The organism is Streptomyces sp. NPDC006529 (genome assembly GCF_040611795.1).
In the GTDB taxonomy this organism is placed as follows: Bacteria; Actinomycetota; Actinomycetes; order Streptomycetales; family Streptomycetaceae; genus Streptomyces.
Map to the genome: position 1 here is coordinate 1 of NZ_JBEXPB010000031.1, position 56,966 is coordinate 56,966.

A 56,966-nucleotide genomic window follows, 5' to 3' on the forward strand; every position below is an offset into this window, starting at 1 on the left:
GTTGTCGGGGCGCCCGAGTACTCCAGTACACGGGCGCCCCTCCGCCTTGCGATGCACGGCACCAGACGCCGCAGGCCCGCGCCCTCCGGGCGCCCGGCGCTACGTTTAAAACACGCCCTAGCGCAGCCCGGTGGAGCGGCGCAGGGCCGCCTGGATCAGGCGGTCCACCAGCTCCGGGTAGGCGACGCCGCTCTCCTGCCACATGCGCGGGTACATGGAGATGGGGGTGAACCCCGGCATCGTGTTGATCTCGTTGATGACGAAGGTGCCGTCCTCGGTGAGGAAGAAGTCGGCGCGCACCAGGCCCTCGCAGGACGCGGCCTCGAAGGCCTCGACCGCGAGCCGCTGGACCTCGGCGGTCTGCTCCGGGGTCAGCGGGGCGGGGACCAGACCGGAGGCGGAGTCGATGTACTTGGCCTCGAAGTCGTAGAAGTCGTGGCTGGAGACCGGCGGGATCTCGGCGGGCACGCTCGCGCGCGGCCCGTCCTCGAACTCCAGCACGCCGCACTCGATCTCGCGGCCGCGCAGCAGCGCCTCCACGATGACCTTCGGGTCGTGCCGCTGGGCTTCCTTGAGGGCTTCGTCGAGTCCGGAGGGATCGTCGACCTTGGTGATCCCGATCGAGGAGCCGGCGCGGGCGGGCTTGACGAACAGCGGCCAGCCGTGCTCGGCGGCGAAGCCGAGGACCTTGGCGCGGGCGGCGCTCTCGTCGCGCTCCCACTCGCGGGGGCGGATGGTCACGTACGGGCCGACCGGCAGCCCGAAAGAGGTGAACACCCGCTTCATGTAGTCCTTGTCCTGGCCGACGGCCGAGGCGAGGACGCCCGAGCCGACGTACGGGATGCCGGACAGTTCGAGGAGGCCCTGGAGGGTGCCGTCCTCGCCGTAGGGGCCGTGCAGGACGGGGAAGACGACGTCGACCTCGCCCAGCGCCTTGGGCACGGCGCCGGGTTCGGTGTAGACGACCTCGCGGCTGGCCGGGTCGACCGGGAGCACCACGGTGCCCTCGGCGGAGTCGGCCAGTTCCTCGACGCTGGGGAGCCTGCGGTCGGAGATGGCCATGCGCTCGGGCTCGTCGGCCGTCAGGGCCCACCGGCCGTCCGTGGTGATGCCGATGGGCAGCACCTCGTACTTGGACCGGTCGATGGAGCGCAGAACCGCGCCCGCAGTGACGACCGAGATGGCGTGTTCGGAGCTGCGGCCGCCGAACACGACGGCCACTCGCGGCTTGCGACCCTGCTGGTCAGGGCTCTGGGAGGAGTTCTGGCTGCTCATATCGGTCCGAGAGTACCCGGTCCGCGTACCGGAACGGAGTCAGCGCCGTTCCGGTTTGGCGCTGCGTCCCATGAGCTCCTTCAGCGCGACCAGCGGCGGCTTGCCGTGGTGGACGATGTCGACCACGGTGTCCGTGATGGGCATGTCCACTCCGTGGCGGCGGGCCAGATCGGCCACCGACTCGCAGGACTTGACGCCCTCCGCGGTCTGCTTGGTCACCGCGATGGTCTCCTCCAGCGTCATCCCGCGGCCGAGGTTGGTGCCGAAGGTGTGGTTGCGCGAGAGCGGCGAGGAGCAGGTGGCGACCAGGTCGCCGAGGCCCGCGAGGCCGGAGAAGGTGAGCGGGTCGGCGCCCATGGCCAGCCCAAGCCGGGTGGCTTCGGCCAGCCCGCGGGTGATCAGGGAGCCCTTGGTGTTGTCGCCGAGGCCCATGCCGTCGGCGATGCCCACGGCGAGCCCGATGACGTTCTTGACGGCGCCGCCCAGCTCGCAGCCGATGACGTCGGTGCTGGTGTACGGGCGGAAGTACGGGGTGTGGGAGGCGGCCTGGAGGCGCTGGGCCACGGCCTCGTCGACGCAGGCGACGACGGCGGCGGCGGGCTGCCGGGCGGCGATCTCCCGGGCGAGGTTGGGCCCGGTGACCACGGCGACGCGGGCGGAGGGGACCTTGGCCACCTCTTCGATGACCTCGCTCATCCGCTTGGCGCTGCCGAGTTCGATGCCCTTCATCAGGGAGACGAGCACGGAGTCGGCGGGCAGCAGCGGGGCCCACGCGGCGAGGTTGCCGCGCAGGGTCTGCGAAGGGACCGCGAGGACGACGAAGTCGGCGTCCCGGGCGGCCTCGGCGGCGTCGGTGGTGGCGCGCAGGTTGTCGGGCAGGGCGACGCCGGGGAGGTAGTCCGGGTTGGACCGGCCGGTGTTGATGGCGTCGACCGCCTCGGCGCGGCGGCCCCACAGGACCACCTCGCAGCCGGCGTCGGCGAGCACCATGCCGAAGGCGGTGCCCCACGAGCCGGTTCCGAACACGGCCGCCTTGACGGTACGCGTCACTTCTCGCCCTCCCCCGCGGCCTTGCGCCGCTGTTCCACCCTGGCCTTGCGGTGGTCGTACGGCTGCGCGGGAGCGGTCTCTCCGCGCAGTTGCTCCAGCAGCTCCGTGATGGCCGCCATGATGGCTCCGGTGACCGCCTTGAGGACCTCCGGCGTGGGTTCCCGGCCGTAGAACGTGGTGAGGTCCACGGGCGGTCCGGCCAGCACCTGGAGGGTCTTGCGCGGGAAGAGCCGGACCCTGTTCTTCTTGGCGTACGGCGGCACCGCGAGGTTCGCGCCCCACTGGGCCACCGGGATGACCGGGGCCTGCGTCAGCAGGGCCACCCGGGCGGCGCCGGTCTTGCCGGCCATCGGCCACTGGTCGGGATCGCGGGTGAGGGTGCCCTCCGGGTAAAAGGCCACGCATTCACCGCGCTCGATCGCGGCCACGGCGGCCCGGAATGCGTCCAGGGCGTTCGTGGTCTCCCGGTAGACCGGGATCTGTCCGGAGCCGCGCAGGATGGAACCGACAATCGGCACCTTGAAGAGGGCGGCCTTCGCGAGCAATCGCGGCACCCGGCCGGTGTTGTACTGGAAGTGCGCGTAGGAGAGCGGGTCCAGATACGAGTTGTGATTGACGGCGGTGATGAATCCGCCCTCGGCCGGAATGTGCTCCATTCCCTGCCAGTCCCGCTTGAACAGCACTACCAGCGGCGGTTTCGCGATGACCGCCGCCAGGCGGTACCAGAAGCCGATTCTGCGGCGGGACACTCGGACACCTTCCTCTAGGACCGGTGCGCGGCGTCGGCACCCGGCCGGGCCCGGACAAGTCTCTCCCCAGGTCCGGTCTCTGTCGAGAACACCGTACGCCCCGCTCGCGGCACCGGGCCGCCGGGCTGCCCGGGAGGGGGGTGACAATGGGCCGACGTGTGTGCGAGAACGCGTCCATGACACCTCCACGGGGAAGGGGCCGGCCACGAACGCCGTCTGGAGCCTGGTGATCCCGCTCAAGCCGCTGTCCGTGGCCAAGAGCCGCCTCGCGGCGGCGGCCGGGGCCGGCCGGCCCGGGCTCGCGCTGGCGTTCGCGCAGGACACGGTGGCGGCGGCGCTGGCCTGCGCGGCGGTCCGGGATGTGGTGGTCGTCACGGACGACCCACTGGCCGGGGCGGAACTGGCCGCGCTGGGCGCGCGGATCGTCCCGGACCGCCCGGCCGCCGGGCTCAACGCCGCGCTGGCCCACGGCGCGCGGGCGGTACGGGCCCGGCGGGCAGGGGCGGCGGTGGCCGCGATGAACGCGGACCTGCCCGCGCTGCGGCCGACGGAATTGCTACGGGTGCTCGAAAACGCGGCGGTATTTCCCCGGGCATTCCTGGCGGATGCGGCAGGAATCGGGACGACGTTGCTTTCCGCCGCGCCGGACGCGGAATTGTCACCCGCGTTCGGGGGCCCGTCGCGCTCCCGGCATTCGGCTTCGGGCGCGGTGGAAATCGGGCTGCGCGGGGTCGACAGCGTGCGGCGGGACGTGGATACGGCGGCGGACCTGCGCGAGGCGCTGCTGCTGGGCGTGGGCCCGTACACGGCGCGCTGCGGCGCCCGGCTGCCGGCCGGTGCGCCGGCGGTGCGCCCCGACGTCCGGTGACCGCTCCGCGGCGAGCCTCTAAGCTGCGCTCATGCAGGCAACGGCGTTCACCTACGACTCCCAGACCCGCGGCGGAAGTGTGCTGCTGGACGACGGCACTCCGGTGCCCTTCGAGGCCGCGGCGTTCGACGCGGGCGGCCTGCGGCTGCTGCGCGCCGGGCAGCGGGTGCGGATCGAGACCGAGGGCGAGGGCGCGCGGCTGCGCATCACCCTGATCACCCTGCAGACCTTCGTATAGGGCCGTCCGGGTCCGGACAGCACCGCGGGCCGGACCCCCTCCGTGGGGGCCGGCCCGACGTGTGTGACGTCGCCCGCCTACTTCTTGCGGGCGGTGGTCTTCTTCGCGGTGGCCTTGCGCGTCGCCGTCTTCTTCGCCGGAGCCTTCGTCGCGGCGGTGGCCTTCTTGGCCGCGGGGGCGGTCTTCTTGGCCGTGGGGGCCGCCTTCTTGGCGGTCGCCGTGGCCTTCTTGGCCGCACTGGCCTGCTTGGCGGCCGGGGTGGCCTTCTTCGCGACCGTGGACTTCGCGGCCGACTTCTTGACCACCGTGGGGGTGGTCTTCTTCGCCGTGGTCTTCTTGGCGGCCGTGGACTTCGCCGCCGCCTTCTTGGCGGTGGTGGCCTTCTTGGCCGCGGCCTTCTTGACCGTCGCGGAAGCGCCGCCGGTGAGGCTGCCCTTGGGCGCCTTCTTGACCGACACCTCGCCGCCCTTGGGCAGCTTCTTGGTGCCGCTGACCAGGTCCTTGAAGCCCTGGCCCGCGCGGAAGCGGGGAACCGAGGTCTTCTTGACCCGGACGCGCTCACCCGTCTGCGGGTTACGGGCGTAGCGGGCCGGGCGGTCGACCTTCTCGAACGAGCCGAAGCCCGTGACCGAGACCCGGTCGCCGGCGACCACCGCGCGGACGATCGCGTCGAGCACCGCGTCGACGGCGTCCGCGGCCTGCTGGCGGCCGCCCACCTTGTCGGCAATCGCTTCTACGAGCTGCGCCTTGTTCACGTCTTCCCCTTCGGAGACTTCGCCAGAACGAATGTGTTCAAGCTTATTTCGCACGTTAGGCGGATATATACCGCAAATCAAACACGAAACGGGCTAATCACCCTAGTGCCGCAACGATGTAGGCCGTTACGGAGTTCCTTCGCATCAGTCGCCTTCAGGGAATCGACCCTCGTCGAGGTCCTTCATCAACCTGTCCAGGCGCCTTGCCGCATCGGCGAGATCGTGCTTCGCCGCTGCCGTGGCGACCAACAGCTTCCGAGACAGCGCCATCCTTACGCCCTCTGGGACTTGCAGCGAGCGCACCCTTGTGTGCGCTTCTTTCAGCCGGTCCGCGACAAGTCCGTAGAGCTCGAGTTGACTGTCGCGGTCCATGCACAGATTGTGCCATCTGGGGCGAGTTGTCGCCTCATGGGGCCTCAACAAACGCGCGTGCCCCCCGCCGGAAGGCGGGGGGCACGGGAACCGGGGCGAGTTCACCCCGGCTGAATAAGCGCTGATCAGGCCTGAATCGTGCGCGGCTTGTGGTGGGGCCGGCCGCTTTCGTAGGTGGCGATGTCCGCTTCGTTCTGAAGGGTGAGGGAGATGTCGTCCAGACCCTCCAGAAGACGCCACCGGGCATTGTCGTCGAGTTCGAACTCGGCCACGACGCCCTCGGCTCGGACCTGTCGGTCGACCAGGTCCACCGTGATCTCGGCGGTGGGGTCGGCTTCGGTCAGCGCCCACAGGCGGTCGACCGCCTCCTGCGGCAGCACCACCGTCAGCAGACCGTTCTTGAGGGAATTCCCGCGGAAGATGTCGGCGAAGCGCGAAGAGATCACGGTCTTGAAGCCGAAGTTCTGCAGGGCCCAGACGGCGTGCTCGCGGGAGGAACCGGTGCCGAAGTCGGGACCGGCGACCAGGACGGTGGCGCCCGCGCGTTCCGGCTGGTTCGTGATGAACGCCGGGTCCTTGCGCCAGGCCTCGAAGAGGCCGTCCTCGAACCCGTCACGGGTGATCTTCTTCAGCCAGTGGGCCGGGATGATCTGGTCGGTGTCCACGTTGCTGCGGCGCAGCGGCACGGCCCGGCCGGTGTGGGTGGTGAAGGCTTCCATGGTTATCGGGCTCCGGCGGTCGCGGTGGCGTCGGTCAGGTCGGCGGGGGAGGCCAGATGGCCCAGCACCGCGGTGGCCGCGGCCACCTGCGGGGAGACCAGGTGGGTGCGTCCGCCCTTGCCCTGCCGGCCTTCGAAGTTGCGGTTGGAGGTGGACGCGGAGCGCTCACCAGGGGCCAGTTGGTCGGGGTTCATGCCCAGGCACATCGAACAGCCCGCGTGCCGCCATTCGGCGCCGGCGTCCTTGAAGACCTTGTCCAGGCCCTCCGCCACGGCCTGGAGGGCGACCCGGACCGAGCCCGGGACGACCAGCATCCGTACGCCCTCGGCGACTTTGCGGCCCTCGATGATGCCGGCCACGGCGCGCAGGTCCTCGATGCGGCCATTGGTGCAGGAACCTACGAAGACGGTGTCGACCCGGATGTCGCGCAGCGGCTGCCCGGCGGTCAACCCCATGTACTCCAGGGCCTTTTCGGCGGCGTTGCGCTCCGAAGCGTCCTCGTACGAGGCCGGATCGGGGACGTTGGCCGACAGCGGCGCGCCCTGGCCCGGGTTGGTGCCCCAGGTCACGAAGGGCGCCAGCGTGGTGCCGTCGATGACGACCTCGGCGTCGAAGACCGCGTCGTCGTCCGAGCGCAGCGTCTCCCAGTACGCGACCGCCGCGTCCCAGTCCGCGCCGACCGGGGCGTGGTCGCGGCCCTTGAGGTACGCGAACGTGGTGGCGTCCGGGGCGATCATGCCCGCGCGGGCGCCGGCCTCGATCGACATGTTGCAGATCGTCATGCGGGCTTCCATCGACAGCTGCTCGATGGCGGCGCCGCGGTATTCCAGGATGTAGCCCTGGCCGCCGCCGGTGCCGATGCGGGCGATGATCGCCAGGATCAGGTCCTTGGCGGTGACGCCCTCGGCCAGGTCGCCCTCGACCGTGATCGCCATCGTCTTGGGGCGGGCGAGCGGCAGGGTCTGGGTGGCCAGGACGTGCTCGACCTGGCTGGTGCCGATGCCGAAGGCCAGCGCGCCGAAGGCGCCGTGGGTGGAGGTGTGCGAGTCGCCGCAGACCACGGTGGTGCCCGGCTGCGTCAGGCCCAGCTGCGGTCCCACCACGTGGACGACGCCCTGCTCCACGTCGCCCAGCGAGTGCAGCCGGACGCCGAACTCCGCACAGTTCTTGCGCAGCGTCTCCAGCTGGGCCCGGGAGACCGGGTCGGCGATGGGCTTGTCGATGTCCAGGGTCGGGGTGTTGTGGTCCTCGGTGGCGATGGTGAGGTCGAGGCGCCGCACCGGGCGGCCCGCCTGCCGCAGGCCCTCGAAGGCCTGGGGGCTGGTCACCTCGTGCAGCAGGTGCAGATCGATGTAGAGGAGGTCGGGCTCGCCCTCGGCGCGCCGGACGACATGGTCGTCCCAGACCTTCTCCGCGAGTGTCCTACCCATCGCTTTCCCTCCGGCTCACCGTCCCGGACCCCGTGGTTCGTGGACCCGTACATACAGACTCGCTGGTTCTTGGAAAAATTGAACTTGCGTTTCACAGTGTGAGACGCGAATATCGTTTCATGGACAACTCTAGCGGCGTCGGCGTTCTCGACAAGGCAGCTCTGGTACTGAGCGCACTGGAGTCCGGTCCGGCCACCCTCGCCGGGCTGGTCGCGGCGACAGGGCTCGCACGACCCACGGCACATCGCCTTGCCGTGGCACTGGAACACCACCGGATGGTGGCGAGGGACATGCAGGGCCGGTTCATCCTCGGACCGCGGCTGGCGGAACTCGCCGCCGCGGCCGGCGAGGACCGCCTGCTGGCCACGGCCGGACCGGTGCTCACGCACCTCCGTGACGTGACGGGTGAGAGCGCGCAGCTCTACCGGCGTCAAGGCGACATGCGCATCTGCGTGGCGGCGGCCGAACGGCTGTCGGGCCTGCGGGACACCGTCCCGGTCGGCTCCACGCTCCCGATGAAGGCCGGTTCGGCCGCGCAGATCCTGATGGCCTGGGAGGAGCCCGAGCGGCTCCACCGCGGTTTGCAGGGCGCGCGGTTCACGGCCACGGCCCTGTCCGGCGTACGGCGCCGGGGCTGGGCCCAGTCGATCGGCGAGCGGGAGCCCGGCGTGGCCTCCGTCTCGGCGCCGGTGCGCGGCCCCTCGAACCGGGTGGTGGCCTCCGTATCGGTCTCCGGCCCGATCGAACGGCTGACCCGGCACCCGGGGCGCATGCACGCGCAGGCCGTCATCGACGCGGCCGCGCGGCTGAGCGAGGCGCTGCGCCGCTCCGGCTGACCGGTCCCGCCACACCTCCTTGCCCCTCCACTCCCCCGGGCCCGGGGGCGCGTACGACGCCGCACACGTCCGAACGCGCGCCTCCGGGCCCCACGCACGCCCGGCCGGAGAGCTCCGGGAACGAACGACGCCGGGAAACAGCGAAGAGGCCCTCCGCGATGATCGCGGAGGGCCTCTTCTTCCTGTACCCCCGACCGGATTCGAACCGGCGCTACCGCCTTGAGAGGGCGGCGTGCTAGGCCGCTACACAACGGGGGCAAAGCACTGCGTTACTTCTGCACTGCGCTGGGCTACCAGGACTCGAACCTAGAATAAGGGAACCAGAAACCCTCGTGTTGCCAATTACACTATAGCCCATAGTGGTCTAGACCAGCTAGACAGTACCCCCGACCGGATTCGAACCGGCGCTACCGCCTTGAGAGGGCGGCGTGCTAGGCCGCTACACAACGGGGGCCCTAGCGATCCTGCATCAAGAGTCCGGGTGCGACCCTGGAGATCTCGCGGGAAGGATCTGTACCCCCGACCGGATTCGAACCGGCGCTACCGCCTTGAGAGGGCGGCGTGCTAGGCCGCTACACAACGGGGGCAAAGCACTGCGTTACTTCTGCACTGCGCTGGGCTACCAGGACTCGAACCTAGAATAAGGGAACCAGAAACCCTCGTGTTGCCAATTACACTATAGCCCACCAAAACACAACCCCCTGAGGGGGTTTGTTTGGGTTGCGCTTCCGTTCCGGCCTTGCGGCCCGCACCGGCGGCGCAGAAAGAACATTACCGGATGCCTGACCGTGCTCCAAAACGGGTATCCCCGGCCAGCAGGGCCGGAAGCTGTGCGAGACCGGTGATCCGGTGCACCCCCTCCGGCCCCGGGCCACGCCCCCGACCTGGGCCTTCGTCCCGGTCGAGCCAGACCGCCGTCAGCCCCGCGTCGCGTGCCCCGCGCGCGTCGATCTCCGGCTGGTCGCCGACGTAGACAACCTCGCCGGGCTCCAGCCCCAGCGCCGCGCATGCTGCCAGGAAGGCCGCCGCCTCGGGCTTGCTGACCCCCAGTTCGGCGGCGCACAGGAGCACCTCGAAGCGCTCGCGCAGACCCAGGTCGCGCAGCTTGGGGTCCTGGTTGGCGAAGGAGGAGTTGGAGAGCACCCCGTGCCGGTGCGTGCCGGCCAGCGCGTCCAGTACGGGCACCACGTCGGGGAAGACCACCCAGGCGGCCTTGTAGTGCTCGACGTACCGGCCGAACCACGCGTCGGCCTCCGCGCCGTCCAGGGCGGACCGCCCGAGGAAGTCCCGCACCCGGTCGCGGCGCTGTTCCCGGAAGTCGCACTCCCCGGCGGCGAAGCGCGCCCAGTGCCGCTCGGTGCACTCCCGCCACAGCGCCAGCGCCTCGTGCGGGGCCCCGTACCGCCCGGCGATCCCCTCGCGCTCCAGGTGGACCCGGAGCCCGGCCGTGTCGGCCCCCGTGTAGTCGAAGAGCGTGTCGTCGATGTCCCACAGCACCGCGCGTATCCGCATGCTCCGACCCTACGCCGCAACGCCCCGGGGGCGGCGGCCTTTACGGCTGCCGCCCCCGGGGAGGTGAGAGGTGGGACCTACGCGGCGAGCTTCGCCAGGGCCGCGTCGATGCGGGCCAGCGACTTCTCCTTGCCCAGGATCTGCAGCGACTCGAAGAGCGGCAGACCGACCGTGCGGCCGGTGACCGCGACGCGGACCGGGGCCTGCGCCTTGCCGAGCTTGAGGCCGTGGGCCTCGCCGGCGGTCAGGACGGCCTGCTTGAGGGACTCGGGGTCGCTCCAGTCGGCCGCGTCCAGGTTCGCGCGGGCGGTGGTCAGCAGGGCCGCGGGCTCGCCCTTCATCGCCTTGTCCCAGGACGCCTGGTCCTCGACCGGCTCCTTGCGGAACAGGAAGTCGACGTTGGCGGTGATGTCCGACAGGACGGTGACCCGGGTCTGGGCGTACGGCGCGATGGCCGCCCAGGCCTCGGCGTCGAAGTCCTCGGGCTCCCAGTTGGCGTGCGGGGCGCGCAGCCAGGGGGCGCAGGCGTCGGCGAAGGCCTTCGGGTCGAGCAGGCGGATGTGGTCGGCGTTGATCGCCTCGGCCTTCTTGAGGTCGAAGCGCGCCGGGTTCGCGTTCACGTCCGGGATGTCGAACTTCGCCACCATCTCCTCGATCGAGAAGATGTCCTGGTCCTTGGAGAAGGACCAGCCGAGGAGCGAGAGGTAGTTCAGCAGGCCCTCGGGGAGGAAGCCGCGCTCGCGGTAGAGGTTGAGCGAGCTCTCCGGGTCGCGCTTGGAGAGCTTCTTGTTGCCCTCGCCCATGACGTACGGCAGGTGGCCGAAGGCCGGGACCGCCTTGGCGATGCCCAGCTCGATCAGTGCGCCGTAGAGCGCGATCTGACGCGGGGTGGAGGAGAGCAGGTCCTCGCCGCGGAGCACGTGCGTGATCTCCATCAGCGCGTCGTCGACCGGGTTGACCAGGGTGTACAGCGGAGCGCCGTTGGCCCGCAGGATGCCGAAGTCCGGCACGTTCTCCGGGGTGAAGGTCAGCTCGCCGCGGACCAGGTCGGTGAAGGTGATCGGCTCGTCGGGCATCCGGAAGCGGACGATCGAGGAGCGGCCCTCGGCCTGGTACGCCGCCACCCGCTCCGCGCTCAGCTCGCGGCAGGTGCCGTCGTAGCCGGAGGGCCTGCCGGCGGCGCGGGCTGCGTCGCGGCGCGCGTCCAGCTCCTGCGTGGTGCAGTAGCAGTCGTAGGCGTAGCCGCCGTCCTTGAGCTTCTTCGCGACGTCCGCGTAGATGTCCATGCGCTCGGACTGGCGGTACGGGGCGTGCGGGCCGCCCACCTCCGGGCCCTCGTCCCAGGTGAAGCCGAGCCAGCGCAGCGAGTCGAGCAGCTGCTGGTAGGACTCCTCGGAGTCGCGGGCCGCGTCGGTGTCCTCGATGCGGAAGACGAAGGCGCCGCCGTGGTGGCGGGCGAACGCCCAGTTGAAGAGGGCCGTCCGGACCAGGCCCACGTGCGGGTTGCCGGTCGGGGAGGGACAGAAACGTACGCGGACGGGTCCGTTAGTCACGCTTGATCACCTTGTTGGTGAGAGTGCCGATGCCTTCGATGGTGACGGCGACCTCGTCGCCGACGTTGAGGGGTCCGACTCCGGCCGGGGTCCCCGTGAGGATGACGTCGCCCGGGAGCAGCGTCATGGCCTCGGTGATGTGCACGATCAGGTCTTCGACGGAGCGGACCATCTCGCTGGTGCGGCCGAGCTGGCGCTGTTCGCCGTTCACGGTGCACTGGACGGCCAGGTCGCCCGGGTCCAGGTCGGTCTCGATCCAGGGGCCGAGGGGGCAGGCGCCGTCGAAGCCCTTGGCCCGGGCCCACTGCTTCTCGCGCTGCTGGACGTCGCGCGCGGTGAGGTCGTTGGCGCAGGTGTAGCCGAGGATGACGTCCTTGACGCGCTCGCGCGGGACGTCGCGGCACATGCGGCCGATCACCACGGCCAGCTCGGCCTCGTGGTGGACGTCCTGGGAGAAAGAGGGGTACGCGATCGGGTCGCCCGGGCCCACCACCGAGGTGGAGGGCTTGAAGAAGGTGATCGGGGCGTCGGGCACCTCGTTGCCCAGCTCCGCGGCGTGCGCCGCGTAGTTGCGGCCGATCGCCACGATCTTGCTGGGCAGCACGGGCGGGAGGAGCCGGACCCGGTCCCGGGAGGACGGGTCCAGCGGCACCTTCGTCCCCGACAGCTCGAAGTCCCCGTACGGGATGCCCTTGATGATGTCGAGGACGAGACCGCCCTCGGCGCCGGGGGCGGCATCGCCCTCGACCGCGCCGAAGGCGACATTTCCGTCGATCGAGAACCTGGCGATGCGCACGTGTTGCGTCTGCCCCTCTGTCCGTCCGCTGGCTGGCCCGTGTGGGCCGTGGTCTGCGGACCCCAGGCTAACGCGGCGGACCGGGGCACTTCGCTCGGTCGGCGCGGGGCGCGGCCAGCGCGCCGTGCCGCGAACGGGTGCGCGGGGCGCGGTCCGCGGCGGCCGGCTCTACTGCGCGACGGGAGCCACCGGGGCGTCCATCAGGATGGTGCGGCGCGGGTTCGCGGTCTGGGTGGGCAGGTCGACCGAGTGTTCCGGCGTCAGAACCGCCTGCAGCTCCTCGGCGTCCTTCAGGTGCGCGAGGGTGGTGCGGCGCGGGTTGGCTATGTTGCGGAACATCATGGTCGTCTTCTGCGTACTCATCGGAGTATCGGAACCCTCGGTCGGTGTGGGCCGGACGCACCTCGTGGGCGCCGGTTGTCGGGCGTGCCATCCCTGTAAAGGGCCAGGCTAAACATCTGAATCCCCCGGAGAACGGAGAAGTAATGGCCACGGCTGTGTGAGTTTGCTCACCCGTGCCCGGGCATTACGGGCATTACGGGCAGTCAATTCATAGGCCCGAAACGGACATTGCGCCACTGAATGCGCCATTCCGCTCCCGATCATCGCGACTGGGACACCGGGTGGGTCATAGCGATTACACAGTCAAAGTCCGGTTTCTCCCGAAAGCGGCCCCACATCCGGTAGCACCTCTGTCACAAGCCGTCACCAATGCTCCGCAGGAACCCTCGCACCTTGTTGGAGATCCGGCACTGTGCTGGAATTCGCGGGACCGCCGCGGGAATCAGCCGGCGCGCAAGCGGCGCGACCCAGCGCCGAGCGCGGCGGCACGGAGAGGGAGACGCGCCGGTCACCGACGACCACCATGGGGCCGTCAGTGCCCCACGACTCGACACCGTCCCACCGGTCGCCCGGAGGGACGCCTGGTCCAGAGGTTGCGAGCTAGTGCAGGGACGTTTCAAGAGGGATGGCAGCGCTGCGGCGGAGCAGGAGCCGCGCAGCGGGACCGACCGTGGCTCCTCGCCCCAGCACGCCCAGAACCACGGGCCGGCTGCCGGCGGCACGGGCGGCCCCGGCACGCCCCCCGCCGGTAAGGCGAAGGGCCGGGGCAAGAGCCCGAAGGCGGCGAAGGCGAAGGCCAAGGCCAAGGCGAGCGGCACCACCGCCCTGGAGGAGTCCGCCGAGCGGGATCAGGCGATACCGAAGGCCCCCAGTGGGCCCGGTTCCCGGCTCGCCCTGCAGAACTGGCGCATCAGCACGCGACTGGTGTCACTGCTGACCCTGCCGGTCGTCGCCGCCACCACGCTCGGTGGCTTCCGCATCAACGACTCGATGAACGACATCGCGCAGCTGGACCACATGCAGCTGCTGACGACGATGACCCGCCAGGCCACCAACCTGGCCGCCGCGCTCCAGGAGGAGCGCGACAAGTCGGCGGGTCCGCTCTCGGTCGCCAAGGCCGCCCAGGCCGCGAACCAGGGCGGCGCCCCCGCCCCGGCGAACAGCCTGGTCGAGGGCGTGCGCGACCAGACGGACGCCGCGGCGACCGCCTTCGCGAGCGCGACCGACAAGATCGACAGCGCCGAGGACAAGGACGACACCCTCAAGTCGATCCGCAACAACGTCCTGCAGATCGGCCGCCAGCTCGCCGGCATCGAGGACATCCGCAAGAAGGCGTACCAGAACAGCGCCCAGCAGACCGTCTCCGAGTACAACGGTCTGATCGTCTCGCTGCTCTCGCTCTCCCAGGACATGGCCCAGGCCACCTCCAGCCCGGAGATGATCAAGCGCACGCGCGCCCTGGCGGCCTTCTCCTCCGCCAAGGAGTACGCCTCGATCCAGCGCGCGGTCATCGCCGCGGCGCTCCCCGAGACCGGTGACAAGCCCGGCAAGCTGAGCGAGAACGACCGCCTGTACGCCCTCGCCGCCCAGCGCGGCGAGAGCCAGGCGAAGAAGACGTTCGAACTCGTCTACCAGGGCAAGCCCGAGGAGCTCCTCCAGTCGCTCGGCGACGGCAACAGCGAGATCGGCACCGCCGACCACTACGCCCGCCGCGTGCTGACCACCGAGGGCCAGTTCTCCAAGGAGAAGAACCGCTCCTGGATGGACTGGTACGACAACGACGACACCAAGCTCGCCGCCATGAAGGTCATCGAGCTGACCCTGCTCGACGACATGGAGCAAAAAGCCCGCGAGCTCAAGACCGAGTCGCAGCAGGACGCCATCATCAACGGTGCGCTGATCCTCCTCGTCCTCGGCGTCTCGCTCGTCGGCGCCTTCGTCATGGCCCGCTCGATGATCCGCTCGCTGCGCCGCCTGCAGGACACCGCGACCCGGGTCGCCCAGGAACGTCTGCCCGAGCTGGTCAAGCAGCTCTCCGAGACCGACCCGCAGGACGTCGACACCTCCGTGGAATCGGTCGGCGTGCACTCGCGCGACGAGATCGGCCAGGTGGCCGCGGCCTTCGACGACGTGCACCGCGAGGCCGTCCGCCTCGCCGCCGAGCAGGCCCTCCTGCGGGGCAACGTCAACGCGATGTTCACCAACCTCTCGCGCCGCTCGCAGGGCCTCATCCAGCGCCAGCTCTCGCTCATCTCCGAGCTGGAGTCGCGCGAGGCCGACCCGGACCAGCTGTCCTCGCTCTTCAAGCTCGACCACCTCGCGACCCGCATGCGCCGTAACGGCGAGAACCTCCTCGTCCTCGCGGGCGAGGAGCCGGGCCGCCGGTGGACCCGCCCCGTCCCGCTCGTCGACGTGCTCCGCGCCGCGGCGTCCGAGGTGGAGCAGTACGAGCGCATCGAGCTCTCGTCGGTGCCCGGCACCGACGTCGCCGGCCGCGTCGTCAACGACCTCGTGCACCTGCTCGCCGAGCTGCTGGAGAACGCCACCTCGTTCTCCTCCCCGCAGACCAAGGTCAAGGTGACCGGTCACGCGCTGCCCGACGGCCGCGTGCTGGTCGAGATCCACGACACCGGCATCGGCCTGTCCCCCGAGGACCTGGCCGCGATCAACGAGCGGCTCGCGTCGCCGCCGACCGTGGACGTCTCGGTCTCGCGCCGCATGGGTCTGTTCGTGGTCGGCCGCCTGTCCCTGCGACACGGCATCCGCATCCAGCTGCGCCCCTCCGACTCCGGTGGTACGACGGCACTCGTCATGCTTCCGGTCGATGTGGCCCAGGGCGGCAAGAAGCCCGCTCCGATGGCGGGCCAGGGCGGCCAGGGCCTCCCGGGCGCGGCCGGCCAGCAGGGCGCGGGCGCGGGTCAGGGCGGACGTTCCCCGGTGGGCGCGGCCCCGCAGCGCGGCCAGGTCGCCGGCGGCGGTCAGCGCGCCGCGCTGCCCGGTCGCGAGAACTCCGGCCAGCAGCGTCCCCAGGGACAGCAGGGCCAGAAGGGCGGCCGGGGCCAGCAGCAGCCCGGCCGCGGCCAGGCCCCGCAGGGCCCGAACGCCTTCGGTGCCGGTGCCCCGGTGGCCGGACGCGGTGCGGCCGCAGGCCCCCAGGGCCGTCCGGGCGGCGCCCCGGCCGGTGCCACGCAGTCCGGTACCGCCGCCTTCCCGCAGAACGACCCCTTCGGCCCGGGCACCCCGCCCGGCGGCCCGCAGGGCAACGGCGGCTTCGAGCGCCCGCAGCCGCAGCCGCAGGCGCCGGGCCAGGCCGGGCCCGGCCAGAACGGCCCCGTGACCCCGCGGGTGCGGCCGCAGCTGCCGCCGCGCGGTGGCGCGCCGCGCCCGGAGCTTCCGGGCGCCGGCACCGCCGCGTCCGCGGGGCTCCCGCCGGCCACCAGCTGGGGCGCGGACCCGGGCCGCCGCGGCGGTCAGGACGTACCGCGCGGGCACGACGAGGTCCAGGGCCCCGGCTCGACGGCCGAGTTCGCCCGCCCGGACTTCAACGGCCCGATGCCGGGCTCCGACGGCGCCTCCACCACGGGCCAGTTCGCCCGCCCCGGCACCGGCGGCTACCCGGACCCCGCGTCCACCGGCCAGTTCGCCGTGCCGGACCTGCGCGGCGCCCAGGATCCCTCCGCCACCGGGCAGTTCGCCCGCCCCGGCTTCCCCGGCGCCCAGGACCCCTCCACCACGGGCCAGTTCGCCCGTCCGGAGTTCCCCGGCGGCCAGGACCCCGCGTCCACCGGCCAGTTCGCCCGCCCCGAGGTCCCGCAGTCCGGGACCGGCCAGTTCGAGCGGGCCGACATCCGCGGGTCGCAGGACCCCTCCGCCACCGGCCAGTTCGCGCGGCCCGACTTCGCGGCGCCGCGGACCGGCGGTCCCGGTGTCGGCGGGTACGGCGACCAGGCCGGCCGGCAGGCCCCGCAGCAGTACCCGGTCCAGCAGCCGCAGCAGCCGCTCGGGGAGCCCGCAGCGGGCGCCCGCGCCGAGGCCGCGCTGCCCCGCTCCCGTCGGCCGGAGGCGCTGCCCCCGGCCCAGCAGCTGGGTGACGGCCGGACCCCGCTCTTCGACAACCTGGAGTCGAACTGGTTCCGCCAGGAGGGCGAGCAGCCCCCCGGGCAGGCACCGGCCGTACCCCAGCAGCCGCAGCAGGGTCTGCCGACGACCGGCCCCACGCCGGTCCCGGCCGCCCCGCAGCAGCCGCTGCCGCAGCGCGGCCAGGAGCGTGCGGCCGAGCAGCCCGCGCAGACCCCCGCGCCCGGCTCGCCCACGGTGAGCTGGCGCTCGTCCCCCAACGACGAGCTGATGCGGCAGGCCGAGCGCGTGCGCCAGCCCGCCGCGGGCGGGATCACCACCTCGGGCCTGCCCCGCCGGGTGCCCCGCGCCAACCTGGTCGCGGGGACCGCCCAGCAGCAGGCCGAGACCCAGGCGGGACCGCAGGTCTCGCGCGCCCCGGACGACGTCCGCGGTCGGCTCACCAACCTCCGGCGCGGTATCCAGCAGGGCCGTCAGGCCGGCACCACCGGTCCGGCGACCGGCAGTTACCACATCGACCCCACTTACCAGCAGGAGCGATAGTTGAGTTCGATGAGCCAGGCGGCACAGAACCTGAACTGGTTGATCACGAACTTCGTGGACAACACCCCAGGGGTGTCCCACACCGTGGTGGTCTCCGCCGACGGCCTCCTTCTGGCCATGTCCGAGGGCTTCCCCCGCGACCGGGCCGACCAGCTCGCCGCGGTGGCCTCCGGGCTGACCTCGCTGACCGCCGGCGCCTCCCGCATCTTCGAGGGCGGCGCCGTCAACCAGACCGTGGTGGAGATGGACCGGGGGTTCCTCTTCCTCATGTCCGTGTCCGACGGATCCTCGCTGGCCGTGCTCGCACACCCCGAGTGCGACATCGGCCTCGTGGGCTACGAGATGGCCCTCCTCGTGGACCGCGCGGGCAGCGTCCTCACCCCGGACCTGCGCGCGGAGCTGCAGGGCAGCCTCCTGATCTGACGTCCACGTCTCCCGGCCGGCGGGTACTGCCGGCCGGGAAACCGGGGCCCCGCCCCGGAAACCAGTACCGCCGCTCGGCCGTCATCCCGTCCCCCCACCGGCCCCGTCGGACGGCACGTTGACCACTGCTGTCCAGCCCGGAGGATTCATGACCCCGCCCCCCGCCTATTCCGATGCGTACGGCGACCCGTCGTACTCGGAAGGCGACCAGCCGCTGGTCCGCCCCTACGCGATGACCGGTGGCCGGACCCGGCCCCGCTACCAGCTCGCCATAGAGGCACTGGTCAGCACCACCGCCGATCCGATGCACCTGTCGGGCCTGCTTCCCGAGCACCAGCGCATCTGCACACTGTGCCGCGAGGTCAAGTCGGTCGCGGAAGTGTCCGCGCTGCTGTCGATGCCGCTCGGTGTCGCCCGGATCCTCGTCGCCGACCTGGCGGAGGCCGGAATGGTGGCCATCCACCAGCCGGGCAATGGAGAGGCCGGCGGCACGCCGGATGTAACGCTGCTCGAAAGGGTGCTCAGTGGACTTCGCAAGCTCTAGCGGCGGTGGCGGGGCGACCCGCTCCACCACCTCCGCGAAGATCGTGGTGGCGGGTGGCTTCGGCGTGGGCAAGACCACGTTCGTGGGCGCCGTCTCCGAGATCAACCCGCTGCGCACCGAGGCCGTGATGACCAGCGCGAGCGCCGGCATCGACGACCTGACCCACACCGGGGACAAGACGACCACGACGGTCGCCATGGACTTCGGCCGCATCACCCTGGACCAGGACCTGATCCTGTACCTCTTCGGTACGCCGGGCCAGGACCGCTTCTGGTTCATGTGGGACGACCTCGTGCGCGGCGCCATCGGCGCGATCGTGCTGGTGGACACCCGCCGTCTCGCCGACTGCTTCCCCGCGGTCGACTACTTCGAGAACAGCGGCCTCCCCTTCGTCGTCGCGCTGAACGGCTTCGAGGGGCACCAGCCGTACACCCCCGAAGAGGTCCGCGAAGCGCTGCAGATCGGGCCCGACGCGCCGATCATCACGACCGACGCCCGCCACCGCGCGGACGCCAAGAGCGCGCTGATCACGCTGGTCGAGCACGCACTGATGGCGCGCCTGAAATAACACCCGTGCCGTCTTCGAGGTTTCAGGGCGGGCTGTGTCCTACGACACGGCCCGCCCTCTCTTTTCATAACGTTTCGACAGAGAATTGGCCTCCGCTGGACACAGCGTGCGTTCGGGCGGTACCACTGCGCTCACAACTCACCCCGGTTATCCCGTCGGTTGCTCTTTATGTCCGGTTTATGCGGGGCATAAGGCCCTGGGTATGGCCGGATTCAACTGTTTGGAACACGGCCGTTAACCGTGCTGGAATCAATGAACTAGCTAGTAGCACCGCCGAGAGGTTGTTGGTCGAGTGAGGCGAAGCAATTCGAGCCCCGCGGAGGAACCCGCGCGTGGCAACTTCACCCCGCCGCCGCGCGCGGGGGCGTCCTTCGACGTTCCCGTCGACGCGCCCGTCGGCGGTGGCAGCACCAGCAGGTTCGCGCCCCGCAACTGGCGCGTGCCCACCAAGCTGAACGCCATCCTGCTCGTCCCCGTCCTCGTCGGACTGGTCATGGGCGGCTTCCAGGTGAAGGGCTCCATCGACACCTGGAACGAGGCGAAGGACGCCGAGAAGACGGCCCGCATCGTCCAGGCGGCGGCCGAATACGGCCAGGCGCTGCTGAACGAGCGCGACCTCACCGCCGGCCCCCTCCTCAAGGGCGAACGCTCCAGCGAGGTCGTCACCAAGGCCTACGCGGCGACCGACGCGGCCAAGGCGAAGTTCGCCGACGCCGTCAAGGACATGCCGCCCAAGAAGGGCCTGCAACGGCGCCTGCAGCTCTTCCAGGAGGAGGAGCCCAAGCTCGAGGTGATCCGCAAGACCGCCTACGCCGCTCCGGAGACCGCGAAGAAGGACCTCCCCAAGTCGGCCGGGCCCATCCCGACCGAAGAGGGCTACGTCCTGGTCCAGCACAACCTCATGTCGTTCTCCAACGAACTGGGTCTGGGCACCGGGAACATCACCAGCTACGGCCGCATGGTCTACGCGATCGAGCTGTCCAAGGCCGCGAACTCGCTCCAACGCTCCGTGGGCACCCACCTGCTGGTCCGCCCGAACGAGAGCGAGGACGTCCGCAAGGCCCAGCTGGTGGCCTTCTCCTCCTACGCCTACCTCGAAGAGATCGCGATCGGCGAGTACGTCTCCGCCGGCACCGAGGAGGACACGGACAAGCTCAAGGAGGTCATGGGCAAGCGGTCCGCCCTCGGCGCCGCCAAGCTCGCGGAGGCCCAGACGCAGGCCCAGCAGGCCGGGACCCCCTTCAAGGCCCCGCCCGTGGTCAACGGCTCCGCCCTCACCGGCATGACCGAGGCGATAGCCAGCGGTGCGAAGAACACCAAGCTCGCCGCGGAGGGCACCACCCCGCAGGCCTGGCAGGCCGCCGCCACCGCGAAGTTCGACGGATACGCCGAGATCGAGAAGGACCTCCTCGACAAGGCCGTCCAGGACACCATCGTCATCTCCGACGACGCCCGCAACGCCGCGATCACCAACGGCGCCATCGTGGTCGTGGCCCTCCTCGCCGCCTTCATCCTGGCCGGCATGATGGCCCGCCAGATGGGCCGCTCGATGCGCCGCCTGCGCAGCGCGGCCTTCGACATCGCCGAGCAGCGCCTGCCGATGCTCGTCGACCAGCTCTCGCGGACCGACCCGGGCAAGGTCGACACCCGCGTGGTGCCGATCCCGATCGACTCCCAGGACGAGATCGGCGAGGTCGCCCGCGCCTTCGACCAGGTCCACCGGGAAGCCGTCCGGCTCGCCGCCGAGCAGGCGCTCCTGCGGGGCAACGTCAACGCGATCTTCACGAACCTCTCCATGCGCAACCAGTCGCTGATCGAGGGCCAGCTGACCCTCATCACCGACCTGGAGAACAACGAGGCCGACCCGGACCAGCTGGAGAACCTCTTCCGGCTGGACCACCTGGCCACCCGTATGCGCCGCAACGGCGAGAACCTCCTCATCCTCGCGGGTGAGGAACCGGGCCGCCGCTGGGACCAGCCGGTCCCGCTGGTCGACGTCCTGCGCGCCGCCTCCTCCGAGGTGGAGCAGTACGAGCGCATCGAGCTGTCGGGGGTCTCCGAGGCGGAGATCCACGGCCAGGCCGTGACCGACCTCGTGCACCTGCTCGCCGAGCTGCTGGAGAACGCCACCACCTTCTCCTCCCCGCAGACCAAGGTCCGCGTCAACGCGACCCGGCTGCCCGACGGCCGCGTCATGATCGAGATCCACGACAAGGGCATCGGCCTCACCGCCGAGGACTTCGCGGACATCAACCACAAGCTGGCCAACCCGCCGACCGTGGACGCCGCGATCTCGCAGCGCATGGGCCTCTTCGTGGTCGGGCGGCTGTCGGACCGGCACGGCATCCGGGTCCAGCTGCGCCCCTCGGGCGAGCAGGCCGGTACCACCTCGCTGGTCATGCTCCCGGAAGCGATCACCCACGGTGGTGGCGGCGAGGGCATACCCGACGACGACTTCACGGTCTCCCGGATCGTTCCGGAGCAGCACCAGCTCCAGCAGAGCGCTCCGCTGCGCACGGCCGCCGAACTCGGTTTCGACGACTCGCAGTACGACCGCCGCCCCGCCTCCCCGGACGAGGGACAGGACGGCGCCCCGCGCGAGCTGGACCCGGTGGGCCGCTCGCTGAGCCGCGAGGAACGCCGGGCCGCGCTGGAGGCGCAGGTCGGCTACCCGCAGCAGCCCCAGGAGCAGGCGCGGGCGCAGGAGTATGCGGAACCCCAGCCGGAACACGGCTACCAGCCGTACCAGGGGTACGAGCAGCAGCCCGAACAGAGCTACGACGCGGCTGCGTACGAGACCCCGGACGGCTACCCCCAGCAGAGCGGATACGAGGCGTACCCGCAGGATGGTTACGCCTATCCGGAAGCCGGGTACCAGGACCAGCAGCAGGGCGAGCAGTCCTACGCCACTGGCTACGATGCCCAGCCCCAGCAGGCGGAGTGGCCGGAACAGAACATGTATCCGGCTGCCTACCAGCAGGATTACGGGACCGAATCGGAATCACCCTCCGGTGCCGGACAGGCCCCGGAGCGCGTAGGCTTCGACCGTCCGGACACCGCTGCCGACAACGGTCACCAACTGACCGGAGCGGGCCTGCCGCGTCGTGGCAGCCAGCAGCAGTGGCAGCCGGCACAGCAGGAAACGGAGTCCGCCGGATCCCTCTTCGAGCAGCGGCCGCAGCGACAGCAGCAGCCCGCCGCGACGGAGTCGGCGCCGGAGGAGGCGGAAGGTCCCGCGTCCTGGCGTTCGAGCAACGACGAACGGTGGCAGCAGGCCGGAAAGCTCAAGGAGCCGAAGGCGGGCGGGGTCACTCCGTCCGGTCTCCCTCGGCGGGTGCCCAAGGCCAACCTGGTCGAGGGCGCGGCGGAATCGACCCCGCAGGGCGGCCCACAGGTCTCCCGCGCCCCTGAGGACGTCCGTGGCAGGCTGAGCAATCTGCGCCGCGGTGTTGAGCAGGGACGCAGTGCGGGTTCGGAGCAGTCAAGTAACAGCTATGACCAGGAGCGTTAGTGTGAGCCCGATGAGCCAGGCGGCACAGAACCTGAACTGGTTGATCACGAACTTCGTGGACAACACCCCCGGGGTGTCCCACACGGTGGTGGTCTCCGCCGACGGCCTCCTTCTGGCCATGTCGGAAGGCTTCCCGCGCGACCGCGCCGACCAGCTGTCGGCCGTGGCCTCCGGGTTGACCTCACTGACCGCCGGGGCCTCCCGCATCTTCGAGGGCGGCGCCGTCAACCAGACGGTCGTGGAGATGGACCGCGGGTTCCTCTTCCTGATGTCGGTGTCCGACGGATCGTCCCTCGCGGTGCTCGCGCACCCCGAGTGCGACATCGGCCTGGTGGGTTACGAGATGGCCCTCCTCGTGGACCGAGCGGGCAGTGTCCTCACCCCGGACCTGCGCGCGGAGCTGCAGGGCAGTCTTCTCAACTAGCAAACAGGCAGTGCGTTTCGCGCCATCGCACCATAGGGTGCGGTGGCGCGGTTCCACAGGGAGTACTGCGTTCTTGGAGTCGGAGGAGGAAACGTGACAACACCCCACGGAGGACATCCTTATGGCGGCGCGCAGCAGCCGCAGGGTGGGCACGACCAGAACCGCTTCAACTTCCCTTCCTCCCCCAGCCGGCCCGCGCCGGAGCACCAGCCCTACCCGCAGCAGCCCTACGGCATGCCCTCGCAGGCTCCGCAGCGGCAGCAGCCGTACACGCCACCGCAGCAGCACCAGCAGCCGCAGCGGCCTTCACAGCCGCCGGCCCCCAAGGCGCACAACCCGCTGGTGCGTCCGTACGCCATGACCGGCGGCCGGACCCGGCCCCGCTACCAGCTCGCCATCGAGGCACTGGTCAGCACCACGGCCGATCCCACGCGCTTGCAAGGGCAGTTGCCCGAGCACCAGCGCATCTGCCGGCTCTGCATCGAGATCAAGTCGGTCGCCGAGATCTCGGCTCTCCTCTCCATCCCCCTCGGCGTCGCCCGAATCCTCGTCGCCGACCTGGCGGAGGCGGGCCTTGTCGCCATCCATCAGCCCGGCGGGGACGAATCCGCCGGCGGTCAGCCAGACGTGACACTGCTCGAAAGGGTGCTCAGTGGACTTCGCAAGCTCTAGCGGCGGTGGCGGAGCGACACGCTCCACCACTTCCGCGAAGATCGTGGTGGCGGGTGGCTTCGGCGTGGGCAAGACCACGTTCGTGGGTGCCGTCTCCGAGATCAACCCGCTGCGCACCGAAGCCGTGATGACATCCGCTTCCGCGGGGATCGACGATCTCACCCACACCGGGGACAAGACGACCACGACGGTCGCCATGGACTTCGGCCGCATCACCCTGGACCAGGACCTGATCCTGTACCTCTTCGGTACGCCGGGCCAGGACCGCTTCTGGTTCATGTGGGACGACCTCGTACGCGGCGCCATCGGCGCCGTCGTGCTCGTCGACACCCGCCGTCTCGCCGACTGCTTCCCCGCGGTCGACTACTTCGAGAACAGCGGCCTCCCCTTCGTCATCGCCCTGAACGGCTTCGACGGACACCAGCCGTACACCCCCGAAGAGGTCCGCGAGGCGCTGCAGATCGGGCCCGACGCGCCGATCATCACGACCGACGCCCGCCACCGCGCCGACGCCAAGAGTGCCCTGATCACTCTGGTCGAGCACGCGCTGATGGCCCGCCTGCGCTGAGCGGCCGGACCGCACGCGAAAGCCCCCCTCACTCGAAGGAGTGCGGGGGGCTTTTCACGTGGTCACGGCGCGCGGTGCGCGGGCCGGCCGGGCGGCGGGGCTACGAAGCGGCCTAGCCCTGCCAGCTGTGCGGGGCGCGGAAGCCGGGGGTGCGCTCCAGGCGGCGCCAGCCGGCGGTGGAGCCGGTGCGGTGGGCCGGGCCTGCCTCGGGGGCGGCGGCGGCGCGGGCCAGCAGGATCGCGGTGATCGCGGCCAGCTCCTCGGGCTCGGCGTGGCCCTTTTCGACGCGCAGCACGGTGTCGGCGGTAACGCTCATGCAGGTCTCCTTCACTTCTTACTGCGGCGGGTTGCCGTGCTTGCGGGACGGCAGGTCGGCGTGCTTGTTGCGGAGCATGGCGAGGGCGCTGACGAGGACCTCGCGGGTCTCCGCGGGGTCGATGACGTCGTCGACGAGACCGCGTTCGGCCGCGTAGTACGGGTGCATCAGCTCGGACTTGTACTCCTTGACCATCCGGGCGCGCATCGCCTCGGGGTCTTCGGCGTCCGCGATCTGCTTGCGGAAGATCACGTTGGCGGCGCCCTCGGCGCCCATGACCGCGATCTCGTTGGTCGGCCAGGCGTAGGTGAGGTCGGCGCCGATGGACTGGGAGTCCATCACGATGTACGCGCCGCCGTACGCCTTGCGCAGGATCAGCGAGATCCGCGGGACGGTCGCGTTGCAGTACGCGTACAGCAGCTTCGCGCCGTGGCGGATGATCCCGCCGTGCTCCTGGTCGACGCCCGGCAGGAAGCCGGGGACGTCCAGCAGCGTGATGATCGGAATGTTGAACGCGTCGCACAGCTGGACGAACCGGGCCGCCTTCTCGGAGGCGTGGATGTCCAGCACGCCCGCCAGATGACCGGGCTGGTTGGCGACGATGCCGACGACCTGCCCGTCCATCCGGGCCAGCGCACAGATGATGTTGCGGGCCCAGCGCTCGTGGATCTCCAGGACGTCGCCCTCGTCGACGAGTTCCTCGATGACCTTGATCATGTCGTACGGGCGGTTGCCGTCCGCGGGCACCAGGTCCAGCAGGACGTCCGAGCGGCGGTCGGCCGGATCGGCGCTCTCGTGGACCGGGGGGTTCTCCCGGTTGTTGGAGGGCAGCATCGAGATCAGGTAGCGGACCTCGGAGATGCAGGTCTCCTCGTCGTCGTACGCGAAGTGCGCGACGCCCGAGGTTTCGGCGTGCACGTCCGCGCCGCCGAGTCCGTTCTGGGTGATCTCCTCGCCGGTCACCGCGCGGACCACGTCGGGGCCGGTGATGAACATCTGCGAGGTGTCGCGGACCATGAACACGAAGTCCGTCAGCGCCGGGGAGTAGGCGGCGCCGCCCGCGCACGGGCCGAGCATCACGGAGATCTGCGGGATGACGCCCGAGGCGCGGGTGTTGCGCTGGAAGATGCCGCCGTAGCCGGCGAGCGCCGAGACGCCCTCCTGGATACGGGCGCCCGCGCCGTCGTTCAGCGACACCAGCGGAGCGCCCGCGGCGATCGCCATGTCCATGATCTTGTGGATCTTCGTCGCGTGGGCCTCGCCCAGGGCGCCGCCGAAGATCCGGAAGTCGTGCGCGTAGACGAAGACCGTCCGGCCCTCGACCGTGCCCCAGCCCGTGATCACACCGTCGGTGTAGGGCTTCTTGGCCTCCAGGCCGAACCCGGTGGCCCGGTGCCGGCGCAGCTGCTCGACCTCCTTGAAGGACCCTTCGTCGAGCAGGAGCGCGATCCGCTCCCGCGCCGTCAGCTTGCCCTTGGCGTGCTGCGCCTCGGTCGCACGGTCACTGGGGCCGCGCCGCGCCTGCTCGCGCAGGGCGTGCAACTCGGCCACACGGCCACGGGTGTCCGTCGGCTCGCTCGAAGTCTGGTCCACAACGGTCATGTACTGACCTTACGAAGCCGACCCCCCAAAACCCTCCGTTGGTTCCGCACAGTCTCCGGCCCGATCCGCTGTGCGGCCCGGACAGAAGGCGCCCGTCATGCGAGGACTCCACCAGCTGGGGCCGTCGTCCGTTGTGGAAATACGACAAAAGAGCGGTGACCGGTGGGCTGGATGTTGAAATTTGAACAGAACGGGTCTACTGTCAATCTCGTTGAAGGTTAAACAACTACTTCGACGCGAAGGGCTCCCGCCGGGGGCCGCGACCAAGGAGCGAGTCATGGGCATCTTCACCCGCCGCAGCGAGAACACCACCGCCACCACCGCCGTCGCCACCCTCGAGGTGGACCCCGCCCTCGCCGCGCTCACCGGTGACTACGTGATCGACCCCGCCCACAGCAGCATCGGCTTCACGGTCCGCCACGCCATGGTGACCAACGTCCGCGGCACCTTCGCCGAGCACGAGGGCGTGCTGCACCTGGACGGCGCGGACCCCAGCCGCTCCACCGCCTCCATCGACGTCACGATCGCCTCCGTCGACACCGGGATCGCCGACCGCGACGGCCACCTGCGCTCCGGAGACTTCTTCGACGCCGAAGCCTTCCCCCTGATGACCTTCCGCTCCACTGCAGCGGCGGCCCTCGGCGGCGACACCTACCGCATCACGGGCGACCTGACGATCAAGGACGTCACGCGGCCGCTCTCCATCGACCTGGAGTTCAACGGCTCCGCCACGGACGTCTACGGCAACGAGCGCGTCGGCTTCGAGGGCTCCGCCACGATCCTGCGCTCCGACTGGGGCCTGACCTGGAACGCCGCCCTGGAGGCCGGTGGCGTGATGGTCAGCGACAAGGTCAAGCTGACCTTCGACATCTCCGCGATCAAGCAGGCCTGATGCCGCGGGCGGCCGGAACCGGCGGCCGGGACTAGAAGTCCCCGCCGCCGAAGCCACCGCCACCGTCGAACCCGCCACCACCGTCGAAGCCGCCGCCTCCCCCGAAGTCTCCCCCGCTGAAGTCGGACGGGTTGAAGTCGGCGCCGGAGACGTCCCCGCCGTCGAAACCGCCTCCCGTGTCGGAGGCGTAGGCGGGACCGGACATCATCATCGAACCGAGCATCGTGCCCATGAGCAGACCGGGCAGCATGCCGCCGCCGAAGTACCCGCCGGCCCAGGGGCCGTAGGCCGGGCCGGCGTCGTAGTACGGACGCGGGCCGTGCTCGGTGTCGACCGTACGGACCGCCGGGTCCCGCCCCTCGCGCAGCCGCACCGCGTCCGCCGCGCAGACCGGGACGGTGCGCGCGGCCCCGCCCGCCGGGGCCCACTCCGCGTCCTCGGTGCCGGGTCCGTGGCGCGGGTCGAAGAAGCACGGCGGGCGGCGCTCGGGCACGGGCCTGCCCTGCCGGCGCGCGTCGAGCGAGGCCAGCGCGAAGCGGCCGTCCTCCAGCGCCTGGGTGACGCCCCGGACCTCCTCGGGATGCCGCACCGAGGCCATGATCTGCTTGGCCCGCTCGTACGAGTCGAGGGCCTGTGCGTAGTCCGTGCGCATGGCGTCGTCGGCGCCGGGCTCGCCCGGGTGGAAGTCGAGCCGGTCCAGCTCCTCGCCGAAGGCCGTGATGTCCTCGTCGACGACCACCGAGAGCCTGCGGATCGCCTCGCGCTCCTCTTCTTCCCGCTTCTTGCGGTTGCGGCGGACCAGGACGTACGCGCCGCCGCCGCCCACCAGCGCCACCGCGCCGAGGCCGATCAGCGCGCCGGACCCGCCCGTGTCACCGGATTCCGAGCCGCCCCAGGAGGCCGGGGCGCGGCCCTTGGTCTGGGACAGGGCCTGGTCGACGAAGGTGTCGAGCTGGGTGGCCGCGTCGACCGGACCGCCCGCCTTGACGGCGTCGGTGAGGTTGCGGACCGCGTTGACCGGCATGACCGTGCGGTCGGCCGCGGCGTTGAAGCCGTCCCCGAGGCGGATCGCGTACAGCCCGGTGATGCCGGTCTCGGTACGGACCGTGCGGAGCACGGTGGCGGCCGGGAACTCGGCGGTGGCGGGCAGCACCGCGACGAACACCGGCTTGCCCGCGTCCCGGATCTTCTTCGCCAGGGCGTCCGCCCGGCCCTGGGGCAGCTGCGCCTCGGCGCGGGGGTCGACGTAGACCGGGCCCTTCTTGAGGGCCTCCGCCACGGCGGCCGGACCGGTGGCCGCGGCGGCCTGGGGCGCGGCCACGAGGGCCGTCGCGGACAGGGCCAGCAGCAGACCGGAGAGCGCGGATATCAGCCTGGTCCTCATGGTCCCGACGGTACCGGAACCGGTCGTTTCCCGTGTGAGCGGGACATAAGGGTCCGGGGGCCCGCTGCAGGGCCCCCGGACCGTCTGCCCCGGCGCCCCGGCCCTACTCCGCCGGTTCCACGCCCGCGCGCAGCAGGCCGTAGGTGTACGCGTCCTCCAGCGCCTGCCAGGACGCCGCGATCACGTTGGTGCCGACGCCCACCGTGGACCACTCGCGGTGTCCGTCGGTCGTGGCGATCAGCACCCGGGTCGTGGAGTCCGTGCCGTGCTTGCCCTCCAGGATGCGGACCTTGTAGTCGGTCAGCTCGAACTTGGCGAGCTGCGGGTAGAAGCGCTCCAGCGCCCCCCGCAGCGCCCGGTCGAGCGCGTTGACCGGGCCGTTGCCCTCGGCGGTGGAGACGATGCGCTCGCCCTTGGCCCACAGCTTCACCGTGGCCTCGTTGGCGTGCGTGCCGTCGGGGCGGTCCTCGACGATCGCGCGCCAGGACTCGGTACGGAAGTACTTGCGCGCCCGGCCCTCGACCTCGGCCCGCAGCAGCAGCTCGAAGGAGGCGTCGGCGGCCTCGAAGGTGTAGCCCGCCAGCTCGCGCTCCTTGACCCGCTCGACCACCCGCGAGATCAGCGCCCGGTCCCCGCCGAGGTCGACCCCCAGCTCCTTGCCCTTCAGCTCGATCGAGGCGCGCCCGGCCATGTCGGAGACCAGCATCCGCATGGTGTTGCCGACGCGCTCGGGGTCGATGTGCTGGTAGAGGTCCGGGTCCACCTTGATCGCCGAGGCGTGCAGGCCGGCCTTGTGCGCGAAGGCCGAGACGCCGACGTACGGCTGGTGCGTCGAGGGGGTGAGGTTCACGACCTCGGCGATGGCGTGGGAGATCCGGGTCATCTCGGCCAGCGCACCGGCGGGCAGCACCGTGCGGCCGTACTTGATCTCCAGCGCGGCCACGACGGGGAAGAGGTTGGCGTTGCCGACGCGCTCGCCGTAGCCGTTGGCCGTGCACTGCACGTGGGTGGCGCCCGCGTCCACGGCGGCGAGGGTGTTGGCGACCGCGCAGCCCGTGTCGTCCTGCGCGTGGATCCCCAGGCGCGCGCCCGTGTCGGCGAGGACGGTGGCGACGACGGCGCTCACCTGGGCGGGCAGCATGCCGCCGTTGGTGTCGCAGAGGATGACCACGTCGGCCCCGGCCTCGTGGGCGGTGCGCACGACCGCCTTGGCGTAGGCGGGGTTGGCGCGGTAGCCGTCGAAGAAGTGCTCGCAGTCCACGAACACTCGCCGGCCCTGCTCGCGCAGGTGGGAGACGGTGTCGCGGACCATGGCGAGGTTCTCGTCCAGGGTGGTGCGCAGCGCCAGCTCGACGTGCCGGTCGTGGGACTTGGCCACCAGGGTCACGACCGGGGCGCCGGACTCCAGCAGGGCGCGGACCTGCGGGTCCGTCGCCGCCGAGCCGCCCGCGCGCCGGGTCGCGCCGAAGGCGACCAGCTGGGCGTGCCGGAAGTCGATCTCGGTGCGGGCGCGGGCGAAGAACTCGGTGTCGCGCGGGTTGGCGCCGGGCCAGCCGCCCTCGATGAAGCCCACGCCGAAGTCGTCCAGGTGCCGGGCGATCGTCAGCTTGTCCGCGACGGTGAGGTTGATGCCCTCGCGCTGCGCGCCGTCGCGCAGGGTGGTGTCGAAGACATGGAAGCCGTCGTCGAGGGGCGCGCTCGCCGCTGTCGCCTCTGTCGTCGTCATGCTGATCTGACTCCTGTCGGATGAGTGGCTCCGGATGTCCGGGATCCACTTGCCCCCATCATCGCGCGCGGTCCGCACCCGGCGGGAATGGTGCCGGGAAACGAAAAAACCCCTCGCGGGTGCGAGAGGTCTGCGCGCGGGTCTGGGGCACGATGCCGCTGCCGCGAAGTTCTTCCACGGGGTCAGCGGTCACGGCGGACCGGCGCGCTGCTGCCGGTAATCATGGGCTGAGCAAGCACGCCCGCAGTCTGCCACACGTCCCGCCCCGCGAGCGGGCCGTCTCAGGATGCGGTCGGCGGCCGCGCGGAGGCCGGGGACAGGAGCGTCTCGTCGAGGAATTCTCCGACGTGCGCCAGGATGCCGGCCCGCTCGGTGCCGGGCAGGCCGACGGCCAGCTGGATGCTGAACCCGTCCAGCAGCGCCCGCAGCCGGGCGCCGAACCGGTCCGGGTCCACCGGCCGGAACTCCCCGCGCGAGATCCCCTCGGCGAGCAGGGCCACCAGGTCGCGGTGCCAGGCACCCTCGATGGCCGCCTGGCGGTCGCGCTCCTCGGGCCCGGCGTTCTGCGAGCGGTTCCAGACCTCCATCCACAGGGTCCAGTGCGGGTCCCGGGCCCCGTCGGGCACGTACAGGTCGACGTACGCCTGGAGCCGCCCGCGGACCGGGCCGCGGCGCGAGAGAAGGGCGCGCCGCTCGTCACCGAGGGCGGCCTCGCTCCACTCCAGGGTCTGCAGGAGCAGTTCGTCCTTGCTGCGGAAGTAGTAGAGGAGGTGCCCGCTGCTCATGCCGACCTGGCGGCCCAGACCGGCCATGGTCAGGCCGTCCAGACCGCGCTCGGCGATCGTGGCCATGGCGGCGACGAGTACGTCCTCGCGCGGCGGCGCGTTCTTCCGCGCGCGTACCCCACCGGCCGCCATGGCACTCCTTGTCGTCCGCCGCAGGTCACACCTTCGGCTGCTGCTGGGTGATGCAGTGGATTCCGCCGCCCCCGGCGAAAATCGTACGCGCGTCTACCAACCGTACGGTCCGCTCGGGGAACAGTCCGCGGAAGATCTCGGCGGCCTCCTCGTCGCGCGGGTCGTCGAAGGAGCACAGCACCACGCCGCCGTTGCAGAGGTAGTGGTTGATGTAGGAGTAGTCGACCCACTCGCCGTCCTCCTCCAGGACGGTCGGCGCGGGGACCTCGACGACCTCCAGCCGGCGGCCCCGGGCGTCGGTCTGGGCGCGCAGCAGAGCCGCGATCAGCTTGCAGCGTTCGTGGTCGGGGTGCGCCGGGTCGGGCTGGGTGTGCACGAGCACCACGCCGGGGCGGGCGAAGGCCGCGACGATGTCCACGTGGCCCTGGGTGCCGTAGGTGCCGTAGTCCCCGGCCAGGCCGTAGGGCAGCCAGATCGCCTTGGTGGTGCCCAGGTGCGCGTGGACCTCCCGCTCGACCTGCTCCCGGGTCCAGCCGGGGTTGCGGCCCGCGCCGAGCTGCACGGTGTCGGTGAGCAGGACCGTACCCTCGCCGTCGACGTGGATCGCGCCGCCCTCGTTGACCAGGGGCGTGCTGTACGTCCGGGTGCCGGCCAGGTCGGAGACGTGGCGCGCGATCTTCGAGTCGTGCTCCCAGCGGGCCCACTCCTGGGCGCCCCAGCCGTTGAACGTCCAGTCCACGGCGGCCAGTTCGCCCGCCTCGCTGGTGACGAAGGTCGGGCCGATGTCCCGCATCCAGGCGTCGTCCAGCTCCCGCTCCACCAGCTCGACGTCGTCACCGACGACCGCGCGGGCGCTGTCGGCGTCACCGGGGGCGACGACCAGCGTCACCGGTTCGAAGCCGCGCACGGCGCGGGCGACGGCACCCCAGGCCGCCCGGGCCTCGGCCAGCTCCTCCTCGGTGGTGAAGGTCGGGTTCGGGCTGGGCCAGGCCATCCAGGTGCGCTCGTGGGGGGCCCACTCGGGGGGCATGCGGAATCCGTCGGCGGCGGGGCTGGCGGGGGTGACGGTCATGGAGGGGTCCTTCCGGGCTGCGGGGCGTGGCGAGCGTCGCGGGGCGGGGCGGGGGAGCGTAGGCGGATCAGAGGAAGTAGAGCCGGTTCAGCGCGACGGAGTCGGCCGCTTCGGAGCGCAGCGGGTCGCCGTCGAGGCTGACGAGCCCGCTGCGCGCGTCCACGTCGACCGCGCCCACCCGGGAGTTGAGGAGGAGGTCCCGGGGGCCGATGCCGCGGGTGCCGCGGACGGCGACCCGGCGCCTGCGAGTGGGCATCGCGTCGCTGCCGAGGGCAGCGGCGGCGGCCGAGACGAAGGCCACGGAGATGTCGGCGGCGGTGGCTCCGTACGCACCGAACTGCGGTCCCAGCACCAGGGGTTCGCAGGTGTCGGTGGCCGCGTTGGGGTCGCCGGTGACCCCGTAGGCGGGGAAGCCGGACTTCAGGACTAGCTGCGGCTTCGCGCCGAAGAACTGCGGGCGCCACAGCACGATGTCGGCGAGCTTGCCGACCTCGATGGAGCCGATCTCGTGGGCCAGGCCGTGGGCGATGGCCGGGTTGATGGTGAGCTTGGCCATGTAGCGCAGGACGCGGGCGTTGTCGTCGCCCTCGCCGTCGCCTTCGAGCGGGCCCAGTTCGCCCTTCATCTTCGCGGCCATGGCGAAGGTGCGGCGGATGGTCTCGCCCGCGCGGCCCATGCCCTGGGCGTCGGAGGAGGTGATGCCGATGGCGCCCAGGTCGTGCAGGACGTCCTCGGCGCCCATGGTGCCCGCCCGGATGCGGTCGCGGGCCATGGCCGCGTCCCCGGGGAGGTCGGGCTTGAGGTCGTGGACGGAGACGATCATGCCGTAGTGCTCGGCGACCGCGTCCCGGCCGAAGGGCAGGGTCGGGTTGGTCGAGGAGCCGATGACGTTCGGGACGCCCGCCATCTTCAGCACGTTGGGGACGTGCCCGCCTCCGCAGCCCTCGATGTGGAAGGCGTGGATGGTGCGCCCGTCCAGGACCCGCAGGGTGTCCTCGACGGAGAGGCACTCGTTGAGGCCGTCGCTGTGCAGGGCGACCTGGACGTCGTGCTCCTCGGCGACCCGCAGGGCGGTGTCCAGGGCGCGGGTGTGCGCGCCCATGTCCTCGTGGACCTTGAAGCCGGACGCGCCGCCCTCGGCGAGGGCCTCGATCAGGGGGGCGTCGTCGGAGGAGGAGCCGCGGGCGAGGAAGCCGATGTTGACGGGCCAGGCGTCGAAGGCGTTGAAGGCGTGCTTCAGCGCCCACGGGGAGTTGACGCCGACGCCCCAGACCGGGCCGAACTCCTGGCCGATGATCGTGGTGACGCCGGCCGCGAGGGAGGCCTCCATGATCCGCGGGGAGAGCAGGTGGACGTGGGTGTCCACGGCTCCGGCGGTGGCGATCATGCCCTCGCCGGAGACGATCGAGGTGCCGGTGCCGACCACGACGTCCACGCCGTCGAGGGTGTCCGGGTTCCCGGCGCGGCCGATCGCGTGGATGCGGCCTTCGCGGATGCCGATGGAGACCTTGCGGATGCCGAGGACGGCGTCGACGACCAGGACGTTGCTGATCACGACGTCGCAGGTCTCGCGGACCGCGGCCGCCTTCAGGTGCAGCCCGTCGCGGGCGGTCTTGCCGAAGCCGGCCAGGAACTCGTCGCCCGGCTTCTGGGAGTCGTGCTCGACCCGCACGGTGAGGCCGCTGTCGCCGAGGCGCACGCGGTCGCCGGCGCGGGGGCCGAAGACGGAGGCGTACTCGTGCGGGTCGATGTGGCGGCTGCCGGGGGCGCAGTGGTCGCTGTGCCGGGTCTGCTTGCTCACGCCTGCTCTCCGTCCGTGAGGTCGGTGGTCTCGCTGCCGAGGTAGCCGCAGGCGGCCGCGCGGCGCAGGGCCTCGGCCTTGGCGCCCGGGGCGTCGAGCGGGCCGTCGACCAGTCCGGCGAAGCCGATGGCGATCCGTGCGCCGCCGATCGGGACCAGTGCGACCTCGGCCTCGCCGCCGGGGTCGAAGCGGACCGAGGAGCCGGCGGGGACGCACAGCCGCATGCCGTAGGCGGCGGCGCGGTCGAAGTCCAGGCGCGGATTCGCCTCGAAGAAGTGGAAGTGGGAGGTGACGCTGACCGGCACGGTGGCGGTGTTGCGCACGTGCAGGTGCAGGGCGGGCTCCGGCTGGGGGGCGCCGGGTCCGGGGACGACCGCCCCCGGGGCGTGATCGCCCAGGCCGACGGCGCCGCGGATCGGGGACGCGACCACCGCGAGGCGGGAGCCGTCGTCGAAGACGGCCTCCACGTGCACCTCGGTGACCACGTCGCTGACGCCGGGCAGCACGTCGTCGGGGCCCAGCACGGAGGCGGCCTCCTCGATGGCCTCGGCCAGCCGCTTGCCGTCGCGCGCGGCCTCGCAGACCGTGTCCGCGATGAGCGCGGTGGCCTCCGGGACGTTGAGCCTGAGGCCGCGGGCCCGCCGGGCCCTGGCCAGTTCCGCAGCGCTGCGGAGCAGCAGCCGGTCGCGCTCCGTAGGGGTCAGCCGCACGCCGATCCACCACCTTTTGCGTCGATGAGTTAGAGCATCACTCTAACTCTTCATTTCGCCGCACTGAAGCATTGACCTGGGACCAAGGCTTAGGTCACATTGAATGTCGCTCAAACTAACCGCATCGCCACCCCCCGCCCTGCCAAGGGAGCTCCCCCATGCCCATCGAACAGCGCGGAGTCGACACCATCCCGGAGGAGGAGCGAACGAGCGGTCCCCGTGACCTGATCTCGATCCTCCTCGGATCCAATCTCTGCCTCGGTGTGATCGTCTTCGGCTGGCTGCCCCCGTCCTTCGGACTGGGTCTGTGGCCGTCGCTCACCGCCATCGTGACCGGCACCGTCGTCGGAATCGCCGTCACCGCGCCGCTGGCCCTGGTCTCCCTGCGGACGGCGACCAACCTGTCCACCTCCAGCGGCGCCCAGTTCGGCGTCCGGGGCCGGCTCGTCGGCTCGGTGGTGGGCCTGCTGCTCTCGCTCGGCTACACCGCCCTGACGCTGTGGATCGGCGGCGACGTGATGGTGGGCGCCCTGTCCCGGCTCACCGGACTGCCCGACACCGGCGTCTCGCGGGCCGCGATGTACGGCGTGCTCGCCGCGTGTACCGTCGTCGGGGCCGTCTTCGGCTACCGGCTCCTGCTGCGCATGAGCAAGATCCTGTCCATCGGCATGGTGGTCCTGCTCGCGATCGGCCTCTTCGCGTACGCCCCCGATTTCACCACCTCCGCCGCGGAGACCTCGTACCTCCTCGGCGGCTTCTGGCCGACCTGGCTGCTCGCCGCCGTCGCCGCCGGGCTCAGCGGTCCCGTCGCCTTCATCACGCTGCTCGGCGACTACACCCGCTACATCTCGCCCCGCAGGCACAGCTCCCCCAAGGTCCTCCGGGCCACCGGTTTCGGCCTGCTGATCGGCCTGCTGATCCCGCAGCTGTTCGGCACCTACACCGCACTCGCCGCCAAGGCCGGGGCCGATGACTACGCCGGGCCGCTCGTCGCCGCCTCGCCCTTCTGGTACCTGGTCCCGCTGCTCGCCGCCGCCGCGGCCGGCTCGGTGGGCAACGCCGGGCTGATGCTGTACTCCATGGGTCTGGACCTCGACGCGATCGTCCCCCGGGCGACCCGCACCAAGGCCACCGTGATCGCCGCCGCCGTCGCCACGGTCTTCGTCTTCGTCGGCTCCTTCGAGTGGAACGTGCAGTCCGCGATGACCTCCTTCGTCCTCGTCCTGACCGCGCTCGGCACCCCGTGGGCCGTGATCACCCTCATCGGCTTCGTCCGCTGCCGCGGGCACTACGACGCCGACGCGCTCCAGGTCTTCAACCGCCGCGCGGTGGGCGGGATCTACTGGTACCGCGCCGGATGGAACCCGGCCGCGACCGCCTCCTGGGTCATCGGCGCGGGGGTCGGGCTGCTCGCCGTGAGCACGCCCTTCTACGAGGGCCCGCTGCTCGCGCTGACCGGCGGCGTCGACTGCTCCTTCATCTTCTCCGGCCTCGCCGGAGGCCTCGTCTACACGGCCCTGACCCTGCGCACGGGGCCCGCGCACGCCCCGGTCACCGCCCCGGCGTCCGCCTCCGCCTCCGCCGAGGAGCCGGCCACCGTCTGAGCGCCCCCGTACGTACGACGGCCCGCGACCTCCCCATCGGGAGGCGCGGGCCGTCGTCGCGTACGGGAAGGGCTAGCCGAGCGGGTGCATCCAGCCGTGGGTGTCGGCGGCGCGGCCGGTCTGGAGGTCCAGGAGCGCCGAGCGGAGCTTCATGGTGACCTCGCCGGGCTCGCCGTTGCCCTGGGTCCAGTCGGCGCGCGCGGACTTGACCGAGCCGACGGGGGTGATGACGGCGGCGGTACCGCAGGCGAAGACCTCGGTGAGGGTGCCGTTCGCGTTGTCGCGCTGCCAGTCCTCGGTGGTGATGCGGCCCTCTTCGGCGGTGTAGCCGAGGTCGCGGGCGATGGTGAGGAGGGAGTCGCGGGTGATGCCCGGAAGGAGCGAACCGGTCAGCTCCGGGGTGACGATGCGCTGCGTTCCGTCCTCCTGCCCGTACACGAAGTACAGGTTCATGCCGCCCATTTCCTCGATCCAGCGGTGCTCGACCGCGTCGAGCCAGACCACCTGGTCGCAGCCGTGCGCGGCCGCCTGGGCCTGGGCGACGAGGGAGGCCGCGTAGTTGCCGCCGGTCTTGGCGTCGCCGGTGCCGCCCTTGACGGCGCGGACGTACTCCTCGGAGAGCCAGACGGAGACCGGCTTGACGCCGCCGGGGAAGTACGCGCCCGCCGGGGAGGCGATGACGATGAAGAGGAACTCGTTCGCCGGGCGGACGCCGAGGCCGACCTCGCTCGCGAACATGAACGGGCGCAGGTACAGGGAGGCTTCGCCGGAGTCCGGCACCCAGGCGCGGTCCTGCTTGATGAGCGCGTCGCACGCCTCGATGAACAGCTCGGTCGGCAGTTCCGGCATCGCCATGCGGCGGGCGGAGCGCTGGAAGCGCTCGGCGTTGGCCTGCGGGCGGAAGGTGGAGACGGTGCCGTCGGGCTGGCGGTAGGCCTTGAGACCCTCGAAGATCGTCTGCGCGTAGTGCAGCGTCATGTTCGCCGGGTCCATCGACAGCGGGGCGTAGGGGACCAGCTCGGCGTCGTGCCAGCCGCGGCCCTCGGTCCACTTGATCGTCACCATGTGATCGGTGAAGTGGCGGCCGAAGCCGGGGCTGGCCAGGATCGCCTCGCGCTCCGCGTCGGACAGGGGGGTCGAGGAGGGCTTCAGCTCGATCGTGGGCGTCGTCATGAGTGCTTGTCCTTCACCGGTTCGTAGGGCGGACCGCGCTCACGGCGTACTAGGACGTCCGAGCTTCCCCGTATTCCGCGGCCTCGCGTTCGATTATCGCGCGCGGGCAGGCTTCGGTGAAACGGGGTGTTTGCGGCCCAGGGGAGATGGTGGCACCCGGGGCCGCACAGGAAAAGCCGCCGGGTGCGGTGTGCCACCCGGCGGCTTCCTGGAAGTGGAGCTGCCGGGTCAGCCGGCTACTCGTGCGGCGAGAGCGTCGCCGATCGCATCCGTGCTGCGGAACGTGCCGTCGCGCTCGGCCAGGTCGGCCGAGACCGCGTCCTCGATGCGGGCGGCCTGGGTCTCGTAGCCCAGGTGGCGCAGCAGGAGGGCGACGGAGAGGATCGTCGCGGTCGGGTCGGCCTTGCCGGTGCCCGCGATGTCCGGGGCCGAGCCGTGGACCGGCTCGAACATGGACGGGAAGGCGCCGGTCGGGTTGATGTTCCCGGAGGCGGCCAGGCCGATCCCGCCGGTGACGGCGGCGGCCAGGTCGGTGAGGATGTCACCGAAGAGGTTGTCCGTGACGATGACGTCGAAGCGCTCGGGCTGGGTGACGAAGAAGATCGTCGCGGCGTCGACGTGCAGGTAGTCGGTGGTGACCTCGGGGTACTCCTTGCCGACCGTGTCGAAGATGTTCTTCCACAGGTGGCCGGCGAAGACGAGGACGTTGTTCTTGTGGACCAGCGTCAGCTTCTTGCGGGGGCGGGCGTTGGCGCGCTCGTAGGCGTCGCGCACCACGCGCTCCACGCCGTACGCCGTGTTGACGCTGACCTCGGTGGCCACCTCGGCGGGCGTGCCGGTGCGCAGCGAACCGCCGTTGCCCGTGTAGGGGCCCTCGGTGCCCTCGCGGACGACGACGAAGTCGATGTCCGGACGGCCCGCCAGCGGGGTCGCGGTGTTGGGGAACAGCTTCGACGGCCGCAGGTTGATGAAGTGGTCGAAGGCGAAGCGGAGCTTCAGCAGCAGCCCGCGTTCCAGGACGCCCGACGGGACCGACGGGTCGCCGATGGCGCCGAGGAGGATCGCGTCGTGCTGCTTGAGGGCCGCGAGGTCCGCCTCCGGGAGGGTCTCCCCGGTGCGGTGCCAGCGCTGGGCGCCGAGGTCGTATTCCTTGGTCTCCAGCTTCACATCCTGGGGCAGGACCGCGGTAAGGACCTTGAGGCCCTGAGCCACGACTTCCTGGCCGATGCCATCACCGGGGATCACTGCGAGATTGATGCTGGTCGCCATGTCGGAACCGTACTCCCTGTCCCAGCCCTCGACATGTCCCGTCCAGCATGCGGACGGGACGTGTCGTGAGCAGCGGTCGGGCGACGGGGTCAGTGACCGGTCGAGCCGCCGTTGTCACGGCGGTCGAGGGCGCGCTGGAGCGCGGCGGCGGCGTTCTTGCGGTCGGCGTCGGCGGGGCGGGAGGCGTGGCGGACGCGGCGGACGGCAGAGGTCTGGGACATGGTGATCGACTCCTTGAGAAGAGAGGGGGTCTCCAAGGCGCCGGAAGGGGCGGGGAACGGTGCGCCACAGGGGTTGCCTGTCTGGGGGCGCACGCTCTCGACCGCATTCGCTGGATCAGCGAGACGTTCGGCTCCTACCAAGCTAGGCCAGCCCGCCCTGTATGTCTCGGCGATTACTCGGACTTCCTACTATCTGAGACGGCCGGGCCCGCCGTGGAGCACCACAGGACCCGCCCGGACGCTTCCCCGCCCGTCCGCTTCAGCCCTTCTGCGCCCGGAGTTCCCTGATCAGGGCCCTGACGGCCAGGGTGGACGCCGCTTCCGGCGTGGTGACGTACCCCACGCGCCGCACCGGCCGCCGCGGGCCGAGAGCGGTGATCTCCACCGCGTCCGTGGCCTCCCGGAGCGACAGCTCGGGCAAGATCGCCATCCCCAGCCCGCGGCCGACCATGGTGAGCACCATCGCGTCGTCCTCGGCCTTGACCGTGGCGCCGGGGATCCAGTCCTGGGCGCGCCACCAGTCACGGGTGTGGGAACCGCAGTTCTCGTCCCAGTCCAGCAGGGGCAGTTCGCGCGGGTTCGGGTGCCCGGCCGGATGCACCAGGGCGTACGCCTCCTCCAGGAGCACCCCGGTCAGCAGGCCGTGCGGCCCGGCCGGCCCGGGCGGTACGTCGCCGGGCCCGCCCAGGGTTGCGATGCCCAGGTCCGCGCGGCCCGCGGCCACCTCGCCCGCGCTGCCGGCGCCCAGTTCGCGCACCACCCGTACCTCGGGCCGGATACCGGGGTGCAGCGCCGTCAGCCGCTCCAGGGCGGGCGGCAGCAGGTGGAGGGCGGCGCTGCGGAAGGCGGCGACGCGCAGCGGTCCGGCGACGGTGTCCCGGCCCGGGTCCCCCGTGGCGCCGCGCACCTCGGCGCCCATCACCTCGTACAGGCGCAGGATCCGACGGGCGTGGGCGACGGCACGTTCCCCGGCGGGGGTGGGCCGGGCGCCCGTACGGCCGCGCTCGAAGAGGACGACGCCGAGTTTGGCCTCGCTGCCGCGCACCGAGTGGGAGACGGCTGACTGGGTCAGCCCCAGGGTCTCGGCGGCGGCCGAGAAGCCGCCCGTCTCGGCGACCGCGACGAGCACCCGCAGTTCCCGCGGCAACAGCTCCACAGGCCTCCCCCTCGTTCCATGAGCCCCGTTCATGGATGGCTCGCGTCCATGAACGCAACCCCCTGCCCGGCCCGGGGATTCCTTCCTAGCCTCCTGATCATGACCTCCCCGACCGCGTACGCCGTCCACCAGATCGCCCGCCCCACCGGCGTCCCGACCGCCGCCGACTTCACCATCGCTTCCTTCCCCGTCCCCTCCCCCGCCCCGGGCACCGCCCTGGTGGAGAACCTGCTGCTCTCCGTGGACCCCTACCACCGCGGGCTGATGGACGGCGGTGAGGACGGCTTCGTCCTGGGCACCCCGCTCGAAGGCCGCTCGGTGGGCCGGGTCGTCGCCTCCCGCGACCCGGGGCTGCGCGAGGGCGACCTCGTCTTCCACCGGGAGGGCTGGCGCACGCACGCGCTCGTCACCCGGGGGGTCGCCGGGACCCGCGTCCTGCGGGGCCACGAGGGCGTCCCGCTGGAGGCCTACCTGAGCATCCTGGGCGGCACCGGCCTGACCGCCTACGCGGCCCTGACCCGCACAGCGCGGCTGCGCGCGGGCGAGGACCTCTTCGTCTCGGCCGCCGCGGGCGGCGTCGGCACCGCCACCGGCCACATCGCCCGGCTGCTCGGCGCGCGCCGCGTCATCGGCAGCGCGGGCTCGGCGGCCAAGGTGGCCCATCTGACCGGGACCCTGGGCTTCGACGCGGCCTTCGACCACCACGACGGACCGGTCGGCGAGCAGCTGGCCGTGGCGGCCCCGGACGGCATCGACGTGTACGTGGACAACGTCGGCGGCGACCACCTGGAGGGGGCGATCGAGGCGCTGCGGGAGCACGGCCGGATCGCCTGGGTGGGCGCGATCTCGATGTACAACGGGGACCGCTCGCCCGCCGCGCCGCGCAACCTCTTCGAGGTCGTGCACAAATCGCTGCGCCTGGAAGGGGTATTGGTTCGAAACCACACCAATTTGCAGGACGAGCTGGAGGACTTCCTCGTCCCGCACCTGCGCAGTGGCCGGATCGGTGCCGACACCACGGTTGTCCAGGGCTTCGAGCACACCGTGGAGGCCTTCCTGGGCATGCTCCGAGGCGACAACCTGGGCAAGATGCTGGTCCGGGTCGCCGACTGAATCTCTGCCGCGCGAAGTTCACCGAACCCTTACCGCACGGCTGTAGACCTTTGGCGCACGCGCCGCCACTCTTGCGCCTGACGTGCCGACAGGGCACCCGAGTGGGGAGTGGTGGCCAGTGACTCCGATCAGCCGCAGAGGATTCGTGGGTATCGGCGCGGGGCTGGTGGCGGGGGCCGCCCTGCCCCCGCTCACGGCGACGGCGGCCGCGGCCGCCGCCACCGGCACGATCACCGATGTGAAGCACGTGGTGATCCTCATGCAGGAGAACCGCAGCTTCGACCACTACTTCGGCAGGTTGAAGGGGGTCCGGGGCTTCGGTGACCGCGCCGCGGGCAACATCCCGGGCGGCTGGGGCACGTTCAACCAGCCCAACTGGGGCGGCCGCCACTACCCCTGGAAGCTCAGCTCCACTCCGGCCGTCGGCGGAGTCGACGGCGAGACGCTCGCGCAGTGCAACGGCGACCTGCCGCACAGCTGGTCCTCGCAGCACGCGGCCTGGAACAAGGGCCGGATGGACAACTTCGTCACCGGCGTCGGCAACACCCGCACCCTCGGCTACCTCGACCGCGGCGACATCCCCTTCCACTACGCCCTCGCGGACCAGTACACCGTCTGCGACGCCTACTTCTGCTCCACCCTCAGCGCCACCGGCCCCAACCGCACCTTCCTGTGGAGCGGCAAGGTCGAGGCGGGCAGCAAGGACGGCGGCGACGAGTCCGGACTGACCTGGGAGACCTACGCGGAGGCCCTCCAGCGGGCCGGCCTGAGCTGGAAGGTCTACCAGAACGCCCAGGACAACTACGGCGACAACGGCCTGGCCTACTTCAAGAAGTTCACCGACGCCGCCCCCGGCAACCCGCTGTGGGACCGGGGCATGGGATCGGTGCCCAAGGTCACCGGCTCCACCCCCGACGACATCGCGGCCGCCATCCGCGCGGACGTGGTCGCGGGCACCCTCCCCCAGGTCTCCTGGGTCGTGGCCAGCGAGGCCTTCTCCGAGCACCCCTACGCCCCGCCCGGCGACGGCGCTCACTTCGTGGACCTGGTCTACCGGGCGCTCGCGGCCGACCCTGAGGTCTTCGACTCCACCGTCCTCTTCCTCAACTACGACGAGAACGACGGCTTCTTCGACCACGTCCCCCCGCCGGTCGCCCCGCCCGGCACGCCCGGCGAGTACATCGACGGCACCCCGATCGGCCTCGGCTTCCGCGTCCCGATGATCGTCATGTCCCCCTGGACGCGCGGTGGCTGGGTCAGCTCCGAGGTCTTCGACCACACCTCGGTCCTCCGGTTCATGGAGACCTGGACCGCGGCCCTCGGCACCCCCGCCACCTGTCCCAACATCAGCGCTTGGCGCCGCAAGGTGACCGGCGACCTCACCGGCGTCTTCGACTTCGCCCACCCCGTGTACGGAGTCCCCGGCGGCCTCCCGTCCACCGCGAAGGTGATCGGGCAGTCGACCTGCGGCCCGCTCTCCAACCCGGTCCCCCAGGACAACGCCCTGCCGGTGCAGGAAGCCGGGACCCGCCCGGCGCGCGCCCTGCCGTACCAGGTGAACGGCAACCTGGACCGCTTCGAGTTCGGCGCCGCGGGCAAGATCCTCGCCTGGTTCTCGATGACCAACCAGGGCGCCCAGGCGAAGAGCGCGGCGCACTTCCAGATCCGCCCGCACCAGTACCGCGACACCGCGTCCTGGGAGTACACCGTCGACCCGGGCGGCTCAGCGAGCGACTACTTCAACATCGGCCTCGGCAGCGGCTCCGGCAAGTACGACCTCTCGATGGTCGGCCCCAACCGCTTCCTGCGCCGCTTCACCGGTGACACCACGAAGGCGGGCAGGTCGATCGAGGTCGCCGCCCGCTACGCGACCGAGCCGGGGACCGGCAAGACCGCCCTCTACTTCAAGCTGACCAACGCCTCCGCGTCGCCGGTCACCTTCACCATCCGCTCCAACGCCTACCGCACGGACGGTCCCTGGACCTACGCGGTGGCCGCGAACTCCTCCCGCGAGGACTACTTCAACGTGGTGGCCTACGCCAACGGCTGGTACGACTTCACCGTCCTGGCGGACTCCGACGGCACCTGGTCGCGCCGCTACACGGGCCACATAGAGACGGGCGCCCCGAGCGTCAGCGGCTGAGCCGGCCTGATCCAACGGGCGGCTCAGAGCACGTCCCCGTCCCGCCAGTCGAAGTCGAGCCGCCCGGTGTGGTCCAGCAGGATCCCGCCGGGCGGGGTCCACACGTACGTCGACCCCTCCTCCCCGGCGAGCCGCTCGGGCCCGCCGGGGCCGAGGACGCCGAGCTCCCCGCCCCACACCCGCCAGCCCCGGCCCGCGTACAGCGCGGCCCCCTCCTCGGACGCCGAGAGCGCCCCGAGGACGTAGGCCCGCGCGATCACCCCCTCCAGCGCCGCCACGACCGCCGCGCCCAGCCCCCGGCGGCGGCGCTCCGGCCGGACGGCCACGGCCTCGACGTACCCCGTGCGCAGGGACCGGCCGCGGTACAGCGCCCGGCGCATGACGACGCTCCCGTGCGCGACGAGCCGCCCCTCCTCGCGGACCAGGGCGTGCATCCCGCCGAGGGCGTGCTCGAAGTCGAGGTCGTCGAAATCCCCGCGGAAGGCCTCGTCGAGCAGGCCCCGCACCGCGCCCAGTTCCCCCTCGTCCAGCTGCGCGGTGTGCCGCAGCGAGACGTGCCGTCCGGATGCCCCGTCCTCGTCAGCCATCCGGGGACCGTACCAAGCGGCCCCGCCCCGCATCCCGCCCCGTATCCGCTATGCAGACACGCAATGTCACCCACCGGCCGGATTCGGCCGACACGGCTCTGGCGGTCTGGACCATTGGCTCGGCACACTCCCCCCATGTCTCCCGATACCCAGCAGTGGACCCCGATCCACGGCCAGCCGTACCGTCCCGCCCCCTACCGCCCCGAGCGGATGCCGGCCGGGGAATCCCTCGCGCGCGCCGCCGAGTTGCGCGGGCGGATGGACGAGCGCAGGACCGTACGCCACTTCTCCCCCGACCCGGTGCCCGAGCAGGTGGTCCGGGACGCCATCGCGTGCGCGGCGACGGCGCCCTCCGGGGCGCACCAGCAGCCGTGGACCTTCGTCCTGGTCAAGGATCCGGCCGTCCGGGAACAGATCCGCGCGGCCGCCGAGCAGGAGGAGGAACTGTCGTACGACGGCCGGCTCGGCGACGAGTGGCTCGCCGCCCTGCGCCCCATCGGCACGGACGCCGTCAAGACCCACCTGACCGACGCCCCGGCCCTGATCGTGGTCTTCCAGCAGCGCTACTGGCTCGGCGAGGACGGCACGAAGCACAAGCACTACTACGTCGACGAGTCGGTGGGCATCGCGGTCGGCATGCTCCTGTCCGCCCTCCACCTCTGCGGCCTGGCGGCCCTGATCCACACGCCGAGCCCGATGCGTTTCCTGGGCCAGGTCCTGAACCGCCCGGAGAACGAAAAGGCCTTCGCGGTCATCCCGGTCGGCTACCCCGCCGCCGACTGCGAGGTCCCGGACCTGATCCGCAAGTCCCTGGACCAGGTCCTGGTCGAGGTCTGAATGGGACCGCCCCCGCTCCGGACTTGGGGGTACCGGAGCGGGGGCGGGGTTCTGCGGGGCCGGGAGCGGCCCGGGGGGCGTCAGCCCATGTGCGGGTAGCCGTACTCGGTCGGCGGGACCAGGGTCTCCTTGATGGAGCGGGTCGAGGTCCAGCGCAGCAGGTTGGAGGCCGCGCCCGCCTTGTCGTTCGTGCCGGACGCGCGGCCGCCGCCGAAGGGCTGCTGGCCGACGACGGCGCCGGTCGACTTGTCGTTGATGTAGAAGTTGCCCGCGGCGAAGCGGAGCTTGTCCATCGCGTCGGCCGCCGCGTAGCGGTCCTGGGCGATGACGGCGCCGGTCAGCGCGTACGCCGACACCGACTCCATCTGCTCCAGCATCGCGTCGAAGGCGTCGTCCTCGTAGACGTGGACGGCCAGGATCGGGCCGAAGTACTCGGTCGTGAAGACCTCGTTCGCCGGGTCGGTACAGGCGATGACGGTCGGGCGGACGAAGTAGCCCGTCGTGTCGTCGTACGTGCCGCCCGCGACGATCTCGCAGGTCGGGTCGGCCTTCGCCCGGTCGATCGCGGCCTTGTTCTTCGCGAAGGAGCGCTCGTCGATGACCGCGCCGATGAAGTTCGACAGGTCGCGGACGTCACCCATGGTGATGCCGTCGACCTCCGCCGCGAACTCCTCCTTGAAGCCGTCGTTCCAGATCGAGGCCGGGACGTAGGCGCGGGAGGAGGCCGAGCACTTCTGGCCCTGGTACTCGAAGGAGCCGCGGGTCAGGGCGGTCTTCAGGATCGCGCGGTCCGCGGACGGGTGCGCGACGACGAAGTCCTTGCCGCCGGTCTCGCCGACCAGGCGCGGGTAGGACTTGTAGTTCTCGATGTTGTTGCCGACGGACTTCCACAGGTGCTGGAAGGTCTTGGTCGAGCCGGTGAAGTGGATGCCGGCCAGCTCGGGGTGGTTCAGCGCCACCTCGGAGACGGCGATGCCGTCGCCGGTGACCAGGTTGATGACGCCCTTGGGCAGACCGGCGGCCTCCAGCAGCTCCATGAGGAGGACCGCGGAGTGGGTCTGGGTCGGGGACGGCTTCCACAGGACCACGTTGCCCATCAGGGCGGGGGCGGTCGGCAGGTTGCCCGCGATGGCCGTGAAGTTGAACGGCGTGATCGCGTAGACGAAGCCTTCCAGCGGGCGGTGGTCGCTGCGGTTCCACACGCCGGCGGAGTTCGCGACCGGCTGCTCGGCCAGGATCTGGCGGGCGAAGTGGACGTTGAAGCGCCAGAAGTCGACGAGCTCGCAGGGGGTGTCGATCTCGGCCTGCTGGGCGGTCTTCGACTGGCCGAGCATGGTCGAGGCGGCCAGCTTCTCGCGCCAGGGGCCGGACAGCAGCTCGGCGGCGCGCAGGATGATCGCCGCGCGGTCGTCGAAGTCCATCGCGCGCCAGGCCGGGGCGGCGGCGAGGGCGGCGTCGATGGCGTCCTGCGCGTCGGCCTGCGTGGCGTTGGCGTAGGTACCGATGACGGAGGCGTGGTCGTGCGGCTGCACGACGTCGAAGCGGTCGCCGCCGCCCATCCGCTTCTCGCCGTTGATGGTCATCGGCAGGTCGATCGGGTTCTCGGCCAGCTGCTTGAGCTGGAATTCGAGGCGCGCGCGCTCCGGGGTGCCGGGGGCGTACGAGTGGACCGGCTCGTTGACCGGCGCGGGGACCTGGGTCACAGCATCCATGGGGCTGGTAACTCCTTGAGCTAGGTCTGGCTAGTTCTTGGTGATCATCGAGCGGACGAAGAAGAGGAGGTTGGCGGGCTTCTCCGCGAGGCGGCGCATGAAGTAGCCGTACCAGTCCGTGCCGTACGCCGTGTAGACGCGCATCCGGTGGCCCTCCGCGGCGAGCCGCAGGTGCTCGTCGCTGCGGATGCCGTACAGCATCTGGAACTCGTACTCGTCGGGCTTGCGCCCGGCCTGGCGGGCCAGCTCCTGGGCGATGGCGATCAGGCGCGGGTCGTGGGACCCGATCATCGGGTAACCCTCGCCCTCCATCAGCGTCTTCAGGATGCGGACGTACGCCTTGTCCGTCTCGGCCTTGTTCTGGTAGGCGACCTCGGCGGGCTCCTTGTAGGCGCCCTTCACGATCCGGACGCGGCTGCCGGCGGCGGCCAGGCGGCGGGCGTCGGCCTCGGTGCGGAAGAGGTACGCCTGGATCACGCAGCCGGTCTGCGGGAAGTCCCGGCGCAGCTCCTCGTGGATGGCGAACATCGAGTCGAGGGTGGTGTGGTCCTCGGCGTCGAGCGTGACGGTGGTGCCGATGGCGGCGGCGGCCTCGACGACCGGGCGGACGTTGGCGAGGGCCAGCTCGTGGCCCCCTTCCAGCGCCTGGCCGAACATGGAGAGCTTGACCGACATCTCGGCGCGCTCGCCGAGGCCCAGCTCGGCGAGGCGCTCGACGAGCCGGAGGTAGGCGTCGCGGGCGGCGTGCGACTGCTCGACGGTGGTGATGTCCTCACCGACGACGTCGAGGGTGACCTCCAGGCCCTTCTGCGTGAGGTCCACGACGATCGGGATGACCTGGTCGACCGTCTCGCCGGGGATGAACCGGTTCACCACGGGCTTGGTCACCGGAGCGGCGGAAACGATGCGGCGCATCTTGTCGCTGCGCGAAGCGGCAAGGATCGCGGGACCCAGCACGGGCACCTCCAACGGGTGGCAGACGTGAAAAGAATGGCAAGCAAGACCACCGTGAAACCTAGGGACCGCCTCGATCCTCTGCCATCGACAGCTGTCACGCATCCGTGGCCGCGATCTCATACAGATGTCTGAAGGGCGGCCGGGCGGGTGGGAGAATGGCCGGGTGAAAGGCGATTACCAGGACCTGGTGGACGAGATCTCGGCGCTGCTCGGCGCCCCGGCGACGCTGGAGAACCGGGACTTCCGCCTGATCGCCTTCGGTGCGCACGACAGCGAGGACGACCTCGCGATGGACCCGGTGCGGACCCGCTCGATCCTGACCCGCCAGTCGACGGCGGCGGTGCGGGCGTGGTTCGAGGGGTTCGGCATCACCCGGGCGACCGGACCGGTACGGATTCCCGCGGCGCCGGAGGCGGGGGTCCTGCGCGGGAGGATCTGCCTGCCCGTGCGCTACCGCGGGATCGCCCAGGGGTACGTGTGGCTCCTGGACGCCGATCCGGGGCCCGGGCCGGACCAGCTGGCCGCGGCCCTGGAGGTGGCCGAGCGGATCGGCGTCCTGATGGCCCAGGAGGCGAAGGCGGGAGCCGACCTGTCCCGGGAGTTCCGCGCGGTGCTCACCGCCGGGCGGGGCTGGCAGCGGGACATGGCGGTGGCCGCGCTCCGGGTGGCCCTGGGTCCGGACGCGGAGGGCCCGCACGCGGTGGTGTGCGTGACCCCCTGGAGCGGGCGGAACGGGCAGGCTCCGCCCTCGGTGCCTGGGGCCGCGGCCGTGTGCCTGGTCCCTCGGGCCCCGGGGGACGACGGCGCCGAGGGGCCCGCGGGCCTCGCGCTGGCGGTCCTGGTGCGGCTGCGGACCGCGGACCTGCTGACCCCGGCGCACACCACGGCGGCCCGGCTGCTCGCGGGGGACGCCGCGGCCGCGGCGGGCGGGTCCGCGACCGCCGGGATCGGGGTCCCCCGGGCCGGGCTGGCCGGGCTGCCCGGCGCCTGGGAGCAGGCGGTGGCGGCGGCCCGGGCGGCGGCCGCGCAGCCCCTGCTGGGGCCGGTCGCCGAGTGGTCGCAGATCGGCCCCTACCGGATGCTGGCGGCGCTGGCGGCGGCCCCCGGGCTGGCGCGGGACGACCCGGCGGCCCGCGCCCTGCTGGAGCCGGCCCACGCCGAGCTGGCCCGCACGGCGGAGGTGTACCTCGACTGCGCCGGCCAGGCGGGCCGCACGGCGACGGCCCTCGGCATCCACCGCCAGACCCTGTACTACCGGCTGGCCCGGGTGGAGAAGCTGACGGGCCTGGACCTGGACGCGGGCGAGGACCGGCTGCTGCTCCACATGGCCCTCAAGGCGTCCCGGCTGAGCGGCTGAACCGCCGGGGGCCCGCGCCCGTACGCCGAAGGGCCCGGGGGTCTGCCCCGGGCCCTTCTTTCACACCTTCGTGTCGGGCGTCGGTCAGCCCAGGTTGACGGAGCGGGCGGAGACCGCGCCGATCTCCTCGGAGATGGCCGCGAGGACCTCGACCGGCACCTCGGCGTCCACGGTGAGCACGCCGAGCGCCTCGCCGCCCTCCTCGGCACGGGCGACCTGCATGCCCGCGATGTTCAGACCGGCCTCGCCCAGCAGGCGGCCGACCGCACCGACGACGCCGGGGCGGTCGGTGTAGCGCAGGACGACCATGTGGTCGGCGAGCGACAGGTCCACGTCGTACGCGCCGATGCCGACGATCTTCTGGAGGTGCTTGGGACCGGCGAGGGTGCCGGAGACCGAGATCTCCTGACCGTCCGACAGGGTGCCGCGCACGGTGACCACGTTGCGGTGGTCCGGGGACTCCGACGAGGTGGTCAGGCGCACTTCGACGCCGCGCTCCTGCGCGAACAGCGGCGCGTTCACGTAGGAGACCGTCTCGTCGACGACGTCCTCGAACACGCCCTTGAGCGCGGAGAGTTCGAGCACCTTCACGTCGTGCTGGGTGATCTCGCCGCAGACCTCGACATCGAGGCGGACCGCGACCTCGCCCGCGAGGGCGGTGAAGATGCGGCCGAGCTTCTCGGCGAGCGGCAGGCCCGGACGCACGTCCTCGGCGATGACGCCGCCCTGCACGTTGACCGCGTCGGGGACGAGTTCACCGGCGAGCGCGAGGCGCACCGACTTGGCGACCGAGACGCCGGCCTTCTCCTGGGCCTCGTCCGTGGAGGCGCCGAGGTGCGGGGTGCAGACGACCTGGTCCAGCTCGAACAGCGGGGAATCCGTGCAGGGTTCGTTCGCGTACACGTCGAGGCCGGCGCCCGCGACGCGGCCCTCCTTGATGGCCGAGTACAGCGCGGCCTCGTCCACGATCCCGCCGCGGGCGGCGTTGACGATGCGCACGGACGGCTTCACCTTGTGCAGGGCCTCGTCACCGATGAGACCGAGGGTCTCCGGGGTCTTGGGCAGGTGCACGGTGATGAAGTCGGCGACCTCCAACAGCTCGTCCAGCGTCAGCATCTTGACGCCCATCTGGGCGGCGCGCGCGGGCTGTACGTAGGGGTCGTAGGCGACGATCTTCATGCCGAAGGCCGACATGCGCTGGGCGACCAGGACGCCGATGCGGCCGAGGCCGACGACACCGAGGGTCTTCTCGCTCAGCTCGACGCCGGTGTACTTGTTCCGCTTCCACTCGCCGTTCTTCAGGGCGGTGTTGGCCTGCGGGATGTTGCGCGCCGTGGCGACGAGCAGGCCGCAGGCCAGCTCGGCGGCGGTGACGATGTTGGAGGTCGGAGCGTTGACGACCATCACGCCGGCCTTGGTGGCGGACGAGACGTCGACGTTGTCCAGACCGACGCCCGCGCGGGCGACGACCCTCAGCTTCTTCGCGGCGGCGATGGCCTCGGCGTCCACCTTGGTCGCGGAGCGCACCAGGATCGCGTCGGCGTCGGCGATCGCGGGCAGCAGCTCCGCGCGGTCGGCGCCGTTGCAGTGCCGGATCTCGAAATCGGGGCCCAGGGCCTCGACCGTGGCGGGCGACAGCTCTTCGGCGATGAGTACGACAGGTTTCGAGCTCACGTGGGTCCTCACAAGTCCATTGCGGACGGCCGTCCCGACGGCCGCAGGCGTGGAGGGGGTAGCCGCGTGGAAGACGCACGACACTGTGGGCCTGACGCGTTGTCTGTGCAGTGTAATGGCGTTGCGGGACCGCTATTCCGCCTGTCCGGAAGGATCACCCGTCCGTGGTTGGCCGGGGTGGACAAGGCAGTGCACCGGGAAGACCTGGATCCGGCGGAGCCGGGTACGCGGCGGGTGCCGGGACGGCGCGTCCCGGCCCCCGCCGCGCGGGGCTCAGCTCTCGTCGTTGTCGACCCAGCTCATCAGCTTGCGCAGCTTCTTGCCGGTGGTCTCGAGCAGGTGCTCCTCGTCGGCCTTCTTGTACTCGTTGTACTTCGGCAGACCGGCCTTGTACTCGGCCATCCAGTTGTTGGCGAAGGTGCCGTCCTGGATCTCGGCGAGGACCTTCTTCATCTCGGCCTTGGTGGCGTCGGTGATGACGCGCGGGCCGGTGATGTAGTCGCCCCACTCGGCGGTCTCGGAGACCGACCAGCGCATCTTCTCCAGGCCGCCCTCGTACATGAGGTCCACGATGAGCTTCAGCTCGTGGAGGCACTCGAAGTACGCGATCTCCGGCTGGTAGCCGGCCTCGGTCAGGGTCTCGAAACCGGCCTTGACCAGGGCGGAGGCGCCACCGCAGAGGACGGCCTGCTCACCGAACAGGTCGGTCTCGGTCTCCTCGGTGAAGGTGGTCTTGATGACGCCGGCGCGGGTGCCGCCGATGCCGGCCGCGTAGGACAGGGCCAGCTCGAAGGCCTTGCCGGTCGCGTCCTGCTCGACCGCCGCGATGCACGGGACGCCGCGGCCCTCTTCGTACTGGCGGCGGACCAGGTGGCCCGGGCCCTTGGGGGCGACCAGGGCGACGTCCACGTCCGCGGGCGGCTGGATGAAGCCGTAGCGGATGTTGAAGCCGTGACCGAAGAAGAGCGCGTCGCCGGCCTTGAGGTTGTCCTTGATGGACGCCTCGTAGACCTCGGCCTGGATCGGGTCCGGGGTCAGGATCATGATGACGTCGGCCCAGGCCGAGGCCTCGGCAACGGAGACGACCGTCAGGCCCTGCTCCTCGGCCTTGGCCTTGGACTTGGAGCCCTCCTGGAGACCGACGCGGACGTCGACACCGGAGTCGCGCAGGGACAGCGCGTGGGCGTGGCCCTGGCTGCCGTAGCCAATGACCGCGACCTTGCGGCCCTGGATGATGGACAGGTCGGCGTCGTTCTCGTAGAACAGCTCGGCCACTGGGATATCTCCTTGGTGCGCTGGTGTTGCACCCACCGTACGGCGGGGAACGGAATCAGAGGTTTCAAGTCTCGCTATGCGAGCAGATGTCACTGCCGCTATGCGAGCAGATGTCACTGCCGCCATGCGAGCGGGTGGCGGGGCTGCCTGCTCGCTCAGCGGTGGATCAGGCGCTGCGGTCGAGCGCGCGCAGGCTGCGGTCCGTGATGGACCGGCCGCCACGCCCTATGGCGATCGTGCCGGACTGCACGAGTTCCTTGATGCCGAAGGGCTCCAGCATCTTCAGCATCGCGCCGAGCTTGTCGGTGCCGCCGGTCGCCTCGATGGTGACGGCCTCCGGGGACACGTCGACCGTCTTGGCACGGAACAGCTGGACGATCTCGACGATCTGCGAGCGGGTCTCGTTGTCGGCGCGGACCTTCACCAGGACGAGCTCGCGCTCGATGGCGTTGTGCTGCTCCAGCTCGACGATCTTGAGCACGTTGACCAGCTTGTTGAGCTGCTTGGTCACCTGTTCGAGAGGGAGGTCCTCGACGTTGACGACGATGGTGATGCGGGAGATGTCGGGGTGCTCCGTGACACCGACCGCCAGCGAGTCGATGTTGAACCCGCGGCGGGAGAACAGCGCGGCGATCCGGGCGAGGATGCCGGGCGTGTTCTCGACCAGGACGGAGAGCGTGTGCTTGGACATGTCGGTCGTTCTCTCTTTCGCTCTTCGCTCAGTCGTCTTCGTTGTCGCCGAAGTCGGGACGGACGCCCCGCGCGGCCAGGACCTCGTCGTTCGAGGTGCCCGCGGCGACCATCGGCCACACCATGGCGTCCTCGTGGACGATGAAGTCGATGACCACCGGACGGTCGTTGATCGCGTTGGCCTCGGCGATGACCCGGTCCAGGTCGGCCGGGTCCTCGCAGCGCAGCGCCACGCAGCCCATGGCCTCGGACAGCTTGACGAAGTCGGGGACGCGGGTGCCCTTGCGGGGGGCGCTGGACTCGCCGAGCTGCGAGCCGACCGCCGTGCCCTGACCGGTTTCGTCGGCGTGCAGGACGGTGTTGGAGTACCGCTGGTTGTAGAACAGGGTCTGCCACTGGCGGACCATGCCCAGCGCGCCGTTGTTGATGATCGCGACCTTGATCGGGATGTTGTTCAGCGCACAGGTGACCAGTTCCTGATTGGTCATCTGGAAGCAGCCGTCGCCGTCGATCGCCCAGACCGTGCGCTCCGGCATGCCGACCTTGGCGCCCATCGCGGCCGGGACCGCGTAGCCCATGGTTCCGGCGCCGCCGGAGTTCAGCCAGGTGCGGGGCTCCTCGTAGTTCACGAAGTGCGAGGCCCACATCTGGTGCTGGCCGACGCCCGCCGCGAAGATCGTGCTCTTCGGCGCGAGCGCGCCGATCCGCTCGATGACCTGCTGCGGCGACAGCATGCCGTCCTCGGGCAGGTCGTAGCCCAGCGGGTAGGTCTCGCGCCAGCGGTTGAGGTCCTTCCACCAGGCGGTGTAGTCACCGGCGTGGCCCTCGGTGTGCTCGGCCTGGACGGCCTGGACCAGGTCGGCGATGACCTCGCGGGCGTCGCCGACGATCGGGACGTCGACGGCGCGGTTCTTGCCGATCTCGGCGGGGTCGATGTCCGCGTGGATGATCTTCGCGAAGGGGGCGAAGCTGTCCAGCTTGCCGGTGACGCGGTCGTCGAAGCGGGTGCCGAGGGCGATCAGCAGGTCGGCCTTCTGCAGGGCGGTGACCGCGGTGACGGCGCCGTGCATGCCGGGCATGCCCACGTGCAGCGGGTGGCTGTCGGGGAAGGAGCCGAGCGCCATCAGGGTGGTGGTGACCGGGACGCCGGTCAGCTCGGCGAGGACCTTCAGCTCGGCGGTCGCGCCGGACTTCATGATGCCGCCGCCGACGTACAGGACCGGGCGCTTGGCCTGGCAGATGAGCTTGGCCGCCTCGCGGATCTGCTTGGCGTGCGGCTTGGTGACCGGCCGATAGCCCGGCAGGTCCTGGGTCGGCGGCCAGCTGAAGGTGGTCTTCGCCTGGAGCGCGTCCTTGGCGATGTCGACCAGGACCGGGCCGGGACGGCCGGTGGAGGCGATGTGGAACGCCTCGGCGATCGTCCGCGGGATGTCCTCGGCCCTGGTGACCAGGAAGTTGTGCTTGGTGATCGGCATGGTGATGCCGACGATGTCCGCCTCCTGGAAGGCGTCGGTGCCGATCGCCTTGGAGGAGACCTGACCGGTGATCGCGACGAGCGGCACGGAGTCCATGTGCGCGTCGGCGATCGGGGTGACGAGGTTGGTGGCGCCGGGCCCCGAGGTGGCCATGCAGACGCCGACCTTGCCGGTGGCCTGCGCGTAGCCGGTGGCGGCGTGACCGGCGCCCTGCTCGTGGCGGACCAGGATGTGACGGACCTTCCGGCTGTCCATCATCGGGTCGTACGCGGGGAGGATGGCGCCGCCCGGGATGCCGAAGACGGTGTCGCACCCCACCTCTTCGAGAGAGCGGATGAGGGACTGCGCACCCGTGACGTGCTCAACTGCGGCGGTGTGGGATCCGCCGTTACGGGCCCGCGGCTGCGGATGGTGGGCCCCGGTGGCCTGCTCGGTCATCGGCATTCTCTTCTCGAAGCTGAGGGTTTTTGCGAGGGTTCGGTGTGTGCCAGTGCAACAAAAAACCCCTCGTGCCGGGAGGCAAGCGAGGGGAGCGCGTCGGGTGCGTTGAGCGGGGGCATGAGTGACCCTGCTTCAGCCGACGCGCTTTCCAAGTACGAGAATTCGGGTGCGCATGGCACTGACCCTCCCTCCGGCGGGAGGTCGGTGTCAAGCGGGTGGGACGGGCGTCTCATTATGTGAGCCCCTATGGATGGCCATCGGTCCGCCGAGTGAGCCGCCGGCCAAGGCAGGCTGGGCCGCCCCGCCCGGTACAGGGAACGTACCGCGCACGAGGGCGCGGCGCAGCCGGTACTCGTCGAGAGGCCCGGAGAAGGCCATTCCCTGCCCGTGCGTGCAGCCCATCGCGCGCAGTGCGGCGAGCTGCTCGGGGAGGTCCACCCCGTCCGCCACCGACTGCATTCCCAGATCATTTGCGATCCGCAACAGACCTGCGGTGATCTTGTGCAGCCTGGCCGATTCGACCACCCCTTCGACCAGCCCGCGGTCCAGTTTGAGTACGTCGACCGGGAGCCGGCGGAGGGCGCTGATGGCCGCGTAACCGCTGCCGAAGCCGTCCAGGGCGATCCGGACGCCGAGCCGCCGCAAGGCCGTCAGGCGGCGCTCCAGCTCGTCGAAGGGCACACGGGGGTCACTGTCCGCGAGTTCGATCACCAGCCCGCCCGAGGGCAGGCCGTGCCGGGCGAGCAGGGATTCGACCGAGCCGCCCGGCACCGACCGGTCCAGCAGCCGCTGGGCGGTCATCCGGACGGCGACCGGTACGTCGTGTCCGGACCGGTGGCGTTCGGCGGCCTGGTCCATCGCCTCCTCCAGCAGCCAGCGGCTCAGCTCGGCTGCCCGGGAAGCGTCCGGGACCGCGGTCGGCACCGGCCCGCAGGGCCCGCCGGGACCCACCGCGCCCTCGCTGTATTCGGCCACCCGGAGGAACTCGGCGGGAGTGAAGAGGATCCCCTGGGCCGAGCGCCAGCGGGCCTGCGCGGCCACCGCCGTGACCTCACCGCTGGCCAGGCAGACGACGGGCTGGTGGAGCAGCGCGAACTCGCCCTCGTGGAGCGCGGTGCGCAGCCGCCCCGCCAGCTCCGCCTTGCGGACCACCTCCGCCTGCATCTGGGGCGCGTACAGCTCGACCCGGTTCTTGCCGCCGGCCTTGGCCCGGTACATGGCCAGGTCCGCGTTGCGCATCAGGTCCGAAGGGGTGATGCCGGGGTCGGCGAAGGCCACCCCGATACTGGCGGCGACCCGGACATCACTGCCCGCGATCCGGTAGGGCTGGGAGAGCGTGGTGCGCAGCCGGTCGGCGATCTCGTGGACCTGGTATTCGCGGGCGGAGCGGTCCCGGCTGCCGTCGCCGATGATCAGTGCGGCGAACTCGTCCCCGCCGAGCCGGGCGGCGGTGTCCCCGGCGCGGACGGAGTCCTGCAGGCGGCGGGCGGCCTCGATCAGGAGTTCGTCGCCGGCCTGGTGGCCGATGGTGTCGTTGACCGCCTTGAAGCCGTCGAGGTCGATGAAGAGCACGGCGGTGCTGTGGTCCCCGGCCCGGCGGCCGGTCAGGGCCTGGCGGACCCGGCGGGTGAACAGGGCCCGGTTGGGCAGGTCGGTCAGCGGGTCGTGTTCGGCGCTGTGCTGGAGCTGGGCCTGGAGCCGGACCCTTTCGGTGACGTCCCGGCTGTTGAGGATGAGCCCGCCCTGGTGCCGGTTGACGGTGGACTCCACATTGAGCCATTCGCCCGCGCCGGACCTGAAGCGGCACTCGATGCGGGTGGTGGGCTCCTCGGCGGGCGGGGCGGCGAGGAAGCGGCGCACCTCGTGGACCACCCGGCCGAGGTCCTCGGGGTGGATCAGCGAGGAGAGCTCCCGGCCGACCAGGTCCTCGGCCTCCCGGCCGTAGACCCCGGCGGCGGCGGGGCTGACGTAGCGCAGTATCCCGGTGGGCGCGGCGATCATGATGACGTCGCTGGAGCCCTGGACCAGGGACCGGAAGTGGTTCTCCTTCTGGGCCAGTTCCTGGGTCAGGGCGATGTTGTCGAGGAGCATGATGCCCTGCCGGATGACCAGGGCCAGTACGACGGTGCAGCCGGTGAGGACGACCATGCGGTCGACCTTCCGGCCCTCGATCACGTTGTAGAGGATCCCCAGGGTGCACACGGCGGCGGCGAGGTACGGGGTGAGCGCGGGCAGCGAGCCGGTGATCGGGCGGCTGACCGGGCGCACCTCGCGCGCGTGCGCGAAGAGCAGCTCGCTGCCGCCGCGGGCCGCGCCGCGCCGGGCGGCGGCCGTGCGTCCCGCTCCGCCGCCGCGCGCGGGACGCGGGGCGCGCGGGACGGGCCTGCTCCGGGGTGCCTCGGGTACCGGGTGCGTCCGCGGGGCGCCCCAGGGCGCGTAGGCCAGCAGCAGGGAGCCGGCGAACCAGCCCGCGTCGAGCAGCTGCCCGGACTGGTAGTGGGCGCTCAGCAGCGGCGAGGTGAAGAGGGCGTCGCTGAGCACGGTGAGCGCGAGGGCCGCGATGGCGGTGTTGACGGCCGAGCGGTTGGTCGCGGACCGGCGGAAGTGCAGCACGAGCACCATCGAGACCAGCGCGATGTCCAGCAGCGGGTAGGCCAGGGACAGTGCGGCCCGCGGGACGCTGCCGAGGGCGCCCGACTGGGCGGTCCGGGCGGCGTGCGCGAGGGCCAGGCTCCAGGAGAGCGTCAGCAGGGATCCGGCGATGAGCCAGGAGTCGAGTGCGAGGCAGACCCAGCCGGCCCGGTTGACGGGGCGCTTGGCGAGGACGAGGAGTCCGACGATGGCGGACGGGGCGAAGCAGAGGAAGGCGAAGTCGGCGACCGAGGGCTTCGGCACTTCCTGGCCGAGGACGACCTCGTACCAGCCCCAGACGAGGTTGCCGACGGCGGCCATGAGCGAGGAGAACGCGAACAGCAGCCAGGCGGGGCGTTCGCGGCGGCCGATGGTCCTCGCGTAGTGGTAGCAGGAGACCGCGGCC

General features: G+C 71.2%; 48 protein-coding genes and 5 tRNA genes (1 of these 53 running past the window's edge). 17 read left to right on the top strand and 36 right to left on the bottom strand.

Annotated elements, in window-relative coordinates:
- Positions 1-117 precede the first annotated feature (117 nt).
- From ABZY31_RS21100 to ABZY31_RS21110, 3 genes are read right to left on the bottom strand one after another with little or no spacing between them, the layout of a single operon-like run.
- Positions 118-1,275 carry a D-alanine--D-alanine ligase family protein gene (locus ABZY31_RS21100; RefSeq protein ID WP_356412575.1) on the bottom strand — a complete coding sequence of 386 codons (1,158 nt, stop codon included), beginning with the start codon at positions 1,273-1,275 and terminating at the stop codon, positions 118-120.
- A gap of 39 nt (positions 1,276-1,314) precedes the next feature.
- Positions 1,315-2,325 (bottom strand): NAD(P)H-dependent glycerol-3-phosphate dehydrogenase, encoded by a 1,011-nt coding sequence (locus tag ABZY31_RS21105; RefSeq protein WP_356412576.1) that lies wholly within the window; start codon positions 2,323-2,325, stop codon positions 1,315-1,317.
- The gene (locus ABZY31_RS21110; protein WP_356412577.1) at positions 2,322-3,074 is read right to left on the bottom strand and encodes a lysophospholipid acyltransferase family protein; all 753 of its coding nucleotides are present in this window, start codon (positions 3,072-3,074) and stop codon (positions 2,322-2,324) included. The genes ABZY31_RS21105 and ABZY31_RS21110 overlap by 4 nt, the downstream gene beginning before the upstream one ends.
- A gap of 160 nt (positions 3,075-3,234) precedes the next feature.
- Between ABZY31_RS21110 and cofC the strand changes: the two genes are divergently transcribed.
- Complete coding sequence (gene cofC / locus ABZY31_RS21115) at positions 3,235-3,942, top strand: 2-phospho-L-lactate guanylyltransferase (RefSeq protein WP_356412579.1); 708 nt, start codon at positions 3,235-3,237, stop codon at positions 3,940-3,942.
- 31 nt (positions 3,943-3,973) lie between these two features.
- The gene (locus ABZY31_RS21120; protein WP_356412581.1) at positions 3,974-4,180 is read left to right on the top strand and encodes a hypothetical protein; all 207 of its coding nucleotides are present in this window, start codon (positions 3,974-3,976) and stop codon (positions 4,178-4,180) included.
- 77 nt (positions 4,181-4,257) lie between these two features.
- Here the strand turns inward: ABZY31_RS21120 and ABZY31_RS21125 are convergent, their stop codons facing one another.
- The 4 genes from ABZY31_RS21125 to leuC all read right to left on the bottom strand — a co-directional run bounded on the left by ABZY31_RS21125 (position 4,258) and on the right by leuC (position 7,456).
- A complete protein-coding gene (locus tag ABZY31_RS21125) occupies positions 4,258-4,935 on the bottom strand; it encodes an HU family DNA-binding protein (protein ID WP_356412582.1) in 678 nt (225 codons plus the stop codon).
- 144 nt (positions 4,936-5,079) lie between these two features.
- Positions 5,080-5,307: a hypothetical protein gene (locus ABZY31_RS21130; protein WP_356412583.1), complete on the bottom strand. Its 228-nt coding sequence runs from the start codon at positions 5,305-5,307 to the stop codon at positions 5,080-5,082.
- Positions 5,308-5,432: 125 nt separating this feature from the next.
- Complete coding sequence (gene leuD / locus ABZY31_RS21135; RefSeq protein ID WP_356412584.1) at positions 5,433-6,026, bottom strand: 3-isopropylmalate dehydratase small subunit; 594 nt, start codon at positions 6,024-6,026, stop codon at positions 5,433-5,435.
- A 2-nt stretch (positions 6,027-6,028) separates the two neighbouring features.
- The gene (gene leuC / locus ABZY31_RS21140) at positions 6,029-7,456 is read right to left on the bottom strand and encodes a 3-isopropylmalate dehydratase large subunit (RefSeq protein ID WP_356412585.1); all 1,428 of its coding nucleotides are present in this window, start codon (positions 7,454-7,456) and stop codon (positions 6,029-6,031) included.
- 119 nt (positions 7,457-7,575) lie between these two features.
- On the opposite strand from leuC, the gene ndgR reads away from it, so the two are divergent.
- Positions 7,576-8,292 (top strand): IclR family transcriptional regulator NdgR, encoded by a 717-nt coding sequence (gene ndgR / locus ABZY31_RS21145; protein ID WP_073911130.1) that lies wholly within the window; start codon positions 7,576-7,578, stop codon positions 8,290-8,292.
- A gap of 185 nt (positions 8,293-8,477) precedes the next feature.
- Here ndgR and ABZY31_RS21150 read toward each other — a convergent pair.
- From ABZY31_RS21150 to ABZY31_RS21190, 9 genes are all read right to left on the bottom strand, one after another.
- Positions 8,478-8,550: transfer RNA gene (locus ABZY31_RS21150), tRNA-Glu, on the bottom strand.
- 27 nt (positions 8,551-8,577) lie between these two features.
- A tRNA-Gln gene (locus ABZY31_RS21155) sits at positions 8,578-8,649 on the bottom strand.
- 24 nt (positions 8,650-8,673) lie between these two features.
- Positions 8,674-8,746: transfer RNA gene (locus ABZY31_RS21160), tRNA-Glu, on the bottom strand.
- Between the two features lie 60 nt (positions 8,747-8,806).
- Positions 8,807-8,879: transfer RNA gene (locus ABZY31_RS21165), tRNA-Glu, on the bottom strand.
- Between the two features lie 27 nt (positions 8,880-8,906).
- Positions 8,907-8,978 (bottom strand) — tRNA-Gln (locus ABZY31_RS21170).
- A gap of 85 nt (positions 8,979-9,063) precedes the next feature.
- On the bottom strand, positions 9,064-9,804 hold the full coding sequence (locus ABZY31_RS21175; RefSeq protein ID WP_356412587.1) for an HAD family hydrolase: 741 nt from the start codon (positions 9,802-9,804) through the stop codon (positions 9,064-9,066).
- A gap of 77 nt (positions 9,805-9,881) precedes the next feature.
- On the bottom strand, positions 9,882-11,357 hold the full coding sequence (gene gltX / locus ABZY31_RS21180; RefSeq protein ID WP_356412589.1) for a glutamate--tRNA ligase: 1,476 nt from the start codon (positions 11,355-11,357) through the stop codon (positions 9,882-9,884).
- A complete protein-coding gene (locus ABZY31_RS21185; RefSeq protein WP_356412590.1) occupies positions 11,350-12,153 on the bottom strand; it encodes a fumarylacetoacetate hydrolase family protein in 804 nt (267 codons plus the stop codon). The genes gltX and ABZY31_RS21185 overlap by 8 nt, the downstream gene beginning before the upstream one ends.
- 168 nt (positions 12,154-12,321) lie before the next feature.
- Positions 12,322-12,516, bottom strand: coding sequence for a hypothetical protein (locus ABZY31_RS21190; protein ID WP_356412592.1), 195 nt, complete (start codon positions 12,514-12,516; stop codon positions 12,322-12,324).
- A 582-nt stretch (positions 12,517-13,098) separates the two neighbouring features.
- Here ABZY31_RS21190 and ABZY31_RS21195 point away from each other — a divergent pair.
- The 8 genes from ABZY31_RS21195 (at position 13,099) to ABZY31_RS21230 (ending at position 23,825) form a co-directional block, all read left to right on the top strand.
- The gene (locus ABZY31_RS21195; protein WP_356412594.1) at positions 13,099-17,115 is read left to right on the top strand and encodes a nitrate- and nitrite sensing domain-containing protein; all 4,017 of its coding nucleotides are present in this window, start codon (positions 13,099-13,101) and stop codon (positions 17,113-17,115) included.
- A 9-nt stretch (positions 17,116-17,124) separates the two neighbouring features.
- Positions 17,125-17,538 (top strand): roadblock/LC7 domain-containing protein, encoded by a 414-nt coding sequence (locus tag ABZY31_RS21200; RefSeq protein WP_008739864.1) that lies wholly within the window; start codon positions 17,125-17,127, stop codon positions 17,536-17,538.
- A 148-nt stretch (positions 17,539-17,686) separates the two neighbouring features.
- Positions 17,687-18,082 (top strand): DUF742 domain-containing protein, encoded by a 396-nt coding sequence (locus ABZY31_RS21205; RefSeq protein ID WP_354380051.1) that lies wholly within the window; start codon positions 17,687-17,689, stop codon positions 18,080-18,082.
- Positions 18,063-18,650: an ATP/GTP-binding protein gene (locus tag ABZY31_RS21210; RefSeq protein WP_283459846.1), complete on the top strand. Its 588-nt coding sequence runs from the start codon at positions 18,063-18,065 to the stop codon at positions 18,648-18,650. The genes ABZY31_RS21205 and ABZY31_RS21210 overlap by 20 nt, the downstream gene beginning before the upstream one ends.
- 292 nt (positions 18,651-18,942) lie before the next feature.
- A complete protein-coding gene (locus tag ABZY31_RS21215) occupies positions 18,943-22,161 on the top strand; it encodes a nitrate- and nitrite sensing domain-containing protein (protein ID WP_356412596.1) in 3,219 nt (1,072 codons plus the stop codon).
- Between the two features lie 10 nt (positions 22,162-22,171).
- On the top strand, positions 22,172-22,585 hold the full coding sequence (locus ABZY31_RS21220; RefSeq protein ID WP_283459842.1) for a roadblock/LC7 domain-containing protein: 414 nt from the start codon (positions 22,172-22,174) through the stop codon (positions 22,583-22,585).
- A gap of 93 nt (positions 22,586-22,678) precedes the next feature.
- Positions 22,679-23,257 carry a DUF742 domain-containing protein gene (locus ABZY31_RS21225; RefSeq protein ID WP_356412598.1) on the top strand — a complete coding sequence of 193 codons (579 nt, stop codon included), beginning with the start codon at positions 22,679-22,681 and terminating at the stop codon, positions 23,255-23,257.
- The gene (locus ABZY31_RS21230; protein ID WP_330332823.1) at positions 23,238-23,825 is read left to right on the top strand and encodes an ATP/GTP-binding protein; all 588 of its coding nucleotides are present in this window, start codon (positions 23,238-23,240) and stop codon (positions 23,823-23,825) included. The genes ABZY31_RS21225 and ABZY31_RS21230 overlap by 20 nt, the downstream gene beginning before the upstream one ends.
- 112 nt (positions 23,826-23,937) lie before the next feature.
- Here the strand turns inward: ABZY31_RS21230 and ABZY31_RS21235 are convergent, their stop codons facing one another.
- A complete protein-coding gene (locus ABZY31_RS21235) occupies positions 23,938-24,141 on the bottom strand; it encodes an acyl-CoA carboxylase subunit epsilon (protein ID WP_356412600.1) in 204 nt (67 codons plus the stop codon).
- 18 nt (positions 24,142-24,159) lie between these two features.
- Positions 24,160-25,743 (bottom strand): acyl-CoA carboxylase subunit beta, encoded by a 1,584-nt coding sequence (locus tag ABZY31_RS21240; RefSeq protein ID WP_356412602.1) that lies wholly within the window; start codon positions 25,741-25,743, stop codon positions 24,160-24,162.
- Positions 25,744-26,020: 277 nt separating this feature from the next.
- Between ABZY31_RS21240 and ABZY31_RS21245 the strand changes: the two genes are divergently transcribed.
- The gene (locus ABZY31_RS21245) at positions 26,021-26,635 is read left to right on the top strand and encodes a YceI family protein (protein ID WP_356412604.1); all 615 of its coding nucleotides are present in this window, start codon (positions 26,021-26,023) and stop codon (positions 26,633-26,635) included.
- Positions 26,636-26,666: 31 nt separating this feature from the next.
- Here ABZY31_RS21245 and ABZY31_RS21250 read toward each other — a convergent pair whose 3' ends face one another.
- The 6 genes from ABZY31_RS21250 to ureA form a co-directional block, all read right to left on the bottom strand.
- The gene (locus tag ABZY31_RS21250) at positions 26,667-28,019 is read right to left on the bottom strand and encodes a hypothetical protein (RefSeq protein WP_356412606.1); all 1,353 of its coding nucleotides are present in this window, start codon (positions 28,017-28,019) and stop codon (positions 26,667-26,669) included.
- A 103-nt stretch (positions 28,020-28,122) separates the two neighbouring features.
- Positions 28,123-29,745 (bottom strand): citramalate synthase, encoded by a 1,623-nt coding sequence (gene cimA / locus ABZY31_RS21255; RefSeq protein WP_356412607.1) that lies wholly within the window; start codon positions 29,743-29,745, stop codon positions 28,123-28,125.
- A 281-nt stretch (positions 29,746-30,026) separates the two neighbouring features.
- A complete protein-coding gene (locus tag ABZY31_RS21260) occupies positions 30,027-30,662 on the bottom strand; it encodes a TetR/AcrR family transcriptional regulator (protein WP_356412609.1) in 636 nt (211 codons plus the stop codon).
- Positions 30,663-30,687: 25 nt separating this feature from the next.
- The gene (locus ABZY31_RS21265; RefSeq protein ID WP_356412611.1) at positions 30,688-31,734 is read right to left on the bottom strand and encodes an agmatine deiminase family protein; all 1,047 of its coding nucleotides are present in this window, start codon (positions 31,732-31,734) and stop codon (positions 30,688-30,690) included.
- 67 nt (positions 31,735-31,801) lie between these two features.
- Complete coding sequence (locus ABZY31_RS21270) at positions 31,802-33,535, bottom strand: urease subunit alpha (RefSeq protein WP_356412612.1); 1,734 nt, start codon at positions 33,533-33,535, stop codon at positions 31,802-31,804.
- The gene (gene ureA, locus ABZY31_RS21275) at positions 33,532-34,245 is read right to left on the bottom strand and encodes an urease subunit gamma (RefSeq protein WP_356412614.1); all 714 of its coding nucleotides are present in this window, start codon (positions 34,243-34,245) and stop codon (positions 33,532-33,534) included. Before ureA ends, ABZY31_RS21270 begins: the two co-directional genes overlap by 4 nt.
- Positions 34,246-34,403: 158 nt before the next feature.
- On the opposite strand from ureA, the gene ABZY31_RS21280 reads away from it, so the two are divergent.
- Positions 34,404-35,849 (top strand): cytosine permease, encoded by a 1,446-nt coding sequence (locus tag ABZY31_RS21280; RefSeq protein WP_356412616.1) that lies wholly within the window; start codon positions 34,404-34,406, stop codon positions 35,847-35,849.
- 72 nt (positions 35,850-35,921) lie between these two features.
- On the opposite strand, the gene ABZY31_RS21285 is transcribed toward ABZY31_RS21280, so the two are convergent.
- The 4 genes from ABZY31_RS21285 to ABZY31_RS21300 all read right to left on the bottom strand — a co-directional run bounded on the left by ABZY31_RS21285 (position 35,922) and on the right by ABZY31_RS21300 (position 39,701).
- Positions 35,922-37,022: a branched-chain amino acid aminotransferase gene (locus tag ABZY31_RS21285; RefSeq protein WP_356412617.1), complete on the bottom strand. Its 1,101-nt coding sequence runs from the start codon at positions 37,020-37,022 to the stop codon at positions 35,922-35,924.
- Positions 37,023-37,250: 228 nt separating this feature from the next.
- The gene (locus tag ABZY31_RS21290; RefSeq protein WP_356412619.1) at positions 37,251-38,291 is read right to left on the bottom strand and encodes a 3-isopropylmalate dehydrogenase; all 1,041 of its coding nucleotides are present in this window, start codon (positions 38,289-38,291) and stop codon (positions 37,251-37,253) included.
- A gap of 89 nt (positions 38,292-38,380) precedes the next feature.
- Positions 38,381-38,512, bottom strand: a complete 132-nt coding sequence (locus tag ABZY31_RS21295) for a hypothetical protein (protein WP_356412621.1) — start codon at positions 38,510-38,512, stop codon at positions 38,381-38,383.
- A gap of 259 nt (positions 38,513-38,771) precedes the next feature.
- A complete protein-coding gene (locus ABZY31_RS21300; protein WP_356412623.1) occupies positions 38,772-39,701 on the bottom strand; it encodes a LysR family transcriptional regulator in 930 nt (309 codons plus the stop codon).
- Between the two features lie 66 nt (positions 39,702-39,767).
- Here ABZY31_RS21300 and ABZY31_RS21305 point away from each other — a divergent pair, with 66 nt between their 5' ends.
- A complete protein-coding gene (locus tag ABZY31_RS21305) occupies positions 39,768-40,781 on the top strand; it encodes an NADP-dependent oxidoreductase (protein WP_356412625.1) in 1,014 nt (337 codons plus the stop codon).
- Positions 40,782-40,899: 118 nt separating this feature from the next.
- Positions 40,900-42,924, top strand: coding sequence for a phosphocholine-specific phospholipase C (locus ABZY31_RS21310; protein WP_356412626.1), 2,025 nt, complete (start codon positions 40,900-40,902; stop codon positions 42,922-42,924).
- 23 nt (positions 42,925-42,947) lie between these two features.
- Here ABZY31_RS21310 and ABZY31_RS21315 read toward each other — a convergent pair whose 3' ends face one another.
- Positions 42,948-43,511, bottom strand: coding sequence for a GNAT family N-acetyltransferase (locus ABZY31_RS21315; protein WP_356412628.1), 564 nt, complete (start codon positions 43,509-43,511; stop codon positions 42,948-42,950).
- A 135-nt stretch (positions 43,512-43,646) separates the two neighbouring features.
- Between ABZY31_RS21315 and ABZY31_RS21320 the strand changes: the two genes are divergently transcribed.
- Positions 43,647-44,348 (top strand): nitroreductase family protein, encoded by a 702-nt coding sequence (locus ABZY31_RS21320; RefSeq protein ID WP_356412630.1) that lies wholly within the window; start codon positions 43,647-43,649, stop codon positions 44,346-44,348.
- Between the two features lie 80 nt (positions 44,349-44,428).
- Here ABZY31_RS21320 and pruA read toward each other — a convergent pair whose 3' ends face one another.
- On the bottom strand, positions 44,429-46,060 hold the full coding sequence (pruA, locus tag ABZY31_RS21325; protein ID WP_356412632.1) for an L-glutamate gamma-semialdehyde dehydrogenase: 1,632 nt from the start codon (positions 46,058-46,060) through the stop codon (positions 44,429-44,431).
- Positions 46,061-46,090: 30 nt separating this feature from the next.
- Positions 46,091-47,017, bottom strand: coding sequence for a proline dehydrogenase family protein (locus tag ABZY31_RS21330; protein WP_356412633.1), 927 nt, complete (start codon positions 47,015-47,017; stop codon positions 46,091-46,093).
- 163 nt (positions 47,018-47,180) lie between these two features.
- On the opposite strand from ABZY31_RS21330, the gene ABZY31_RS21335 reads away from it, so the two are divergent.
- Positions 47,181-48,374 carry a helix-turn-helix domain-containing protein gene (locus tag ABZY31_RS21335; RefSeq protein WP_356412635.1) on the top strand — a complete coding sequence of 398 codons (1,194 nt, stop codon included), beginning with the start codon at positions 47,181-47,183 and terminating at the stop codon, positions 48,372-48,374.
- A gap of 84 nt (positions 48,375-48,458) precedes the next feature.
- On the opposite strand, the gene serA is transcribed toward ABZY31_RS21335, so the two are convergent.
- The 5 genes from serA to ABZY31_RS21360 form a co-directional block, all read right to left on the bottom strand.
- Positions 48,459-50,048: a phosphoglycerate dehydrogenase gene (gene serA / locus ABZY31_RS21340; RefSeq protein ID WP_356412636.1), complete on the bottom strand. Its 1,590-nt coding sequence runs from the start codon at positions 50,046-50,048 to the stop codon at positions 48,459-48,461.
- 273 nt (positions 50,049-50,321) lie between these two features.
- Positions 50,322-51,323, bottom strand: a complete 1,002-nt coding sequence (gene ilvC, locus ABZY31_RS21345) for a ketol-acid reductoisomerase (protein WP_330332796.1) — start codon at positions 51,321-51,323, stop codon at positions 50,322-50,324.
- A gap of 166 nt (positions 51,324-51,489) precedes the next feature.
- Positions 51,490-52,014: an acetolactate synthase small subunit gene (gene ilvN, locus ABZY31_RS21350; RefSeq protein WP_053677671.1), complete on the bottom strand. Its 525-nt coding sequence runs from the start codon at positions 52,012-52,014 to the stop codon at positions 51,490-51,492.
- A 28-nt stretch (positions 52,015-52,042) separates the two neighbouring features.
- The gene (locus ABZY31_RS21355; RefSeq protein ID WP_356412638.1) at positions 52,043-53,932 is read right to left on the bottom strand and encodes an acetolactate synthase large subunit; all 1,890 of its coding nucleotides are present in this window, start codon (positions 53,930-53,932) and stop codon (positions 52,043-52,045) included.
- Between the two features lie 204 nt (positions 53,933-54,136).
- Positions 54,137-56,966 carry the 3' portion of an EAL domain-containing protein gene (locus tag ABZY31_RS21360; RefSeq protein WP_356412640.1) on the bottom strand. It continues 182 nt past the right edge of the window, so the window shows 2,830 of its 3,012 coding nt (coding positions 183-3,012); its start codon lies off the right edge, out of view; its stop codon occupies positions 54,137-54,139.

Bases quoted from the DNA above. Each gene is read 5' to 3' on its own strand.
- ABZY31_RS21100 (WP_356412575.1), bottom strand. From the start codon at position 1,275: ATGAGCAGCCAGAACTCCTCCCAGAGCCCTGACCAGCAGGGTCGCAAG.
- ABZY31_RS21120 (WP_356412581.1), top strand. From the start codon at position 3,974: ATGCAGGCAACGGCGTTCACCTACGACTCCCAGACCCGCGGCGGAAGT.
- ABZY31_RS21130 (WP_356412583.1), bottom strand. From the start codon at position 5,307: ATGGACCGCGACAGTCAACTCGAGCTCTACGGACTTGTCGCGGACCGG.
- leuD (WP_356412584.1), bottom strand. From the start codon at position 6,026: ATGGAAGCCTTCACCACCCACACCGGCCGGGCCGTGCCGCTGCGCCGC.
- leuC (WP_356412585.1), bottom strand. From the start codon at position 7,456: ATGGGTAGGACACTCGCGGAGAAGGTCTGGGACGACCATGTCGTCCGG.
- ndgR (WP_073911130.1), top strand. From the start codon at position 7,576: ATGGACAACTCTAGCGGCGTCGGCGTTCTCGACAAGGCAGCTCTGGTA.
- ABZY31_RS21175 (WP_356412587.1), bottom strand. From the start codon at position 9,804: ATGCGGATACGCGCGGTGCTGTGGGACATCGACGACACGCTCTTCGAC.
- ABZY31_RS21190 (WP_356412592.1), bottom strand. From the start codon at position 12,516: ATGAGTACGCAGAAGACGACCATGATGTTCCGCAACATAGCCAACCCG.
- ABZY31_RS21200 (WP_008739864.1), top strand. From the start codon at position 17,125: ATGAGCCAGGCGGCACAGAACCTGAACTGGTTGATCACGAACTTCGTG.
- ABZY31_RS21205 (WP_354380051.1), top strand. From the start codon at position 17,687: ATGACCCCGCCCCCCGCCTATTCCGATGCGTACGGCGACCCGTCGTAC.
- ABZY31_RS21220 (WP_283459842.1), top strand. From the start codon at position 22,172: ATGAGCCAGGCGGCACAGAACCTGAACTGGTTGATCACGAACTTCGTG.
- ABZY31_RS21235 (WP_356412600.1), bottom strand. From the start codon at position 24,141: ATGAGCGTTACCGCCGACACCGTGCTGCGCGTCGAAAAGGGCCACGCC.
- ABZY31_RS21240 (WP_356412602.1), bottom strand. From the start codon at position 25,743: ATGACCGTTGTGGACCAGACTTCGAGCGAGCCGACGGACACCCGTGGC.
- ABZY31_RS21245 (WP_356412604.1), top strand. From the start codon at position 26,021: ATGGGCATCTTCACCCGCCGCAGCGAGAACACCACCGCCACCACCGCC.
- ABZY31_RS21250 (WP_356412606.1), bottom strand. From the start codon at position 28,019: ATGAGGACCAGGCTGATATCCGCGCTCTCCGGTCTGCTGCTGGCCCTG.
- cimA (WP_356412607.1), bottom strand. From the start codon at position 29,745: ATGACGACGACAGAGGCGACAGCGGCGAGCGCGCCCCTCGACGACGGC.
- ABZY31_RS21260 (WP_356412609.1), bottom strand. From the start codon at position 30,662: ATGGCGGCCGGTGGGGTACGCGCGCGGAAGAACGCGCCGCCGCGCGAG.
- ABZY31_RS21265 (WP_356412611.1), bottom strand. From the start codon at position 31,734: ATGACCGTCACCCCCGCCAGCCCCGCCGCCGACGGATTCCGCATGCCC.
- ABZY31_RS21280 (WP_356412616.1), top strand. From the start codon at position 34,404: ATGCCCATCGAACAGCGCGGAGTCGACACCATCCCGGAGGAGGAGCGA.
- ABZY31_RS21285 (WP_356412617.1), bottom strand. From the start codon at position 37,022: ATGACGACGCCCACGATCGAGCTGAAGCCCTCCTCGACCCCCCTGTCC.
- ABZY31_RS21290 (WP_356412619.1), bottom strand. From the start codon at position 38,291: ATGGCGACCAGCATCAATCTCGCAGTGATCCCCGGTGATGGCATCGGC.
- ABZY31_RS21295 (WP_356412621.1), bottom strand. From the start codon at position 38,512: ATGTCCCAGACCTCTGCCGTCCGCCGCGTCCGCCACGCCTCCCGCCCC.
- ABZY31_RS21300 (WP_356412623.1), bottom strand. From the start codon at position 39,701: ATGAACGGGGCTCATGGAACGAGGGGGAGGCCTGTGGAGCTGTTGCCG.
- ABZY31_RS21305 (WP_356412625.1), top strand. From the start codon at position 39,768: ATGACCTCCCCGACCGCGTACGCCGTCCACCAGATCGCCCGCCCCACC.
- ABZY31_RS21315 (WP_356412628.1), bottom strand. From the start codon at position 43,511: ATGGCTGACGAGGACGGGGCATCCGGACGGCACGTCTCGCTGCGGCAC.
- ABZY31_RS21320 (WP_356412630.1), top strand. From the start codon at position 43,647: ATGTCTCCCGATACCCAGCAGTGGACCCCGATCCACGGCCAGCCGTAC.
- pruA (WP_356412632.1), bottom strand. From the start codon at position 46,060: ATGGATGCTGTGACCCAGGTCCCCGCGCCGGTCAACGAGCCGGTCCAC.
- ilvN (WP_053677671.1), bottom strand. From the start codon at position 52,014: ATGTCCAAGCACACGCTCTCCGTCCTGGTCGAGAACACGCCCGGCATC.
- ABZY31_RS21355 (WP_356412638.1), bottom strand. From the start codon at position 53,932: ATGCCGATGACCGAGCAGGCCACCGGGGCCCACCATCCGCAGCCGCGG.